This is a genomic window from Desulfatiglans sp. (assembly GCA_012513605.1).
GTDB lineage: Bacteria > Desulfobacterota > DSM-4660 > Desulfatiglandales > HGW-15 > JAAZBV01.
Map to the genome: position 1 here is coordinate 1 of JAAZBV010000037.1, position 57,671 is coordinate 57,671.

The window sequence follows — 57,671 nt, forward strand, 5'->3', positions numbered from 1 at the left end:
AAATGTGCGTGATTAGGCATGAAGGCCCAGGCATAGCATTGTGTTTTTGTTTTGGGCAGGAGATCAGAAAGTCTTTCCATGAGGTTTTCACGGTCTTCATCGTCTTTGAAGATCCTGCGCTTTTCTATCCCCCTGATCATCACATGGTGTAATAAACCTGGTGTATCTAGTCTGGCTATTCTTGGCATGCCCACACTTTTACTCAAAATCTAACCAATGTCAAGCAATTTTAATTTTAAAGGTCGTCCCCTTATTTTACACTTTTAAAAACTGGTTTGGCAGTTATGTGGAAAGTTGGGTTAGCATCCCAATCAATCTGGCTGCCCTTAACTGCAATCACTTGCTTCTTAAAAAGTGTACAACCCCTTCGCCTATCTCTAAAAGAGCACTCTCTATGGACTTTAATTCTGCTTTTCTGATAGTATCATAAAAATTGATATCTTCTGCATTTTCTATAGCTGTAAAATCTTTACTGACCAATGTTGTAAAAGGGACAATCCCGGTCCGGGTGTCCAGGAGCAAGGCTTCTACATTACAATATGCTTTGGACTTGTCTGGAGCAAACATCTTATATTTTTCATATGACTGGCAAGAACTGTTATATACAAGAAGGAAATCAGCCTGATATCTGGCAGCTGCTTCCCTTAACCGAGGTATAGATTTTTCTTTTGGTACCAGCAGTGTCGGTAAAAATGAGGCATCATGCACGAAATCTGATGTCTTTAGTTTTGATATAAAGGCGTTTTGTGCCTGTGCCCCTGATTTGGACAATTCATCTGACCATCCAAGCCAGAAGTTCTGTCCAAATGGCATCACTGCAATTCGGTTTTGTTTCTGAGGTACAATTTCAAATGCAAGTATTCTTTGTATATCCATATCAGAGAGGATAGCAGCATCTCCTGCAAACAGTGATTTATTTGTATTATCGTTTTCATTAAAAGAATAGGCGTCGTAATTAGAATAAGACCCAGGGCTTAACATAACCTTTTTTTGTTGACAGCCAGTAGTAATCAGAACGCTTAAAGACATAAAAACAAGTAAGTATTTATTCAATTTTACCTCCTTTAGATATAACATCTTTATATTTTCCACGTAACTTAAAAGTCCCTTCAACAGCCTTTGCTGATGTAATTAAAAGGATGATGACAAAAATACCTACAAGAGAGCCGCCTTCTTCAACAACGCCTGTCTTATTTAAAATAAATAGCAGCAGGGCTAATAAAGAGAATATCAATGTAATAATTGATACAATTCTGCTTTTTAACCAAAAAAGCAAGATTCCAAGAATAAAATAGAAAAATGCATCTGTAATCAATCGTGGATCAGTTAAAATTCCAGCAACTGCATATATAATTGCCATAACAATAATTACATAAGATGCCTGCTTAATAGTCTTTATAGCATCTTCTCTGTTTAATATCCTCCCCAGCAGGCCAGTTCTGTGGGGTTTTTCTTCTGACATATACTATTCTCCTTTCACAAACAACGTTTTACTCACCAGCCCCGTCGTGATTTTTTATGATAAGCAAGGGATCCTCCGGGGTCTTGTGTAGCATAATTTTGGGGTTTAGTCATTGGGCCAATTGTTAAATCGATCTCTACGAGTTTTCCTGAAATTGGTAACTTCCAATCGAACGCCATCCGGATCTGTAAAAAATAGCGCATAATAATCTGGATTATATTCAGGATACAACCTTGGAGTATCAAATTTTATATTTAACTCCTTTAATCCTTTTGCTACTTCATCAACGTCATTCTTGCTATCAACACGGAAACAAAAATGGTTTAAACCTGGCGAATAAGGATCATGTTTTTGTTCTAAATTTCTGGCAGGTCTAAGGGTGAAACTGTAATGCCTATTATAATAATGGACATGAGGATCGTTTTCTATATTACTGCATGTTTTTTTAAAATCCAATACAGTCATCATTACGCCATCATAGAACGCTTCTGATTTTCTTAAATTACTAACTGCTATATATATGTGATCAATTCCAATAACATCTACAGACATTTACTACCTTTCCATTATATCTTGGCTATGAGGGATGGCGGATTAATGGTACTGACGATCAATAATGTACAAAGGCCATTAATATTGCTGTATTCCAATCATCCATATATACAGCCAGTCCCGTTCAATTGCCTGATTATAACTTTTTTAACCACTTTTCTTTTATAGATTTTTGTATATCGATACCGAACAAATCTGCATTAATGATTGCCATACCAATAATATCAGCGAGTTCTTCTCCTAGTCGTTTTTTTGCTTCCTCTTCAGAAACGTATTTTTCCGGTTTAGATTTTTTATTATGAACAATTACGGCCTGTGCGTACTCACCGACTTCCTCAAATAATTTCAATACAGCGAAGTCATGATCAATTTTCACATTAAATCTTTCACTATATGTTTCAGCAACCTTCAATATACCACTTTGTATTTCTTCGAATGTAATTCTCAACCTTCTCACAGTTACGACACGCTAACAAGCTGGCGGTGCCAACCTTAAAAGATTATTAAAAGAACTTCTTCTGCATACCACAAATGATCGATTCGGCAAGATAGTAGCCAGTCTTAGTTAAGCGACTTGTTCTGTATCCCTTTCGTATTGAATGATCCCTTTTTCTTCAAGGGTATCCAACTCTGATTGATCAATATCTTTTGATAACCATGTACAATCAAGATTGTCATATGATGTTAAATAAACATTGTTTTGATAGTAAATATGCTGATGAGTAATATCAGACTCTAAGTTCCAATTATTGATATTTTCCAAAATTACTTTTTTCGCTTCTTCACTAAGCTTTATTTTCATATATTTAGGTCTGGGCCAAACCGTTCCTCTGTTAACTTTTATTCCATCGTCTATAGTATACTCTTGTACAGTTTGATATAGCTTGGAATTATAAAGACCCTCTATACTCCAAATGCTGTCATTCGGAACATATTTTATTAACCAAGACATAAATTCATTTTTATTGAAAATACTTTGAAACTCCCATGCATTGTCATAGTTTATTTCAATGCCTTTTCTCTCTTCTTTTGGAACCCATCCTAGATATTTTAGTAAAGTGTTGCTCATATCAGTTGCTTTATACAGAACGTTGAGGATGAGCGGCGACCGGGTTAAAAAAATAAAAGTGGTGAACCACGGTGCAGCTTACCCTACATTAATTTGTTTACCACCATAGCCCAGGTTGTCCGCTCCATCCTGCTTGTTGGACGCCGCACTGGCACTATGGATTTTTCTGAAACCTTACTTTCGTGAACCAGCCTTTGAAAAAAAATCCGTTTATGAACGATGCTTTAAATAGTACAGGTTTTCTGGTTTCATCCCCCAGTTTGATATTTAGATTTTTTTTGGTATAGCACTTGCTATATGGAAATTTCTGAAACCGGTTTTTTAATTCATTACAATAAATAGCACATTTAATTTTGGTTTGCCTAAATATAAAAGATAATGAATGATTATGGTAAAATAAACTTATCAATTAATTTCCCGGTATTTGGTTAATTTGAAATAAAAAACTATTATTACTCGAACATCATAACTTCATGTGACTTCAATCGCTTGCCCTTGCCCAATATCTCTCATCCTTCTTCCTGATTGTACTCAATCATGCGTCCAACATATATTAGTAGGATCGATTTCTATTCCAATAGAATTGCATCCTACTATTATAGAATGTTTAAGTTAATTTAATATCATAAACATCACTTTTAATATAATTAATAATATCTAAATTACTTAAGTTTAATTAAAGCAATTACTTACAGTACAGATAAAACAGAAAAGCCAGATAGTTAATAACTAATTTTTACAGAAACAACAATAACATTCTTTGATAATGCTGATATAATTTTAGTCTTTTTTGCTACCCTACCCTTCTTATTTTTTTAGAAACTTTTTAGCTGTTTTTGTAGGGAACAGGGCTGCCGTGTTTTTCTGGTACAACTTCACAACCTTTCTTATGCACTCCTGGCAGATATTTGCTGACCGGGTTTCATCTATTTCCAGATGATTATAAGTCTCCTGATATGGTTCTATTTGCCTTTCGCATAAGGCACATTTATGAGTAACACCCACATGCCATTTCTCATGGTAAAAATTCACTGGAATTTGATCTGGTACTGCATTTTGGATATACAGGCGAAAAAAACCACCCTGTCCGGTAGGATGGCTCCATTAAATCCGGGCAGGGGGTTCCAATGGTTCCGGTGAGGAACCAGTATTAAATGATTACCTATATTTTCTTTTTTTGTTTACCTCCAGATAACATCCGCAGGATTGCGTCGAGGGATAGATCGTACTTCAAATTGAGAATACCCAAACATCATTGCGCCTTTTATGATTCGCCCTTTAGGTGTTTCAAGAGCCTCTTGAAGTGGTTTATAGGCATCAGCAGCCATTTGAACTAAACCAGCCCAGCATGTTCCAACCCCAAACGAAGGTGCTGCAATGTCGATGTGTGTCATGGCAATTATTGCTTCGGTCGGGTCATCAATTTGCTGTTCCGCTTTTGGTATATGAGCAAAAAGAAGATGTGGGGCATTATGGCAGATTAAATCAACACCGCTATCCCACATTGAAATAATTCCAGAAGCATACGGCCCTAGTGGATGTGATGTGTTTTGAATCGTCCTAAACCAATCAACCGTGAGCCCTGCTATATTTTTCACCATAGAGTGACCGCTGATTACAATCCATTTAACTGGTTGTTGATTTCCACCTGAAGCAGCATAACGAGCAACATCTATAATTTGAGAAATTATCTCTTTGTCTACCAGGCTAGAGGTAAAGTGTCGAACCGAACGGCGATTCTTGATATACAAAGAGAGTCTCTTTGGTTCGATACTGCTATCCTGTGATGAAACTTGTATCTTTTCTTCAGGCAAATAGTTCAACAGCAGGGCATCCTGTTTACAAAAAGATTCACAATGTCCACACTGCAAGCAATTATTTTCGTTTTCTTTTAAAATCCTTGGAAAAATTGAATCATTTGATTTTTCGATGATTCCTGTTACACAGACGGTAGAACAAATATTACATTTAATACATCGTTGTTCATTAATTATGATATTCGGCATAAAATAAAATCTCCATACATTCATGATTAAAACATATTGATTGTTCTTATTATAAAATTGCTATTAACAAATAAAATTGTTGTTACCATTCAGCTTCGTGTAATTACCATTTCTTAATACTCCCTTTAAGAGTTCCGCAGTCAAAAATAAAATTTCACAGAAACAACAATAACATTCTTAAAAAAGGTTCGATTTAATGCTGAGCTGACATAACTTGCATCATACTTTTATTGCTCTACACCTCTTATCTATTCAAAAACTTTTTAGCGGTTTTTGTGGGGAACAGGGTTGCTGTGTTTTTCTGGTGAAGCTTCACAACCTTTCTTATGCACTCCTGGCAGATATCTGCTGACCGGGTTTCATCTATTACCAGATGATTATATGTCTCCTGATATGGTTCTATCTGCCTTTCACATACGGCACATTTGTGAATTGCCTGCATATGCACTCCTCCTTTTAGACAACAGCTGTGTGATCCCTTGAAAAACATATCTGTGAAGACCTGAAGGGCGACAGGATTCCCGCTTTCACTACTCTTCCGGCATCACAGACGAGTGATGGCTGATGATGAGCCATTGCTTGCCGTCCCATTGATAGGTAAAGCTATACCTTGCATTGACCTTGTTCCCTGTCTTGGCGAAGCGGAAGGTGTACAAACCGGTGTCCACAGCCATATTATGGCCGATTTGTATCTGTCTCATGGTGACCTCCCCTGATGGTTCGTTCTCAAGGAAGTGGTGAAAGTAGTCCTCTTTTTCTGCCCGTGTGAGTCGAGGCTTATTGGAGACTGTGGGCAGAAGGATCGATGTCTCAGCATAGTTATCAACGACCTTTTTAGGGTCACCTGATTGCAGCGACCGATTCCACCTGTCGAACAGCGATGCAATTTCCTGTTCGGTTGTTGTGATGCTTTTTTCCACCCTGAGGGTAGCGTCCTGGTTGCGATTGGATGCCGGTGTGGTACAACCCGGGATGAGTAGAGAAATAATTACGAATAATGTATAAAACATGTGTTTCATATGTGCGTACTTCCTTTCATAGCTGCAGAGCGGCGCAGAGTGGAACGCTCTTTTGTTATTTAATACCATATTTTTCAAGAATATATTTATCTTCTTTAGTTCTCATATTCAATAGGGAGTGATTCACCCCGGATTATTCTCAACAAGTCAGTATGATCGGCCCTGCCTGGAGATGCATCCTCTGCAATTATTATTATGTCATCTTTAACGGCCAGGCCCGAGTTGCCCATGAATTTCATAACCCCATCGGTCGAATAGACATAGTCATTACCCATCATAACCGGAAAAACGCCATAAGAGAGGTCTAAAAATCTAAGGGTTTCCTTGCTTCTGCTGAAAGCGAGTATCCAGCAATTGGGCTTGAACCGGGAGATTCTGCGAGGCATGTTTCCGTTTTGCGTTGGCGCCAGGATGTAACGGGCATCCAGTGCTCGAACTGCATCCATCACATTAAGAGAAATGGCATCCTCTATGTCTGTCTTTTTTTGTCCACCCTCATTTGCCTTGTAATATTCGCGCAGGCCGAATTCCCGAATTTCCCGCTCAATTGATAATGATATTCTGGCCATCATATCTACGGCATAGGCAGGGTATTTGCCGATAGAAGTCTCTTCAGACAGCATTACCGCATCAGTGCCGTCAAGAATGGCGTTTGCCACATCCGATGCCTCAGCCCTTGTAGGGCGGATGTTCTCTGTCATTGAAAGCAGCATCTGCGTTGCGGTGATCACGGGCCGGCCAAGCAGATTAGCCTTACGAATAAGTTTTTTCTGAACCGCTGGGACATCTTCGATAGGTATCTGGACTCCCAGATCTCCACGGGCTATCATAAGAGCATCCGCTTCGTTAAGAATTTCATCAATATTCCGGACTGCCTCCATCCGTTCGATTTTCGCTATCACATGGACAGTCTTTCCTCTTTCTCGCGCAAACTTTCTTACCTTAAGGATATCATCTGCCTTTTCTACAAATGAAACACTAAATGCATCGATCCCTTCTTTTAAAGCAAAATCTACAAAATGAAGGTCTTTCTCTGTTACTGTCTCCATAAATATTTTTGCGCCGGGAAGGTTCAAACCTTTATGGGATAGCAATGGCCCGCCAATAACAACTTTACAGGCAACTTCGTCTGCTAACGACTCCTCAACCTCTAACTGTATAAACCCGTCATTAAGGTAAATGAGGCTCCCAGGGGATACACTTTCTGGTAATCTTTTATAATTAACCGGGATGCGCCCGGCTGTACCAGGAATATCCTTTGTGGTCAGAATGACTTTGTCCCCCTTATTGAGTAAAAGCGGATCGCTTTTAAGTTTGCCAATCCGGATTTTTGGGCCGGGCAGATCAGCAAGAATCATGCACGAGCGCCCCAATTTTGAAGATACCAGACGTATACGCCGTATGTCTTCCCTGTGTCCCTCAAGAGTGCCGTGAGCAAAATTGAGCCTGGCGACATTCATTCCCCTTCTCATCAGTTCTTCAAGTTCGCTTTCCGAATGAGAGGCCGGGCCGATTGTGCACACGATCTTGGTTTTGTGATCAGGTAATGTTAAATTCATCTCATTTCTCCTTAATCCGAATGTCGTGCAATGCTGCTGCTTTTAATTTAACTCTCTAATGAACGATTGCCGCTTGATTTTCTAATGATACCTAAACTGTTATGAATACCTTTTTCGATTTCCACTATGAATAAAATTGCCACTCCGACACCGATGATGCAAAGCCAGTCATGCGGTAATAATGGGGCGCTATAGAAGACTGAATTCATAAATGGCGCATAGACAAAAAGAATCTGCAATAGAGACATCGTCAGTACCCCGGCAATAAGATGCATGTTTCCAAAAGGGTTTAGTTTGAAAATGGAGCTATGCAGCGAGCGACAACTAAAGAGGTAGAAAAGTTCTCCAAAAACAAAGACACTTGTTGCAAGAGAACGGGCTACAGCTTCACCTCGGCCTGATTGCAGAGCCATTTCGAATAACCCGAACGCACCAGCGCACAAGAGAACTCCGACCAGGCAAATACGAATAATCAGAGGTTTAGTCAGAATTGGTTCTTTAGAGGGCCGCGGCGGACGTGACATTATACCTGTCTCCTTGGGCTCAAAGGCTAGCATAAGACCAAGCAGAACGGCAGTAGTCATATTGATCCATAATATCTGTACAGGCAGAATCGGCAGCGCCATTCCAGCTACTATTGCAGCAAGGATAGCAAGCCCTTCGCCAAAGTTTGTCGGCAATGTCCATGTAATGAATTTTATCAGATTATCATACACGCCTCGTCCCTCCTCTACTGCGGCTTCTATAGAGGCAAAATTATCGTCCGTGAGGATCATATCGGCTGTTTCCTTGGCCACATCTGTTCCGGTAATCCCCATGGCAATGCCGATGTTTGCCTGCCGCAGCGAAGGGGCATCATTGACTCCATCGCCAGTCATAGCAATAGTATCGCCGTTTGCCTGGAGAGCTTTAACCAGGCGGAGTTTATCTTCAGGGGCCACCCTGGCAAAAACCGATGTCTGTCTGGCCCTGACAATGAGATCATTATCAGATAATTCGCTTATGAGCCTGCCATTCAATACAGCATCCTGCTCATTTGGGCTATCCTCGTCAATTATGCCGATTTTACGCGCAATAGCAAAGGCAGTTAGTTCATGGTCTCCGGTTATCATCTTGACGCCAATGCCGGCTGTTTTGCAGGCGCTCACAGCATCTATTGCCTCCAGGCGCGGTGGGTCAATCATGGCCTGGAAACCTAAAAAGGTCATTCCATCGGATAGGTCATCATGAGAAACAGTATTTGTGCCCGGTTCGCATTGCTTCCTCGCGAATGCAAGAATGCGTAGTCCTTTTCGCGCCAAATCTTTTGCTGCCGAATGACAGGTTTCCATGTCCAGCGGACCATTGCCTCCAGTGGAAAGAAACAGATTCGCACAGCGGGAAAGGATGCTTTCCATTGAACCCTTCATATAGATAACCGCGGCGAAGGCGTTGGTGTCTTTGTGAAGAGTGGCCATGTACTGATGCTGTGATTCAAATGGCACAGTGTCTATCCGGGGAAGTTTTAATATGAGGCTTTCCTTTGTAATGCCCGCTTTTCTGGCGGAGGTTATTAATGCCCCTTCGGTTGGATCGCCTTCGATTTTCCATCCGTCGTCATTCGATACCAGGCTGGAATCGTTGCAGAGCATGCCAGCTATCAGACACTCCTCAAGCGAACGGTTGTCACCCGGCTTGATAATTGTTCCATTCAGGCTGAATTCTCCTTGAGGCGCATATCCGACACCCGACACCTCAAACAGCATATCTCCCGCAAATATTTTCTCGACGGTCATCTGGTTCTGGGTCAGGGTCCCGGTCTTGTCCGAACAAATGACCGATGTGCTCCCCAGTGTCTCGACCGCAGGGAGTTTTCGTATAATGGCGTGGCGCTTTGCCATCTTTGAAACGCCAATGGCCAGGGTAATCGTCAGCGCCGCAGGCAGACCTTCCGGGATTGCTCCAACTGCCAGTGCAACGGCGGCCATGAATATTTCCAGAATGGATTCTCCCCTTAAAAGGCCTATCAGAACCGTCACCAGGGCAAGCCCCAGAATTACATAAAGAAGCAGGGCGCTAAATCTGGCTATGCTCTTTGTCAAAGGAGTAGCGAGAATATCAGCAGATGCGATCATCGTATTGATTCTGCCTACCTCTGTGTTGTTGCCTATTGCTGTGACAATTCCCGTTCCGGTACCGTAGGTGACCAGTGTGGATGAATATGCCATATTGGTACGGTCAGCAAGTACGACATCCGAGGGGAGGCTTTGTGTCTGCTTGATCACGGGAACCGATTCGCCGGTAAGCGCTGATTCGTCGATCTGTAATTCACGCAATTCAATAATTCTCAGGTCTGCCGGAATCTTGTCACCGGACTGGAGAACAACTACATCGCCAATTGTCAGTTCAGAGGCCCGGATACGTTGTTTGTTGCTGTTTCTGATTACAGTGACCTCGGTGACCATTGATTTTGCCAGAGATTCTATTGCTTTCACCGCTTTTGATTCCTGAATAAATCCGATGATTGCATTAACCATAACAACGCCTAAAATAACGATTGAATCGGCCCATTCCTTAAGAATGGCGGTTATTATTGAGGCAATAAGGAGGATATAAACCAGAGGTTGGTTGAACTGCATCAGGAACAAAATGATCGGATGAGTACCCTTTTTTTGCGTAATCACATTCTCGCCAAACATTTCTTTCCGGCTGGTCACCTCCTGGTCATTCAAACCGCTTTGAATAGATGATTCAGCTTTTGCAAGCGCATCCTTTTCTGTCAGGTTGTGCCAAATTAAACCATTTGCATTCATAGTATTTTACTCCCTGGCATTTTTACTAATGGCCTGTGACAGCCGTTCAATTTCAATTTTTAACGAATCAATACCTGTCCGTGTGGTATTTTATCTCTCGGTTTGTGTTTATTGGATTAAATACCCTATTTTTTAACAGCGTTTTAACTAGATTTTCCTGGATTATTTTTCTAAATTTATCAAAGCTATACAGAGTCTTCAAGCTTATTTTTTAAAAACCTTATATGGCTTTATTTGCCTTTCGCACAAGGCGCATTTATGATTAAGAACAGAGGATGAACCGCAGAACGGGGAGGAGTTGTCCTGCGGCCCATCCATCTGTAAAAAAGGGAAGTATGTCCCTCCTGTTTATACTCTGTGAGGGGAAGAGTTTAGAAGGTTGGAGTATGTTTGTTGACTGGTTTGACAACTACTGAAAAGAAAAGTTCCATTATTTTTTAAAATGCGATAAAAATTACTCTCCATTCAGAAACCGGCCTGTTCTGGATGGACACTGATTAATTCTCTTTATAAAGGAGACAGTTATGAGAAAGATACTGATACCCTTATCCCTTGTTGTCCTTGTATTTTTTTATTTACCATCATGCTTAACTGTAGAGTCTTCTAATTTCCTGAAAAACATGGGGGAGAGCCTTTCAGGAGGCAGCGCCTCATCGGGGCTCACAGAGGGCAGGATAATTGAGGGGCTCAAGGAGGCATTAAGGATAGGCACGGAGAATGCTGTCAATTCTCTTTCTCTTGAAGGAGGCTTTTTAAACACCCCGGAGATTAAGATCCCGCTCCCCGGCCCATTGAAAAAGATTGAGGAGAATGCCAGGAAGGTCGGGCTGGGCTTTTATTTTGACTCTTTTGAAAAGAGCATAAACACAGCAGCAGAAAAGGCAACGCCCCATGCAAAGAAAATAGTATTTAACGCCGTGAAGGAGATGACCTTTTCAGATGCAAAAAAAATCCTGTATGGAAGGGATAATGAGGCATCTCTTTATTTTAAAGAAAAAAGCTTTAATGAACTTATGAATATTTTCAAGCCTGAGGTCCATTCTGTTATGGCAAATACCGGCGTTACAAAAAAATACCAGGAGATAGAGACAAGGGTCAGGAATTTTCCTTTTATTGAGGCGCTCCCTCTAAATTTTGATCTTGATAAATATGTAGCGGAAAACGCTTTGAACGGGATATTTTATATGATTGAAAAGGAGGAGAAAAAGATAAGAGAGAACCCTGCTGCAAGGGTAACAGAACTCCTGAGGGATGTATTCGGGAGGAGATAATAGAGAGGCTCCAAAAGGGTATGGCGCAGATATCACTATCTCTTTTTTTTGAACCCGCGATAGATCCAGTATATGCCCCAGTAGAGTAGAACCGGGCCTATCCCTGCATAAATATAGATAGACCATTCTCTCAACCCGTTCATCCAGGAATTCAGGTAGAGTGCCAGAAATGAGAGCCAGAGCATAGAGAGGAGGATTGACATACGCTGCCAGCCTGTAAGTATGGCGCCCTGTTTAGGGGTTGCCCTCTTTACAGGTTCAGACCTCCTGTTAAACCTTTTGGGGAGCACAAAAATGGCCAGGATAATGGCAATAATGATTAGAAGTTCTGTAATACTCGGCAAAGGATAGCCCCCTGATTATAAAGGTTTATACATACCAAATTCCCTTTAAACACAACGAATGGGTTTCTATCAGAAATATCAGGTTGATGCAACATGGGAAATAGGGTATTGCAGTGGGCAGTGGGCACTGATACTATGATTATATTTCTGATCAAAAAAAGTATGTAAACATGAAAATTCTCATTATCAGGGCAGGCGCCCTTGGCGATACACTTATGCTTATGCCATCCATAAAGGCCATGAGGGATGAGCATGAGGTAATTATTGCAGGCAGATCCCCTGGCATAGAATACCTTGATCCATGGGTGGAAAAATGTATTGATCTGGAAAGGGGTGAATGGCACAAACTCTACAGTACTCACGCCCGGTTTGACACACTTCTCACAACCCCGGATCAGGTTACAGGCTTTTTAAATGATACGGATAATATCATCCGTGATAACCTCTCTCACCTCTTTCCAGGTGCAAAGATAGATATATTTCCGCCTTTTCCTGAGCCTGACAGCGAGACCCATGTTGCCATTTATATGGCAAAGGCCATTAAATCAACCGGTATCAGGATCGATCCCCATGCCGCATTTTATGAGGCATACAAAAAACCGGTTATAAGGGCTAAAACAGGTAAGGGAAAAAGGATAGTCCTTCACCCCGGTTCAGGGTCAATAAAAAAAAATTACCCCCCTGAATTATGGCTTGATCTGTTAAGGTGCATAAGAGAGAAAATAATGACTACGCCTTATGAGATAAATGTTTTGATCGGTCCGGCTGAGGAGGGTATTATCAAGGCATTTGATAATAATGCAGATATATATATTTCTCAGGATAGAGAGCACCTGCTCTCCATACTTGATAATACATGCCTTTACATCGGCCATGACAGCGGTGTAACCCACCTTGCGGCCATGATGGGTATAAACACCATTGCACTCTTCAGAAAAAGCCGCGTTAAAAACTGGGGGCCAGTGGGCCCCAATGTGAAAATAATCGAAGAAAAGGATGGTACAAAATCGGCGCAAAACAAAACTTTTGCCCTTGTCCTTGAAATAATCAGGCAGATGGGAGATATCTGTACCTGACATTTCTCACCTTTTTTCTGGATGAATGTTCATCAAGCACATTCCTTATCTTGCATGCAAGTTCCTGTGTCACAAGGGGTTTAAGTATAAATGCATTTACCCCCATACTGGATGCCTTTTCCTCATTAATATTTTCGCTGTAGCCTGTACAGATGATAACAGGTATATCAGGCCTTATTTTCCGCATGCTTTTTACAAGCTTTGCGCCTGTCAAGCCAGGCATTGTCATGTCAGAAATAACAAGATCAAAATAATCAGGATCTGAGTAAAACAGCCTGAATGCCTCTGTGCTGTCAGTCATCATGCTTACATTATATCCAAGGTTTTCCAGTATGTTTTTCCAGAGCCTTGTAAGGGCTGCCTCATCATCAACAAACAGGATCTTTTCACTGCCGAATGGAATATCCTGCTCATGGGCCAGCAGATCAGGCACTGGCTCTTTCTTTACCGCAGGAAAATAAATTTTGAATGTTGTGCCTGAACCAGGTTCACTCTGTACATTTATTGCGCCGCCATAACTCTTTACAATTCCATGCACCACTGCAAGGCCCATACCTGTTCCCACCCCCTTTTCCTTTGTCGTAAAATAGGGTTCAAAAATCCTTTCAACTATACCGGGTGTCATGCCCTGGCCTGTATCGCTTACAGATAAAACAGTATATTTACCCGGGATCATCTCAGGGTGCGCTACTGTCAGGTTCTCATCAAAATAGATATCGTAAAGCAGCACCTCAAGGATGCCCCCCTCTTCAGCCATTGCGTGTGCGGCATTTGTGCAGAGGTTCATCATTATCTGATGTATCTGTGTCGGGTCTGCCATTACAGCGCACGCCTCTATCTTGAGGTTTTCTCTTATCTCTATAGTTGATGGCAGGGATGCCTTTAAAAGTTTGAGCACCTCTTTAATCACAGGTTTAAGATGCAGAGGCTTTAATTCGTGTTCACTTTTTCTGCTGAATGCCATTATCTGTGCAACAAGTTCTTTTGCCCTGTAGCCCGCCTTCATGATCTCGCTAATTGAGTCAAAACAGGATTTGTTATTTCTGAGCTGATAATTTGCGAGTTCGGAGTATCCTATGATAGCTGAGAGAATATTATTAAAATCGTGTGAAATACCGCTAGCAAGGGTGCCTATTGCCTCCATTTTTTGTGCCTGCCTTAGTTTTTCATCAAAAACAGCGCTCTGCGTAACATCATTAATAATGCCCTGAACTGATAATTCACCATCATATGCGACAATTGAGGCATTTATCTCGATTCGGATAATGGAGCCCTCTTTTTTAAGGCCGGTAAATATTCCCGATTTTGTAGGGGCGTTTTCATAGTCATCAGGCCATGTATGAAGGGTTTTTTCTATTGCTTCATGTTCATTGGGGTGTATGAGATCCCATATTGAAAGGTCAACCCCCTCTTCTTCTGTATAGCCGAATATCTCATAGAGCCTATTATTGGAAAATAAAAGTCGCCCTGAGGGGATATCAACAATAAATAGACCGAAAAAGGAATTTTCAACCAGGCTGCGGTACCTGTGCTCTATCTGCCGGTAGGCCTTTTTTACTTCATTGGACCTGAATATCATAATAATCCCCATTCATTGTGAAAGATTATCTCTGACCCTGTCTTGCTGAAGTAATTCTAAAGAAGTCAGCATTATAGGCCCATAAAAAATGGAAGGCAATGGAATTATGTTTATTAATTACCAAATCCGCACTTTTTCACTCTCAATAACCGTAAATTTTAACAGGCACGGGTATAATCAGATAGATTCAAGAAACCTTGCAGGGTCTCCATCCCTGCGTATGCCAAGACGGGTAAGTGCAAAATCATATTTTACCGGGTCTTCTGGTATGAGCCTTTTAAAGGCATCAGTTATCTGGATGGCTGTAACCATATTTGCCTGTTTACGCATGGTCATCTTCATGCCTGACCCTATATTATACATATGGGTATCAAGGGGTATGATCAGTTTTGAAGGCGATATCATATCCCACCCGCCAGGGTCAACAGCATCCCTTCTCACCATCCACCTTAAGAATAGATTCAGCCTTTTGCATGCGCTCCCCCTGTCAGGTATGGGGATAAGGCTATTTTTAATACCCCCTGACTCATGGGTTAGCCTCTTTACAAAAAAAGAAAGGGAGGGAAGTATATTTTCATCCGATTTGCTGTATCCTTTGAGAAAGGCATTTAAAATGGAGCCATATGTTTTTATCATCTTTTTTATGGCCACAAGCATCCCTGATACATCATCACCTGTGGTAAATCGGTGTTTGAAACCGGTAAACCCCTCTCTTAACCGCTTTTCGGTTGCCTGCATAAGATAGTGATATGGAGATGGAGACATGATTGCAAGTATGGTTGAAACGCTCTTCAGTATCTGCGCCACCCTCCCATATGCAAGGGATGAGGCAATGATCCCAACTATCTCCCTGTCACGGATATCATCATAATCATAAAGGAACTCAAGCGGGTCAGGGTGTACGAACTCCCTTTTATTGTAGTGGGAATAGAGCTCTTCGAGTTTTTCCCTGAGATGTGAATCTGCTATTTTTTGTGTTTTCATTTAGTATTCTATTCGCCTGATAATTTTATCTTTTATTCAAAAAATGTTTATAAAAGATTAGCTGAGAGCTGAAAGCTGATTGCTAATAGCTTCATCAATATCAGAGTGTCATGCCAAATTCAAGGGATTGCCTGTTTATGCTGATGCCTGTCTCCTCATTTATCATGTCAAAGCGGCCCTTTTTAAAGGGCAGGTATACAAGGCAGTTATCTGAAATTTCGAAACTGGTTTGAGGGAGCAGAGGCAGGATATTTTTTTTCATGACCGCTGAAGAGGCCAGGATTATCTTGAGCGCCTGAACCGCCTCTATCAGGGGGAGTGTAACCGGGTGTATGCCTTTTGATGGCATAATATCCACAGGGTCATTAAAAGAGATCTGCATTATTGTAAACTGTCGGGCAAGGTTAATGAACATCTTAGGCCTGATCTTAAAAGCTGGTGAGATATAGCTCATGGCTCTTGAACCGCGCCTCTTATCTATTAAAAATGGCTGATTGGTCAGTCTTACAAAATCACCAAAGGTATCTATATCTACACCCTTTGACTTTGCTGTAATTACCCAGAATGGTAAAAAGAGTGTATCATCAGATGGTTTTGCAGAAAAGGTAACCCTTATCTCAGAAAACCTCCCCTCTTTTACCTCCCATCCCTTAAGGCAATTGTCACAAAGGAGCACTGCGCTCTCCCTTTCCCCCTTCATGTCTGACCCGCATTCAGGGCAGAGCATAGGGATAAAGGAGACAGCTTCAGGGGTTTTATCAGCCAGCATTGGGTTAATATCCTCCTCTGAAACAAAGGGTCCTGAAATAGCTCTTTTCAGTATGGCGTCATGGATTTTCCCATTTTCTACATATACAGGCAGATAAAAGATGCTCATCGTCTCACCAATAAATGCCCTGTGGAGAAGATTATCTTTGCCTTCAGAAGATGTGAGCCTTGCCGCCTTTGTAAGGATATCTGCAGCCCTGAGGGTAAATCTCATGAACCTGCCCGGGGTATCGCCCCGCGCAAATCTGCCCTTCATGGCCTGTGGCCTGAAACCAAGAGAGACGGGTATGCCTGAAAGGTTTACCCCTGCCTGTGTGATATCGATTACCCTGTGATCAACTGTTGTATCGGTGCTAAAGAAGACGTTTCCCCTGAACCTGAGATAGGGGATATGGATAATCTCCTTTTCAGCCGCTTTATGGGGCAGTATATACCTGAAAAAACCATGTGAAAACATGTAACTCTGAACATCACAATGAGGGCATGTTAAAATCCTGTCTGTCTCTGAAAGGTCAAGTGGCGCCCCGCACTGGGGGCACTCCTGCTCTATTAAAAATCCCATTACTGTTCCAGTTTTTCACCGCACTGATTACAGAAGGTTGCCCCCGGGATATTTTCAGTGGAACATTTTCTGCACAGCCTTGCCTGAGGTTTCTCATCTGCCGGATGGCCGCATCTGGGGCAGAACCTTGCATTTGGCGGAAGATTCTTATTGCAGTGGGCGCACTGGCTGAATACAACCTGCTGGTGACCGCACAGGGGGCAAAACCTTGATTCACACGGAATCGAGTTTCCGCAGTCAGAACATTTACTAGCTGTTTGAGCATGTCCCTGATGCCTCTTTTCTCCGGGCCTTAACATTTCCGCGAACATGGCAGGCATCATGAGGCCAAGCCCCATGCCCATGCCAGAGCCTGCTTCCCCCCTGTTTTCCGACGCCTTTTCTATGGCCATTGCCGCCTTCATCCTGATAAGCCCTTCAAGGTTATCAAAGATCTCAAGCCTGCTCTTATCATCAATCGCCTTCTGAACCTCCGGAGGTGGTGTGATTGATGTTATATATAACTGGCTCAGCCCAAGGCCGAACCTTGAAAAGTCCTCCTGAAGACGTTTCTGGAGGCCTTCAGCAAGCATATCATATTTACCCGGCAGGTTTATGATGCTGTCAAGGTGTTCACCCAGGTGGTCATTAAACCGGGAGACAATCACCTTTTTCAGGTAATCGCCTATTTGATCAGCGCTGTACATGCCCATTGTGCCTACAAGGCTGTTTATAAAAAGCACAGGCTGAATGATCCTGATATTAAATATCCCGTGCGCCCTCAGCCGTATCAGCCCCAGTTCACTGTCCCTGAATGCCACAGGGTCCCTTGTGCCCCATTTCAGGTTGGTAAAGACCTTGAGGTTTACCATATAGACCTCAGCACGAAGGGGGCTTGTCATGCCCCAGGGTGCAGAGAGGATTTTTGTCAAGACAGGTATATTACCTGTCTTAAGGGTATGTCTTCCGGGGCCGAATGCATCCACTGCCTTGCCCTTGTAAAACAACACAGCGGCCTGGCTTTCACGCACAATAAGCTGTGCACCGAACTTTATCTCGCCTGAACCCTTTTCAGGTATCCTGTATATAAGTTCATTGCCTGTCTCATCAAACCATTCGATCAGTTCAAGAAAAATCAGGTTGTCTGTTCCCATAAGATTTTATTCCTTTTATTTAGGTGATGATCCTTTCTGGCTTTCCTTTGATTCATACATAGCCTTATCAGCCCTGTCTATAAGCGACTCTATTGTGTCGCTCTCCATTATCTGTGCTGTTCCTGAGCTTACAGAGAGGTTTATCTCCCCGTGTTTCTGGGAGACAAACCGTCTCTTTTTCAGATTTTTATTAAACACCTCTATCCTTTGCCTTGCCATCTCTTCTGTGAGCTCTTCGATTATTACTGTAAACTCATCACCGCCATACCGGGCTATGAAGTCATCCTTTCTGAAGCTTTCCTCAAGGCATTCGGATATCTTTTTAAGCACCTTGTCCCCGGCGATATGGCCCAGTTTGTCATTGATATCCTTAAACTTGTCCACATCAAATACTATAATTGAAAACTCCTTTTTTCCGGCCTTATAGTCTTCAAAGTTCTCTCTTATCTTTGCATCAAAGGCCCCGCGGGTAAAGAGCCCGGTGAGCCCGTCCCTCATGGCTGCCTTCTGGTACTCCTTTGCCTTTACTGTCATCTGCTGGGCCTTTTTTTCAACCGCGTTGATCCTCTGGTTAAGCCTTTCTATGCTCTCCTTTGCAGCGGCTGTCTTTTCTATTTCCTGCTTTTTCTTCATGGATACAAGGTCCTTAATCTTGACCAGCTTTCCTATAACCGCCTCTTTAATCTCCTCTATTGTTGAATAGGTATCAAATGATTTGGAGATATTTCCTACCTGCAGGTTGATGTCAGATTCAAATTTTTCCAAATCATTAGTATTGTTTTCACCACTGAAATCTGTGACAAGACTCTTCTCAAGCTCCTTTACCTGGCCAAGCAGGCTCATGAAGGTGTTGTTTATCTCGGTAAAATCCTTTGATATCTTGATCTTTATCTTGCCGATAAAATCCAGAAGCTCATCCGAAGGTTTTTTAACATCTATTTCAGCAGGCATGCCTTTGCATTCAAGTCTGATGGCGTCAGCTGCCTTTTTCATATCATCAGACACAGGATAAAAATCCTCAAGGATTGCTGCCATTATCTTTTTAATGGCCCTGCATGATTCGAGAAACCTCTCTGTGAGCAGCTCTATCTCATTTATCTGCTCAGCACCACTTTCACGCTCCTTTGCAAGCAGAGAGTCCTTCAGGTCACGGTTAAGGGCCTTTACATCCTCAGGCTTTATCTCCCCATCAGGGGTTATTCTCTCCTTTATTCCCCTTACCTTTGCAGATATCTCCTCCTGACCTGCTGCAAAAAGGTTGAAGGAGTTAAGGATATCTATCATCAGCTCCCTTTCCTCTCTCCTGGACTCTAAAAGGTTGATGAAGTCTTTTTTTAATTGTGCTATTTCATCCTTTTTTGTGTCTGCCATAAGGTGCCCTGCCCTGTTTTAAATTTTTTCTGAAAAATTTTGTATCCAGTGTTAATTCAGAAACCATATTTCAGTATATTTATTCAAAAAATATGCCATGTTACGCGGTTTAATAAAAATAAAAAACGGCACCTTCAGTGGAAAGCGCCGTTATACTGCTTGAAGATCACCCGGTTTTACTTTCTTTCTGCAATAGGTACATAATCGCATTTATTCAGGCCGGTATAGACCTGCCTGGGTCTCTGGAGTTTCCAGTCAGGGTCTTCCATGCTCTCTTTCCACTGGGCGATCCATCCGGGAAGCCTGCCAATAGCAAACAGAACCGTGAACATATTGATGGGCATGGAGATCGACCTGAGCAATATCCCTGAATAGAAGTCTATATTGGGGTAAAGATAATGGTCAATAAAGTATGGGTCTTTCAGGGCAACCTCCTCAAGCTCCAGGGCGATATCCAGAAGCGGGTCACTGATATTAAGCTTTTCTATCACCTTGTGGCACCACTTTTTCATGATAATAGCCCTCGGATCATATGTCTTGTAGACCCTGTGCCCGAATCCCATGAGCCGGAACGGGTCGTTTTTATCCCTTGCCCTGGCAACATAGGGGGCGACCTTTCCGCCGCTTTGCCTTATTTCTTCGAGCATCTCTATTACTGACTGGTTTGCCCCTCCATGCAGAGGCCCCCAGAGTGCGCATATCCCTGCTGATATGGCAGCATACAGGTTGACACGGGCGCTTCCTACAAGGCGTACGGCTGCGGTAGAACAATTCTGTTCATGATCCGCATGCAGTATCCAGAAAACATTCATGGCCTTTACCAGATCAGGGTCTATTTCATAGGGCCTCACAGGTGTTTCAAACATCATATTCAGAAAATTGGCCGCATATGAATAATCATGCCTCGGGTAGACAACACTGTGTCCCCTTGAAATCCTGTATGACATGGCCGCCATTGTGCGTATCTTTGAAAGAAGCCTTGTGACTGTAAGATTCAGCTCTTCCTGCTCAGACCTTTCCGGTATTTCAGGATAAAAGGCCCTGAGTGCGTTAACCATTGATGAGAGTATGCCCATGGGGTGAGAGCTTCTCGGAAAATTGGAGAAAAAATTCCGCATGTCTTCATGCACCAGGCTTGTGTCATTAAGCATTACAGAGAAGCCATTCAGCTCCTTTTGCGATGGCAATTTGCCATTTATCAAAAGATATGATGTCTCTACAAATGTTGACTTTTCGGCCAGTTGCTCAATAGGTATACCCCTGTATCTCAATATCCCCTTTTCACCGTCCATAAAGGTTATTGAGCTTATACAGCTTCCTGTGTTTGCATAGCCCGGATCAAAGGTGATAAGCCCTGTTAATTTCCTTAAGCTGGATATATCAATGGCCTGTTCTCCTTCTGATCCGGTAATTATCGGGAGTTCATAATTCTTCCCGTTGATTGCAAGTAGTGCCTTCTTTTCCATTTATTCCTCCTGAATATCTGTGGGGATTTTATTATCTAAATAATTTAATCAGTAATAATATGTAATATTTACCTAAATGCCAATTCTTTTCATAGTAAATTATTTTTAAAAGGATATTCCAGCATGCAGGTGTCAAATTTTTGGCAAGATATCCGGGCAGTAATCATCCGGCATTGTCTTAATCAGCCAGCGCCTGTTTAGTTCTAGCCCTGAAAAGGTGATATGAATAAAATCACCGGCCTCATCAGCCATCTTATCCTGAAAGCTTTGGATATGATGCCTCTCTACACCCGAATCTATCAGTATGCAATCAAACCCCTGCGATTCAAACCTGTTGATATCATCCTTTTCAGGAAGAGAAAATGCCTGCCACCAGTATACATGCCTCTGCATCGGCCCGGAAAATTTTGAACCATCCCCTGAGCTAACTACAGTGAAAAGGATAGCGCGGTTCCCACCCCTAGAATAGAGGGGGCGTAAATGGCCGTCAAGATAATGGGGCATCTCAATATGAGATGCCTCTAATAACCGGGGCATATCAGGCAAATGGGACGGGTTAAAAAAGACAATCTCGCAGGGAGTGTGAGGGTTCATCTCTGTAAACATGGATAAGGCCCTTAATACATAACCATGATCATCAACAGATGGCGGAACCATAAGCTGATACGGGTGAGTAACCCTGCCCGCGACCCTTTCCAGATCCTCCATAGCACGGTTTCTGTGTAGCCATACCTTGCAGTAGAGATATGTACCATTAAGGGGCGCCTTTACATCGGGCATTCTTTCAATATGGAGAGATTCTTCGCCCCTGAATGAGATGTCAATATCAGGCATAGGGTAAAAGGATACCTCAAGCGCCTTTTCTGCATAAATAAAGGCATCCAGCATCTCATCCTCTGAAAATCGCCCAGTCGATATTACTGTGTATGGCGGGTTTTTATCATATTTAATCCCAAGTATTTCTGCATCCCGCCTGAACCCTGTTCCGGGCAGAATGGAGAGCGGAAAGAGCTGGATATCATCACCAAGATTATTATCAATAATAAACTCAAGGGTATTTTTAAACCCTTCAGGGTCATCACCCGGTAGCCCCAGTATAAGGTCGATCTCTGTAGTGATACCCCTCTTCTTTAAAGCATCTATACCCTTTAAAAAATGATTCAGGTCGGTCTTTCTGTTCATAAGGCGGAGGGCATTTGAATTTGTACTCTGAAGGCCTATCTCAAACCACTTGAACCCGGCATCTGCAAGGAGTGTTGCAAGCCTATCATCCACTGAGTCTCCCCTGATCTCGCTTATCAGGGTGAGATTATGCCCTTTTTTTATATGTGCAAGTCTTTTTAATAGGGCAGGAAGATCCGGCCTTGCGTTAAATGATGGGTCAAGAAAATATACCTCCTTAACATCATTTGAAACTGCCCATTCAAACCCCTCTGTAACAAGTATGTCTGGCTTGAATAGAGGTTTTCTCCTTGCCTTGCCATAGTAGCAGTATGAGCATGCATATGGACAGCCGCGCATGGTCTCAAGTAGCATGCTGTTTTCTATGGATGGATTAAGAATCGCTGAAAGATAAGGGCTGCCGGATGCACTGAATATCCTGCCTGCATCAGCCTGCCCGCCTTTCCTGAGCCATAGTTCAGGTTCAGTTAAGAGCTGTGCAAATACCTTTTCACCTTCGCCATATACACAGAAATCTATAAGGCTGTTATTTACAAGCAGGGGGTTATCTCCTGTCACCTCAGGGCCACCCAACACCACCTTTGGTGAATAGCTTTTTTTGATCTCCTTAACCAGGTAGAGTATACGTTTTATGTTCCAGGCATATGCGGTAAAACCAATGATATCAGGCCTCATAGCAAGGATACTATCTATTAGTGCTGCGTCACCCATATATGAAGCGCTTACCTGCGGAAAGATAACGGTCTCAGTATTGGGTATATGACCAGCCGCCTGCCTAAGGCATGCTGCGGCAAATGGGATATTACCTGTCCTGTGGCCGTAATTAAGCTGCGGTACAGGTAGCTGGATTAAAAGCGCCTTGATCATAAAACCCCTGTACTGGAATCACCGGCTGATAAGATATTTTCTGCTGCACCTGGGGCATGATACCTCAAGGTGATCAAGGTTGCCCCAGAGCTCCTTCTGCTGGTCTTCTGGGAGTGAGTTTATCATTTTTGTTATCATCTCGATGTTGCAGGGGCATTCATAAAAAATCAGCATCTCCTGAAGCAGGGTGATTTCATTATCTGCTGCAAGCGTGAAGCATCGTGATATCAATTCGCTGTCAGTAAGCCCCTCTATTTTATCAAACCTGCCACCAGGAAGTGGCCTTAAAAGGGCCCCTTTACCTTTATCATCAACAGCAATGCGGATCAGGGTCTGCTCTGATTCTGCAAAGTAATGCTCAACCGCCTCAACAGGGTCATGGGTATAAAGAGAAAAACGACTCTGTGTCACAGGCGAATTTTTAGCCTGTCTCTGGACAACCACCAGGTTCCTTTCTGGGTCGCTCTTTAGCAATGTCCCGCACATCATGCCGTTTGGCTCCACACCGCAGAATATCCCTGTGCTTAATCCCTTAAAGCTTACTGACCATCCCCAGTATTCCGGTTCAGGAAGAGATACTGCTGCAAGCCCTGCCGCTGCAAACATGCGAAAAAGCATGGCGTTATTGCCCTTTTCCGGGAGAGGTATTTCATACCTGCGGCAATAGGCCATGTAGCCTGCCCAAACTTGTGCTGCCTCACCGGTAACGACAATAAGATCAGCGCTTTCCCAATGGTACCTGTAATAATGTGCAAGGTGCATGTTAGCGTTCATATCTACTCGATCTTATTTGATATACTTTTTAAAGAACTCATTAAGGGCCTAGTCAGCGCCGCTGCATTCAATCAGGAATCGTTTAAAAAATTCCTCCATAAACCTGTGTCTTTCAAGGGCAATCCTGTGGCCCTCTTTAGTGAGAATGCGGTCTTTGATCTTCATGAGCTTGACCCGGTACTCACGGTAGCAGGTATCATTTTTTGAGTAGGATTCGCTCTCTTCAGGGGTTATGTCCGGGTTATGCAGTGTTGCTCCAACCTCGCCTGCAAAGAGAAATGCCCTGCCAATACCCACAGCGCCTATAGAGTCAAGTTTGTCTGCATCAAACAGCACCTTTGCCTCAATGGTTTCCGGGACATTTTTACCCCTGAACCTGTGTGTCCTTATAGCATGTATAATGTTTATTCTGTCTTCCTCAGGTATAATGAGCTTTTCAAGGATCTCCTTTGCGAGCTCTGCCCCCTTTTCCGCATGACACACCCTGCCCTTTGCCCTGTCCTGATATGGCCGACCTATATCATGCAGATAGGCCGCAATCCCCAGTATATCAAGGTCTGCCCCCTCAACATTACCGATCCTCATGCAGAGGTCATAAACCCTTTTGGTGTGATACCAGTCATGGCTTCCGCTTGAATCGGAGGTCATCCTTTCCGCTATCTCTCTTATATATTCAATATCCACTTCTATTACTTTCTTATATATCCTTATCCTGGCTACCCTCTTCCTCCACGGGATTTCCCATTTTCGGTGTATAGTTTTCTCCAATCTCCTCCCCTTGCAGGTTTTTTATTACAGGCAGAGGGTTATTCTTTTCATGTTCATCAAGGGCCTTTTCTATAGATTTTTTTGTCTTATCATCAAGGGGCGCCCAGCCCAGCCTTCCCCTGCATTTCGGGAACCTGGAACAGCTAAGCCAGGGGCCTTTTGCCCCTCTTCTTATGTTCATATTAGCCTCACATTTAGGGCATTTCAGATCAGTAACAAGAGGTGGAACCTTTGGCAGCGTCAGATGGCCTTTTTTATCCAGGTTAAGTATCCCGTCACACTCAGGGTATCTTTTACAACTTATAAAAGGCCCGAAACGTCCCTTTTTCATGAGCATCGGCTCTCCGCATTTGGGGCAGGCTATGTCAGTCTGCTCTGGTACAGAGGGCGCCCCGTTCCGGTCTATGGGCGCGGCATATTTGCAAGCTGGATAGCTTGCACAGCTTAAGAAACGCCCGTTTTTACCAAAGCGGTATACTGTTCCGCTCCCGCACTGGGGGCATTTATGGGGAGCAGGCTCTATCTCAGCCTTGGCATGTTCCATGTCACTGTATGCCTTCTCAAGGTCGGTCTTAAAGGGGCCATAAAAATCCCTGAGCATCTGCACCCAGTCAGCATGTTTGTCAGCTATATCATCCAGCTTCTGCTCCATATCCCTGGTATAGCCTACCTGTAGGATGTCCGGGAATGCATCAACCAGTTTATCTGTAACCACCTTTCCAAGGTCTGTTGCATAAAAACGATTCTTGATCTTTTCGGAATATTTTCTGTTCTGTATGACCTGTATTATCTGGGCATAGGTGCTTGGCCTGCCAATACCCTCTGCCTCAAGTTTTTTCACAAGTGATGCCTCAGTATACCTGGGCGGTGGAGATGTAAAATACTGCATGGGTTCAATATGAAAGGCAGCTAACTCCTGGTTGTTTTTTAACTTGGGCAGTATAGCCTCATCCGATGAATTGGGTACGCCAATAACCCTGTAATAGCCGTCAAAGATCAGCACCCTTCCTGTTGCTTTGAATATAAACTCATCCCCATTATCGACCCCTGAAATCAGGACAGAGGTATAATCCCACTCTGCCTCGTTCATCTGGGATGAAACGAACCTGTCCCATATGATCCGGTAAAGCTTGTACTGCTGATCAGTGAGCGATGCCCTTACCCTGTCAGGGGTGAGTACAACATCAGTCGGCCTGATAGCCTCATGCGCCTCCTGGGCCGATTTGTTTGACGAGGCAAAATAGTTTGGTTTTTGAGGAAGATATTTTTCCCCATAATTCTTTGCTATGAATTCTCTTGCCATTGAGATGGCATCAGGTGAGAGGTGTGTAGAATCGGTTCTCATGTAGGTGATAAGGCCGACAGAACCCATGCCGCTTATTTCAACGCCCTCATAAAGGGCCTGGGCAGTGCGCATGGTGGTCTGAGTTGTAAAACCCAGCTGGTTTACTGCTGCCTGTTGAAGGGTGCTGGTAATATATGGCGCATTGGCCCTGTTTTTTGTGCGTTTCGTCTGAATTGATTTGACACGCCATTCAGGGCCTTTTCCAGCATAACCCTTAAGCACCACAAAAAGACCACTCCTGCTGTTTTTATCCTGCTCCTCTTCCTCTATCTTTTTATCAAGTATGAAGCCTGCCCTTTTTGCTGTATCAAGCGCCTCCTGGTAGTTTTGCGGTCTGAATTTACTGCCGTTTATCTCTGTCAGTTCCGCTGTAAAACCAGCATGGTCAAAGAGCCATTTATTCTTTTCTTCAACAGTCCTGCCGGTTAATCTACCCTTTGCCTTGGGCGAAGATTTTTCAAACCATGCCCTCAGTTCATCCCCCAGCTTTTCCCACGAGTTGAGATCTAAGGTAAAATAGCCTGTAATCTTCCAGTATTCCTCCGGGATGAATGACTCTATATCCCTTTCTCTCTCAACAAGCAGCCTTACTGCCACAGACTGCACCCTGCCTGCGCTTAACCCCCCTGCCACCTTTTTCCAGAGGAGCGGTGAGACCTGGTACCCCACAATCCTGTCAAGTATCCTCCTTGCCTGCTGTGCATTGACCTTATCCATGTCAATGAGCTGAGGTTGACTGAATGCCTTTTCTATCTCCTGTTTTGTGATGGCATTAAACACAACACGTTTGGCGCTTTTGATGTCAATATCAAGGGCCTCTGCGAGGTGCCATGCAATGGCCTCCCCTTCACGGTCAAGGTCTGTTGCGAGCCATATGCCTGGTGCCCCTTTTGCGGCAGCCTTAAGATCCTTTACTGTCGTCCCCTTACCCTTGATTATCTGATAGGTCGGGGCAAAGTCATTCTCAAGATCAACGCCAGGCACAGGATTTTTAACGCCCTTCGGATTTTTACCGGGGAGGTCCCTTACGTGCCCAACCGATGCCATTACAAGATAGTCCTTGCCCAGGTATTTGTTTATGGTGCGTGCCTTGGCTGGAGACTCAACAATAACAAGCTGTTTTCCTGTCTGGGTTTTCCGGTTTATTGTCTTAGTACTCTTTTCTTTTTTATCTTCTATCATTCTTTATATGATTCCAGTTTATCAATATGGTTTTATAAATTACAAACAAGTTACTTTATAAACATCTTTCCAGGCAACTGTTTTATGATCCCCTTGAGTTCCAGTTTAGTAAGGGTGCCTGAAAGCTCGCCTGAGACGATATTGCCCAGCTTCTGTATCTCATCAATGTGCATCGGGTAATCACCGATTATCTCAAAGATAGTTTTTTCCATATCATTCATCTCAGGCAGAACCCTTTTTATCATGGTGTCACCCTTGGAAATACCGGGATAATTCAGGCCAAGCCCTTCCATGATATCATCCGCATTTTCAGCAAGCATGGCGCCATGCTTTATCAAAAAATGGCATCCCCTGCTTTTATAAGATTCTATGCTCCCCGGAACTGCAAATACATCCTTGCCCTGATCAAGGGCAATGGAGGCAGTTATAAGTGAACCGCTGTTTTTTGTGGCCTCCACAACCAGCACCCCCCTGGCAAGACCGCTTATGATCCTGTTTCTCTGCGGGAAATTGGGTGGCGAAGGGGATGTCCCCATTGGAAATTCAGACACAATCGTCCCGGTCTCACATATTTTATCATAGAGCTTTCTATTGGCTACAGGGTATACTATATCAATACCGCTTCCAAGGACTGCAACTGTAAAGCCCTTTCCAGCAATACAACCCCAGTGTGACCAGGCATCAATACCGAGGGCCATGCCGCTTACAATACCAAGGCCTCGCCTTGCAAGCCCCTGACCAAATTCCTCTGCCACCTTTAATCCATAATGGGTGGCATTTCTCGATCCGACAACCGCTATAAAGCTTTTGTTTTGAGGAATACATGCACCTTTCATATAAAGGATCATGGGAGGGTCATGTACCTCTTTAAGCGTTGCAGGATACTCAGGGTCATGAAATGTAACAATCCTTGCGCCGCATGCCCCGGCCTTTTTCAACTCAGCTTCAGGGTCAATTTCAAAACGCTGATTTACTATATCCTGAACAGTCTCTTTCCTGAGGCCATTCACATCGGATAACTCCGATCTGGATACCCTTAAAATTGCCTCAGGATCACCAAACTTTGATAAAAGGTTTTTAAAGGTTACATTTCCTATACCTTTTATCCCGGACAGGGCAATCCAGTAGCATTTTTTATTCGACCATAAGGACATCTGTGCCAACCCGGTTAGTATTAAATACGGCGGGAATATACAACAGAGCTGTATTTAGTAGTCAAGCTTTTTCTTTAAGAGACCTGTTTATTGGGCAGGGCAATTTGCCTTTGCTGAGATATAATCAGGTATCTCTGTCCATAATACGCTTTTCATGTATGCGCCTATCTCAATCGGCTCAGGTGCAGAAAGAACAACTGCTGTTGCACTATCAGGATACGTATCAATTACCATTGCGATGCCAAAATGACGATCAGGAAGGATGACCATCTCTTCCCAGACCTTAAGTATCTTTTCGGGCCGTGGGTCTTTCACAATATTGGTTGTCACTATTTCAAAGACATTGCCCTTTCTTATACCTGCATTGCTGCCCTTATCCATATAAATTATATTGTATTGATGTATAAGGGTCAGGTTTTGTTCTGCAGCAACGATATTTGCAAGGATATTTCCACTGTTTGATTCAGGAAGTATGCAACCGGGAATATTCCTTAAAGGTAATATGATATCATCTATATTAATAGGTGTGTTGGCCTCCGTTATCTTTGCCTGATAAACATTCTCCTTATCTTTCAAGACCCCTTCCTTCATTGTAAAACCGGTCTTTTTCTCAATAACAAGTTTACCTGAGACATTAAAAACATAACCTGACTTATCCTTTGTTACAGGGTGTATTACACGCTCGGATACCTTACCTATGCTGAACTCATCCCCTGTATTTATTTTTTTCGTATTCTCAAAAATTAAATATACAGTATCATCCTTGCTCAGGATAATATTCTTATCCTCACTGGCAAAGAGTGTACCCCATGTGTCTATTTTTTCAGACGAATAAAAACCCATTTTATCGATATTTATAATCCCACGAATATCAATACCCATGACAGGTGAAGGTTTTTCTGTCTTTGGAACCTCCGGCACTGTTTTTTCCGGTTGGGCTAAAAGCTCAGACATCTCATAGAGGGTGATTACATCACCTGGGATAAGAAGGTGGGGGTTTGTAATAAAGCTGTTCATTTCCCACAATTTTGGCCACACGCTGGTGTCACCATAGTAACGCTCGCATAAATCCCATAATGTATCGCCTTTAATGACGGTATGAGTCATTTTTTCAGCGGCTATGGAAAGAGGGGAATAGAGTATTGCTGTGACAAAAAAGAACAATGATAATTTGAATAACTGGATTTTTATCTTTTTCATAGGTGAATATCCTGTAATTATTTGGATTTTTGATAAATTACATCTTTCAGTGATTATTGTCAAACGATTTTTATCCTGAATTAGTTCAAGTTAATTTGTTTTAAGTAATATTTTACTATACGATTCATATCCCCGCTTTATTACTTTGCTAAAAGTGTGTATACTGACAGGGAAAATGCAAAATTGATGCCTGAAAGGAGGATTTAAACATGATATTTATAAACAGACGGGAGTTTATTTACACCTCAATGATCGGGATTGCTGGTATTTCCCTGAATGTGCCTGCCTTTGGAATAAAAAAAGTAGGCAAGGAGAAAGTATCGCTTGTTAAAACCGGTGATCGTAATAAAGGTGTGGAGAAGTCAATTGGGTTAGTCGAATTTCCATCCATGAAGGGCAAAAAGGTATTTATTAAACCAAATTTTAATACATCTGACCCTGCACCCGGTTCCACCCACAATGATGTTTTGTCTTCACTTGTTAAGGAGATAAAGAAAAGAGAGGCCTTAAAGGTAACAGTTGGCGACAGGTGCGGCCCTGGCGACACACAGAAGGTTATGGAGGCAAAGGGGATATTTGCCCTTGCCAGGGACGAGGGTTTTGAAGTCATTAATTTTGAAAAGATGAATGAAAAGGAGTGGGTTATTATTAATCCTCCGGGTTCTCACTGGGAGGGTGGTTTTTTAATGGCCCGTCCCATTGTTGAATCTGAATATACAGTCACAACAGGCTGTATAAAAACTCATGGTTATGGCGGCCATTTTACCATGTCCATGAAACTCTCTGTAGGCGCTGTCCACAAAAAACATATGTTTCCGCAACTGCATAACTCACCTGATATGCGCAAGATGATAGCTGAAATAAATCTCGCATACAGGCCGGAGCTTATTGTTCTTGATGGTGTTGAGGTATTTACAGACGGCGGCCCAATGGAGGGGCAAAGAAAAAAGGCAGATGTAATAATTGCAGGAACAGACAGGGTTGCAATTGATGCTGTTGGCCTTGCAATCTTAAAGGAGCAGGGTTCCAACCCGCAGATTATGGGGAAAAAGATATTTGAACAGGATCAGATGAAGCAGGCAGTGGAAATTGGGTTAGGGGTTTCAGGCCCTGAAGAGATAGAGATCGTGACAGATGATCCAGCCAGCAAGGCATATGCGAACAGGATAACTGACATATTAATGAAAGGTTAATAAAATAGGGTAGACACGCTGGTCTACCCCTACAATCTTTTTAAAATAGGATATCTGGTTCCTGCGGTCTCTGTGGGGACCAATTGTTAAGGCTCTCTGCGCTGAATCCGGTCAACTATAAATTAACTGACGTAGTTACTAAAACAATGAATTCTCAAATAAATCGTGGGGAGCATGAAATATTTGCGGACATAAACCCCTGAAAAAGTTCCAGAGATTTAGATATCTTTACCTAAAAATTATCCTGTTTACATGCTTGGGTAAATCTCTTCATGATGCTTGATGCATGAGCGGTTTCTTTTACTGTCATCATTATTTCATCAATATTGCGGCCTGATGCCTTTACATCATCTGCCTGGTTTAGAATGTATGCCTTCATGATATCCGTGTTGTATTCCGGGTGGAACTGCACACCCCATGCAGAGGTTCCTATTCTTATGGCATGGTAAGGTTCAAAATCATTTGAAGCAAGTATGGTTGCTCCTTGTGGAATCATGATGGCTGATTGTGCATGAGTTACATGAACAGGGATTGATGATGGCATATCTTTAAAAAGGGGGTCTTTGTCGGCTTCAGAGGAAAGAGTTATTTCAACTGTGCCTATCTCCTCACCCTTTGGATGAAAACTGACCTTTCTACCACCAATAGCCTTGATAACATAAATACTTTTCATCTATTTTAAAAATCCTTTTAAATCTCTTTTTCCCTTTCATTTTTTTCTGCAACACAATAGATACCGCCCTCTTCAGCACCCGGTTTAAAGCACCTGTTGCAGGATATGCATCTGGCCTTTGTGGTGTCACCACTTTTCCACCTTGCTGCAAGGTCAGGTTCCCTGATTAGCGGTCTTGACATGGTAACATAATCGATCGCATCCTCTTTTACAGCCTTTTCACAGATCTCATATGACCTGAAACCTCCAACAACCATGACAGGGCAGTTGACAATTTTTTTAACCTCTCTGGCATATGGCATATTCCATGCCTCTTTTTCAGGCCTGTTTACCCTCATCCTTAATGGGCCATATTTTATACCCGAGGCGCTGTTGCCCGATGATACCTCTATGGCGTCAATACCAGCATCAGAGAGCCTTTTTGCCACATATAAACCATCATCGATCTGGAGACCTCCATCCATATTATCCGCGCAATTCATCTTGATCATTACCGGAAAATCATCGCCCACATTTGCCCTTACCTTCTGGTAAACCTCAATAACAAATCTGCTCCGGTTTTCTATCTCTCCGCCGTATTCATCTTTTCTCAGGTTTGCATGGGGTGACATGAACTGGTTTAAAAGATACCCGTGTGCAGCATGGAGCTGTACAGCATCAAAACCATACTCCCTTGCACGGTATGCGCCTTCACCAAAGGCATTAATCAATTCCTTTATTTCTGTGAAAGATAGGGCTCTCGGTTTTGCCTGGTAATGGGCCACCATAACGGCTGATGGCGCAACCAGTTCACCTCCTGCATTATCAGGTATGGCCTGCCCACCTGCATGCACAAGCTGGATGGCAATGGTTCCTCCTGCATCATGAACGGTTTTAACAACCCTCTTATACTCCTCTTTAAATGCATCGCTGTTTATTCCAAGTGCACCTGCAAGTTGTTTTCCTTCAGGTCTGACAAATGTATAACCAGATATCAGGAGCCCGATGCCACCATCTGTAAGCCCCCTATAGAGGCTTATAAGTTTTTCAGTTGGCCTGCCATCTGGGTCACACATACCTTCCCATGTGGCAGACCTCACAAGACGGTTCTTTATCTTTAAACCTTTAATACCGGTTTCCTCAAATATTGTTGTCATAAATTACTCTAACGTTTCATCCTGAGATAGGCATCAATAAAAGTGTCAATATCACCATCCATGACCTTTTCAAGGTTACCAACCTCTTCGTTTGTCCTGTGATCTTTAACCATTCTGTAAGGGTTAAACACATATGACCTTATCTGGCTTCCCCAGGCAATATCCTTCTGGTTCTGGTGCATCTCCTGTTTCTTTTGATCCTGCTTGCCTTTTTCAAGGTCATACAGCCTTGCTTTCAGTACCATCATTGCCATCTCTTTGTTCCTGTGCTGGGATTTTTCATTCTGGCACTGCACAACAGTATTTGTTGGAATATGTGTTATCCTGATTGCTGAACTTGTCTTGTTAACATGCTGCCCGCCAGGCCCGCTTGCCCTGAATGCATCGATCCTGAGGTCCTTTTCATCTATCTTGATATCTATGTCTGTGTCAACCTCAGGGATAACTGAAACAGATGCAAATGTGGTGTGCCTTCTGCCTGTTGCATCAAAGGGTGATATCCTGACCATGCGGTGAACCCCGTGTTCAGCCTTCATGAATCCGTATGCATAGGGGCCTGATGCAGAGAATGTGACACTCTTTACCCCTGCCTCATCGCCAGGCATGTAGTCAATTACCTCGGTCTTATACCCTTTTGATTCACACCATCTCAAATACATCCTGTAGAGCATTTCAACCCAGTCCTGTGACTCCGTTCCCCCTGCGCCTGCATTAATTGATACTATGCTGTTTCTTCTATCATCAGGATCACTCATAAGACACTGAAGATCAAGACTTTTCACCCTTTTCTCCAGACCGGTTATATCCCTTTTAAATTCCTCAATCGACTCCTTATCATCTTCTTCAGAGGCGAGCTCAATAAGCATGGATATATCCTCTGTTTCCTTTTTTAAACCTTCCCAGTTGTCTATGGTATCCTTAAGATTTGACCGTTCCTGAGATATGCGTGAGACCTCCTCCTGGGGCTTGTCCCAGAAACCCTGTTTTGACATGATTGCATCGAGCCGTTCAAGCTCCAATATTTTAGAATCCAGGTCAAAGATGACTCCGAAGCATGACAAGGATTTCATTGAGTGTATCTAGTTTTTCTTTAAGATCATTTTCCATAATTTTTTTCTCCTTCACATATAGTATAAATGCAAAAAGAAGATAACACCAAAAGAAATGATAGTAAAGTGAATGATAAGTGACAACAGGGTTAGGAATATCTTGTTGAATTCCAGTGTCCCCTCCCCTCCGAGGCGTTCAGGCGGTTTTCCCGCGCACGGCGATCCAGTCGGCAGTCCATCTGTTACAGGATTGGCTGACCTCTGAAAGGACCGAGTTTAATGAGAATAACACCTTCTCTGAAAAAAAGGCATTCAGCGGGCGCTGATGATCTAGGCCTATACCTGGCCCCCTGCTTTAATTACCTCATCATCCCAGGCAATAAAAGCACAATATCCGGGAATATGGTGAGGATTACCAGCCCCAGGACTACGGCAATTAGAAATGGTATGATACCCTTGAAGATTGTATGCAGTTCAATATCACGGGCTATCCCCTTTATCACAAACACGTTAAGACCAACAGGCGGTGTTATGGCCCCTGCCTCAAGCAGTATGACAATCATCACCCCGAACCATATGGGGTTAAAGCCTGCCTTTATAATCACAGGGTAAAAAATATTGATGGTTATGATCAGAAAAGAGAGGGAGTCCATTATGCACCCACCTACAAGGTAGATAACCATAACACACAGTAAAACAACATAGGGTGAGGCATTAAGCCCTCGCACCCACTCTGCAAGGGCCTGGGGCAGACCGCTTATTGTAAGAAAACGGCTGAAGATCATTGCACCCGCAACTATTAGAAGCACCATTGCTGATGTACGGGTGGTGTTTGTTATGGCGCTCTTAAAACTTGCCCAGCTTAAACTGCGCCTGATAAGACCTATCGCTATGGCCCCGGCAGCGCCTATGCCTGCTGCCTCTGTCGGGGTGAACCATCCCATTAAGAGCCCACCTATGACAAGCAGAAAAAGGAGTATCATCTCAGTTGTACCTGATAATGACCTGATCTTTTCTTTTAGATTGGTTTTTGCTGCGGGTGCACCAAGAGAAGGTTTGATAATGCACATAGTTAATATTATCCCGATAAAGAGCATAGAGAGCAGTAGACCGGGCAATATTCCGGCAACAAACAGCTTACCAATGGAAACCTCTGTCTGTATCCCATACACAATAAGCACAATACTGGGGGGGATTAGTATGCCCAGAGTACCTCCGGCTGCTACTGTTCCAGCAGCTAAAGAGAGGTCATACCTGTTCTTTTTCATTTCTGGCAGGCTTACAGTACCCATTGTTGCGGCTGTTGCTGCGCTTGACCCGCATATGGCGGAAAATCCTGCACAGGCCCCTATTGTTGCAACAGCCAACCCCCCCGGTATAAAACCAAGCCAGGCATTGGCGGTATTATAGATCCTTTTACTTATCCCTGAATGGAAGGCTATCTCGCCCATAAAGACAAAGAGTGGAATAACCAGCATTGTATAAGAGCTAAACTGGGTATAGAAATTATCACTCAGGATAAAAAGCCCGCCATCAAATGACGTAAGGCATGCAAAGCCAAGGAACCCTGCCATGATCATGGAAAAGGCTATGGGCATCCCCAGCAGCATGAGAAACACCATTACCAGGATACCCAGGAGGCCAATCATCTCTCCGCTCATTTTTCGCCTCCGGAGAGCATCCTGAGAATGTCTGTAACAAGAACAAGGGTAAGGGCAAGGCAACCCAAAGAGACTATGGCAGCAAATGGCAATACCGGCATTCTTAATACCTCTGTCAGTTCACCTATCTCATAGACCCCTTTTGTATAAAGGATGGATTGCCATGTGATTATAAAAAAGAGTATCACACCCATGATATCCATAAGGGCCTTGATAATAAGTCCTACCGACCCGGGAAGCCTGTCCAGTAAAATGGTTATGCGTATATGTCCCTTAACAACCTGGGTATAGGCAATAGCACATGCAATAACGAGCACACCCATCTGACTCAATATATCAACAGTGCCTTTCAAAGGAGCACCAAAAACACTTCGTCCTATAACGTTGATACATACTATTACCATAATGGCAATAACAGAGATACCTGCTATCCAGTTGAGAAAGCGGGAAATGAAGTTTACTGTTTTTTCAAAAATAACCAAGATCCGTTCCTTTCATATAGGTATAATCATTTCGCTGTTTACTAACGTAGGGGCACTGCGCACCGTGCCTTTTAATCATACCCGGTACAATGCCACCACGGGCACGCTGCAGCGTGCACCTACATTCCTGACCATAGAGATATATAAAAACCCCTTAATACATGCCTAATAAATATTATTATACTTTTCAAGCAGCCGATTAAATTCATCAAGCCATTCCCTTGCAGGGAGCCCCCTGGCTGTAGTCTGTTCAAGCCATTCATCCATCATTGAGCTTAACAACTTCATCATCTTCGCCCTTTCTGCTGGTAAAATCTCTGTCATCTTTACCCCGTTCTCAACGGCAAATGAGAGGCCGTCTTCTCCTGCCTTATGGGCAAAATTGCCTGCCCACTCACTGTGCTCCATCCTGATATCGTTTACTGCATTCTTAAGATAATCAGGCCATAAATTGAACCTCTTTTCATTAACGATTGTAAACATCACAGCAGCCGGCGCCGGAAATGAGGTAATATAATCGATTACCTCATTGAACCTGAAGGGTTTTATTATCTCGAATGTGGTGTAATTGCCCTTTATGATATTTTTCTGAAGCGCCTCATATATCTCTGATACCGGCAAAAACACAGGTGAGGCGCCAAGTTTTTCAAGGGCCTGAACACCGGTCCCGGTTGACCTTATCTCTTTTCCCCTGAAGTCATCTATTGAGTTTACAGGAAACCTGCCAAAGAATCCTCCACCTTTTTCACCAAGGCCGTTACAACTGAATGAGATGACCTTTACCCCCGCAAATTCCGGAGGGTCAAATTTGTTATACATATCCCAGGCAATAAGAACCGGCACCATTGTATGTTTGTACGGATGTGGATAATTGAGGAGTGCCATCATGGGGAACCTTTCTGGCCTGAAGGATGATGCATTCATCCCAACGTCCGCAACACCCCTTAATATACCCTCTATGGTGTTTTTGCCTGTAAGCAGTGTTGCATTATAGAATGGCCTCACCTTTACCCTGTTTTGGGTACGGGTCTCTATCATCTCGATCCATTTTTCCGTTGCCCTGCCCGGTGGTGAGGTTTGTGATGTCCAGTTGGTAAAGGTGAGTACTATTTCGGGTTTTTCCGCAAGAGCGTATCCCGGATTAAATATGACCCCAAAAAACAAGAGTACAACAGGCAACAAAAAAATTTTACGCATTTTAATTACTGATCCTCTCTGGTTATGGGCTGTGGTTATATCCTAAAAGAGAATCTGAATCAACCTGTATGAAAGGTTTTGGTCATAATCCGGGGCGCCTGAACTGATAAGATTGAATAGCTTGATAACCAGCTTTTTCCCTTGCTTTTTCAGCCTATTAGCCTTATTGATAATCTTACGTTCAATACAGACAAAATATGCTGCATTTTTTGTATAGAAGGAGTTTTCATGATTACCCGAATCCAAGCAAAGAATTACAGGTGCCTTCGATATATTGATCAGAAACTTGAGCCATTCCAGCTTCTGGTTGGCGCAAATGCCACAGGTAAGACAACCTTTCTGGATGTGGTTAATTTTCTAAGTGAATTAATCTCTTCAGGTGTTGAATCATCCATCAGGAATCGCTCTACATATCCAAAAGACCTTACCTGGAACAGGGCTGGTAAGGGATTTGAACTTGCTATCGAAGCTGCATTTCCTCAAAAACTCCGTGATCTTCTTGCACATCCAAATTATACACACATTCGTTATGAGGTCGGTATTGATATTGATATTGATGGCGAAGGAGTTGGCATTTCTGATGAGAGAGTATGGTTAATGAAAAACTCTAATGATCATCCGATACAGCGTAAACTCTTTCCTGAAAACATATTTGAGCCTGAAACAATCTTATTACCTAAAAAAGGAATTCGTTCAGGAGGAAGCAGACAACTGGTTGTAAGTAAAGTAATAGGTGGAAATGACAATTTTACAGTTGAGACATCAAAAGGTTATAGTCCATCGTGGAAGCAGTCGCCCAAGAAATCTGCACTCGGAAATCTTCCTGCTGATGAATCAAGCTTTCCTGTTTCCTCATGGCTTAGAAACTTTCTAATGCAGGAAACACAAAGATTTGTACTTAACAGCGACTTGATCAGAAGGGCAAGTCCACCTGGGCAGAGTCGCGGATTTAAACCTGATGGATCGAATCTGCCTTGGGTTATTGAACAGATAGATATAAAAAGAATCAATAATTGGGTTAAGCATTTGCAAACGGCTTTACCTGACCTGAAAGATATCCGTACCGTTTTAAGAGAGGATGATAAACACCGTTATCTTGTATTGGAATATGCAAATGATCTTGAAATTCCATCCTGGCTTGCATCCGATGGAACACTTCGGTTGCTTGCTTTAACACTTCCAGCCTATCTTCCTGAATTCAATGGTATCTATTTGATTGAAGAACCGGAAAATGGCATTCATCCAAAAGCGGCTGAAACAGTATTCCAATCTTTATCTTCAGTTTATGATGCACAGGTACTCCTTGCTACCCATTCACCTGTACTGCTGAGTCTGATAAAGCCCAAAGATTCAAGCAAAGTCCTTTGTTTTGCTAAAAGAGATGATGGCTCAACAGATATAATATCAGGAGATCGTCATCCTAAATTAAAGGAATGGCAAGGAGAACCTAACCTCTCTGTATATTTTGCAGGAGGTGTACTGGGATGAATTCTGAACAATATCTGAAAGACCTGATCATAGTTGTAGCGGACAGTGAGATGGAATTTGTTATACACTCACTTCTTGAACGATATCAGTCCCTCGGTATTCAAAAGATAGTGTTTGACATAAAAAGACATATCCAGAGAGATGCCGGGTGTCTTACGGATTGTCATAATTATCTTCGTGAAGATATACGTTATTATCGGTATAGTATGGTACTATTTGATAAGGAAGGTTGTGGCAGGGAAAAATACAGTTCAACAGAAATTGAAGAAGAAGTAGAAAGAAGACTTTCAATAAATGGTTGGGATGAACGCTGTGCTGCAATAGTAATTGATCCTGAATTGGAAGCATGGGTGTGGAGCGACTCTTCGGAAGTTGATAAGGTGTTTGGCTGGAATAATCGAAAACCTCCTCTGCGTGAATGGCTTAAATCAAATACCCCTTATTGGTCAAGGGAAAGGCTTAAACCTGAACGACCAAAAGAGGCCCTTCGGTCTGCCATGAAAGAAGTACGTCAGCCCTTTTCTTCCAGACTTTTTGCTGATCTGGCTCAAACAGTCAGTTTGGAACGTTGTATAGATCCATCTTTTAATAAATTAAAAATTATCCTGAAAACCTGGTTTACCCCAGTTAAACCATAGCCTTTTAACTAATAAACAGATCCTTTGTAGAAAAATTCGGGTCACTTGTAAGGTTAACGCCAAGGCGTCTTAAACCCGCCTCATCACCAGGTGTCGGGATATGGGTCATATGCACCTCGCAGTCCCTGAGCTCATTCAGCTTTTCCATTGCAAGCTGGGCAGCCGGGTTGTGCGTAGCGCTTATGCTTAATGCGATCAGTGTCTCAAGGAGATCAAGGTTCAGGTTCTTTTCATTCAGCACCCTTGTTTTAAGGTTCATGACTGACTCTGTTATATTGGGTGAGAGAATCTTAATCTTGTCAGGTATCTCTGCAAGATGTTTTATCGCATTAAGTATCAGGCCTGATGCAGCATGAAGATAGGTGGAATTGCTGCCTGTCACAATTGTGCCGTCCTTTAACTCAATGGCAGCGCCGCAGAATATGCCCTCATTCCCCTTGTTCTTTTTCCCGGCCTCAACAGCAGCCTCATGGGCCGGTTTTACAACATTTCTGTATTCAGGGGTGATATTAAAATCCTCCATAAGGAGTTCTGCCCGCTCAACAGTATCTTTGCCTGTAAGCCCCATTGCGTATTCACACTGATACCTGAAGAACCGCCTTACTATCTCCTGCCTGGATGCCTCCCTGGTTGCCTCATCATCAGTGATTGCAAAACCGACACGGTTTACACCCATGTCTGTGGGGGAATGGTACGGAGATTCACCCCCGCTTATCTTTTTCAAAATCCTTTTCAGGACCGGGAAAACCTCCACATCGCGGTTATAGTTAACCGCCTTTTCGTTATATGTCTCAAGGTGGAAGGGGTCTATCATGTTAAAATCCTTGATGTCGGCAGTAGCCGCCTCATATGCGATATTAACAGGGTGATTAAGAGGCAGGTTCCAGATGGGGAATGTCTCGAATTTCGCATACCCTGCGTTTATCCCCCTTTTGTGTTCATGATAAACCTGTGTAAGACAGGTGGCGAGTTTTCCGCTTCCAGGGCCAGGGCCGGTCACGATTACAAGGGGCTTTTTTGTCTCTATAAAGGCATTTGCCCCATAACCTTCGTCACTTACAATAAGGTCAAGATCAGTCGGGTAACCTTTGGTAAACTGGTGGGTAAACACATTAATACCGCGTCTTTCAAGCTTGTTTTTAAACTGCCTTGCAGATGGCTGCCCATTATATCGTGTTATAACCACTGCCAGCACATCAATCCCCCAGCTCCTTAAGTCATCTATGAGTTTCAGGGCCTCTGAGTCGTATGTAATGCCAAAATCGGCCCTCATCTTTTTCCTTTCTATATCACCAGCATATATGCAAAGGATCAGGTCGGCCTGGTCTTTAAGCTTCTGAAGAAGCCTCATTTTAATATTTGGATCATATCCCGGCAGCACCCTTGATGCGTGATAGTCATAAAGAAGTTTTCCGCCAAATTCCAGATAAAGCTTATCATTGAATTTTTTTGCCCGCTCAATGATCTCTGTGGACTGTTCTGTAATATATTTTTCATTGTCAAAAGCTACTTTCACCTTGATCCCGCTCCTTTTAAGTAAAGATATTTATCTCTCAATCATGCATGAACTAAAAATAAGTAATAATTAAATACCAGCAGGTTTATAATCTTTAATAATATTTTTTATCAATATATTTTTTTAGGGTAGTAGTAAATATTTGTGAAGTGAATGGAGGGATGGGATTTTCAGGTTGGGTTAAGCGAAGCAACCCAACGATTTTTCGGTTCAAAAAATGCCTCATCCATTGTTTTTAAGCGACCATTTCCTTTTTTCACATATTGTTAATAAACAGTTGCTTTACACCTTCCATAATTGTACAATCCAATAGTACAATTAAGCAGGAGATTAATATGAAAACAGTAGCTGTAAGTGAACTGAGAGATAATTTAATGACTTTTATAAAAAAGGTAAAGTCAGGGGAAAATTTTATTGTAACATCAAGGGGCCATGAAGTAGCTAAACTTGTACCTGTAGAAAATAAAAAACAGATGGCAAAAGAAAGGCTTAAAGAGCTTCAAAAGACTGCCTATGTAGGAGATGTGCTTTCCTCTGTTGATGAGGAGTGGGAGGCTTTAAAATGATTGTTGCCGATACCCATATTATAATCTGGGAGGCATTATCTCCTGAAAAAATATCAAAAAAGGCAAAGGCTGCAATTATGGAGGCTAATGAAAATGGTGGGATTATTTTCTGTGATATATCACTATGGGAAATTACCATGTTGATGAATCGAAACAGGGTAAAGGTAGATGCCTCATACAAAGAATTCATAAATCTGTTACTCAGTTCTAATAATTACGTTTTACAGGGCATTGATCCCGATATAGCTGATCTATCAACAAAGATATTTAATAACACGGAAAATGATCCAGCCGATAAACTGATAGCCGCCACAGCAGTTATCAAAAAAGCCAGCCTCGTAACAGCAGACCGGACAATGCGATCTTCATCTGAAGTTGCTACTATATGGTAGGTTGTGCTATGCGAAGAAACCCAATTTTTTAATGGCAGTATTGATCATAATTCAAATTAATTTCTGTTATTGCAGTATCTTTGTATTTTTCGCAAGGATAAATATCAATGATTTCAAATTTTAAAATTACTGTTTCTTTATTACTATTTACAGTATCAATGAGGAATGATTGTAGTTGGTAGGTATCTTTTAACTCAAGAATGTATTGCGAATTATTGTTTACATATAATTTAATTGTCTTTACCCTTGAGTTCTCTTTCAATGGACTCACAGATACCATAATCGGTCTTTCCTTCAACCCAAGCTATATTAAATTTCAGATCACATACATTTTCCGGTCTGTATGTTATTCCACTATTTGTTGTTTTTAATGAAGAAGAAGCTTTTGCATTTATTGTGTTACCGCAACAATACCAGCTACAACCCTGATAATCGATTTCGTTGAGGTCTTTTTCATTTATTGGGAATTCCTGCATTATCTCCAATTTATATTCTTTATCAAGCAGCTGATGAGGTGTTAGGCTTGGATAAATAATTTTTAGATTTTCACTAGAATATCCTTCTTTTGGTATTAAAAAGATGAAAAGAAAGATTAGAATAGTTTTTATTTTATTCATAGATGGGTTACTAAAGCTGCTGTGCAAATTTTTTATTTACTGAGGGATGATGATTAATGCCTAATAAACCATCAATAGAGATGTCTTCATCAAGAAGGGGCCAATGGATTCCATACCCGGAAGGAGAAATTACATATGAATTCAATTCTTCATCGGAGGCATCTTTAAGAACAGAAGATATCTCACTCAAAGGGAAGCTTCTATCCTTTCCATCTATTTTTATTAATAGATTATCACCCTCAAACTTTATATTTTCTATTTTATGATACTTGCTCATTTATTAAGCCTCCGTTGGAACTCTCCCCATTGCTCTTCTATATATTCAAAATGATCAAATATGATTTTTCTTATTTGCCTTTGGTCATTTGGAGACATATTATACGAAAATTCTTCATTAATATCAAAATGCTCTTTATCAAGCCAATATTTACATTCCATATCGCCTTTTCTACAATGAATATGGATAGGTTCATTTCCCTCATTCGCATAGAAGAAAAGTCGCCAGCCTAAAATAGTAAGTATTGTTGGCATAATAATAGCCTTGTTTTCTATATCATATAATAATAAATTCAAGAATTCCGGCGATCTCGATATTTCCACTAACATCTAAAAGATGATCCGGATATTCACAATAACATATAGAATTTTCAAACAGTTTCATGTTGAAGAATTGGAATAATAGCTACATTCAATATGGTAAACCGTCATGCCCGCGAAGGTTGGCATGACGGTTTACTAATCTAATAATACTTCTCTATACCGACTTTACCAGCCTGTCAGGGCCAAATGGTTCTGCCGGAAACACCTTTGAAAATATGGGTATAGAGATTGGCTTTGCATATGACTGACCAGGTTTATAATCTGCCTTTGCAAAGGTCTTGTATTCAAGCCTCTCTATCTTCCATCCCTTGATATCTTTTACATAAGACACCTCATATACACCAGCTTCCCACCATTTTCTGATACCTTCACCCTGAAGTCGTGCCATTTTTACAAGCGTCGAATCTGAATCAATTGGCGCACCGACCTGTATGGAATAGGTGAATATGGCCTTTGCTGATCTCTGATCAGGGGATATCTCTACCCTATCCTGCTCAGGTTTAAAATCAATCCCTGGTGCATGATTTATTTTTCTACCGGTCATCCCGGAGGCAAAACAGTTACAGAAGAGACGTTTTATACCGGAAGTGCCCTTAAAGAGCCCTCCATTAAAAACAACCTCTGCATTGTCAGTGAACATGGCTGGTATCTCACTGTACCTTCCTTTATCCAGCAGCTCTTCATATTGTTTATGAAGCACATTGATAATTTTTTCATTTTCAAGTATAGTTATCTGTTTTGCAAGATCGTCTATATTTGTTTTTTTATCACTGCTGAACAGGGTCTTTGCATAACCCGGTACAGTCGCAGCAGCAACCGCAGACATACCGGCCCCGACCTTCCAAATAAAGGAGCGGCGGCCTCTGTCAGCCTGCATATCGTCTGTTTGAGACTTTAATATAGCCATATTAAACTCCTTTCTTTTTCTTTGGGCCATAAAACTCCCTGATATTAAAGCAACCGATATGACGCCCGAGCGCCCCTACAACACCCAGGTTAACCCCAGTCGCTCCGCCTGAAAAACCAAAACCGCAGTCATGGGTAACCTTGGTATTGATCAGTTCAATCATCTGGGCGCCATTACAGGCCTCCTCATTCTGACAGAACAAATAGACACCCTCACGAAGTTTTACATATATACAGGGAGAACACCACTGGGCGCCCATTGTCTGGTTTGCAGTAAAGATTGTCCATGACATTGAATGGGGAGAGGTATAAAGATGCATGGAGGTCATCTGGTCAGAGTATGACCATGAAAATGCATGACCTACCAGCTCATCTGTAAATTCATGGCGCACATACTGGGGGGGCTCAAGACCTTCCATCTCGCAGACGCCAAAAATGGCCCTGTATGTTGTCTCATTGCCGTAATACTTTGTGCCCATATGTGAATGTATGCATGTGGTGAGACCGTTTGTAAGGTCAACAGCCATCTTGACAGATGCACGGGGCTTGCTGTCTGTAAGCATATGAGCAAACCATGCAAGGTTATCATCCCCTTCATAGACCCGGCAAGGCTCCTCATGCCATTTATTTTCACCCTCTTCCATATACCTGAGTTTATATTTTTCAGGAAACTCATAATGGCGCACAGGCCCACCATTGTCATAACGAAGTATAAACTTTTTCCCGACCAGGATATCAGAATATGGCATATTGTTTATGGCCATCATCTGAGGCGCTGCACCCTCTGTGCCTCCAAATTTTATCGTATTTTTCAGGGCTGCCTCATGTACCTCTTCATCAGTCATGTATTTGAAGGTCCTTGCAGGCCTGTATGTCATCCTCTGCCATTTCCCAGGGATTGTAGGGTCACCAGGGGCCTGGTAAACCATGCCGCTCTTGCCATGCTCATCAAAGGGTTCAAGAAAGGCAAGCTGACCCACAACCTTGCCTTCACCCCTGAACATATAGTATTCCAGTTCATCCTTCTCATTAAATCCAAGGCGAACACCAGCCTGTGTACATTCAAACAGATCACATACAAAGGATGTGAACATGCCGGAAAATTCGCACTCTGTCTTGTCATGAATAAAGATGTGGTGATTCACACGTACATAGTCCGAAGGAGCGACATAGCTAAGGTCATCTGCCTGGCGGGTAAGATCAACAAAGTTTGTATTGGCAACAGAGGCATATAACTCCAGCACTTCATGACCAGTATCCTGCTTCCAGTACAACCCCTTGCCCTCCAATCTGTTTGTAAGATGATGAAGCTCTTTCGGGGCCTCCTGCCCTGCAACCTCAACATAACCGAAATATAACTGACGCTGAACCTCCCTGTCATCTACGACTATCGGGTCTCCGCCAAGGGTCGGCTCTGTTCTGCCTGTGGAGAGTCCGACTTCAATAACTGTTACAAGATTAGTATCCTGATCAATATATACATTATATCCCCTCTGATCTTCAGGCATCATATGAGAGAAGAAAATCATCTGCCTGAGTGTGAGAGCGCCGTATCCCGCCTTGATCTTTTTCCCGCCATTCTCAGAGAATGTCAGCCTGTTTTTGTCATCAAACTTGTATTCAAGCACAGGGCCATTCTGGGTGATGATCTTGATAGATTTGCCCTTAAGCACATCCGATAGATCGGATTTACTTTTTGGTCCGGCCTCGGTTGCCTTGAGGGCCTTTCCTATCTGATCTTTCGTTAATTTTGTATACTTGAATCGATGCATCGGAATATTCATTTTCTTCTCTCCTTTTTCAAAATTGATTTTGGTTTATCTCTGTTGTAAATAATCCTTGGATGTCTTTACAGGTTCTTTATTTTTTAATGTTGCTACTTTTCCCCTGACATCAAATTGACTATGCTGAAATATGCCTTTTTGGGCCTCATTTCACGGTCAAAGAGCAGGGGATAGTCTGTTCTCCCCGGTACAGGGAAATTATTTTTCCAGGATATGCCGTCATGCAGCCCCCAGAATGTGACCCTGCTGACCTTATCTTTATGCCTGTTAAAGATGGTGAAGATATCACTGTATCTCTTTGCCAGTTCGTCAGCGACTGATTCAGGAAGACCATCCTTATATGGATTCATCTCCTGATTATTTTCATGCCTTATACCGATATCGGCTGAGGGTGTATTCGTCCAGGGGCTGGGCAGTACAGAGACATCCAGCTCTGTAAACATGACCTTAACACCCAGCTCTGAAAAATCCCTTATAGTGTTTTCAATCTCGATCAGTTCAGGGAATTTCATGTCCCAGTGCGCCTGAACGCCTACTGCATCTATCCTTAACCCCTTTTCCTTTAGTTTTTTAACTATCCTGACTGCCCCTGCACGCTTTTCAGGTATGACAAGGTTGTAGTCATTATAATAGAGTTCAGCATCCGGGTCTGCCATGCGGGCATATTCAAATGCCTTTTCTATAAACTCATCACCGGCGATTTTATAAAAACCAGATTGCCTCATGGTGCCATCTTCATTTAATGCCTCATTCACCACATCCCATCCATGCACCTTACCCTTGTACCTTCCTGCAACAGTAAAGATATGATCCCTGATCCTGTTAAAAAGGGTCTCCTTATCAACCTGGTCATTAGAACCCTCTTTTGTAAATACCCCTTGCCCGAGCTGGCTGTGCCATACCAGTGTGTGTCCTATCAGCTTTACATTATTTGCCTGTGCAAATTCTGCAATCTTGTCTGCCCTTTCAAACCTGTATTGATCAAGGGCAGGATGCAATGAGCCCCACTTCATCTCATTTTCAGGTGTGACGGCGCTAAAATGGCTCTTTATCAGCTCAGAGGAAACCGGGTTATCAAGAAGCCCGGGAAAGATCGCTGCGCCAATAAGAAAATTATCCTTGTAATAATCCTTCAGCCCTTTCTCTATATCACCGCTATCCGAGGGTTTCAGATTGCAGGATAAAAAAAGTAAAAGTAAAAGAGGGCTAATGTACAGGATTACATGTTTAAGACTTTTCATTCTGTCTGATTTTAATATGAATCTTATCATCCTTCATAACCTGCCTTTTATATTTATTGTGATAACTGCCTATCATCCATAAAAAATATTCAGGGACAGTGAATAAATTTGTTTTCATCCAAAAACTGTCGTTTTTGGATTTCCACCCTCCGTAGCAGAGCTACTGCGGAGGACGGGCAAGCAATCAGCATTCAACTTTCAGCAAAAGGCATTCAAAAGAAAGAGTTAGCTGAAAGCTGATCGCTGACTGCTGAAAGCTCCATCCAGAATTTGTCTCTTTCTGGATGAACGCAAATTAAGCCTGCACAGGAACCAGAATCTTATCCGGGCCATTCGGCTCCCCAGGGTAAACCTTTGAAAAGGGAACTGATGATACAGGCATGGAGTATGTCTTACCCGGCCTGTAATCTGTCTTTGCCACGGCCTGATATTCCAGCCTCTTTATTTTCCAAGCGCCGTTTAATGCATCCTTTATACATGAGATATGGCATGTCCCACCTTCCCACCACCTCATGACCCCTCCGCCCTGAAGACGCGCCATACTTACCAGAACCGAATCGGAAGCCAGAGGGGCGCCGATCTGCATGGAATATGAAAATTGTGCCTTTGCTGAACCACGATCACCTGATACCTGCACCTGATCCTGATCAGACTCACAGGCATTCTCAAACCCTGGCGCAGGTGAAATCCTTTTTCCTGTCATACCTGACCTGAAGAGACCGCAATAAAGACGTCTTAGACCGGTCTCTTTTCCTGTATACACACCACTGTTAAAGATTACCTCGCCATCATTTGAAAAGAGTTCTACCAGGGTTTCATATGCACCCCTGTCCAGTAAAGATTCATAGGTGTGATAAAGGTCATGGACTGATTTTTCATCTTCAAAAATCCTGACCCTGTTATTTAAACGCTCCATCTCTGATTCCATGCCCTTATCTTTTTTAAAGAGAGGCACTGCGACAGCCGGAACAGCAGTGGCCAGCAGTGCTGACACAGCAGCCCCAGCCTTCCAGATGAATGACCTGCGGCCGGCATTCGGCTGATCAATGGATTTTGATGTGGTATCCATATTATGCTCCTTTCCTTTTTGCGTTAGGTCCAAAATACTCTTTGACTTTATATTGCCCGAGGTCACGCGCAATAGCGCCGATTACGCCCAGGTTGATCCCGTCTCTGCCGCCGTGAAAGCCAAACCCATCCGCATGCATGGTCTTATTATTTTCAATAATACATGTCTCAGCGCCATTACATGCCTCTTCAACAAGGTCAAATATGTATACCCCGTCCCTGAGTTTCACATAAATGGCAGGCGCACACCACTGTATACCTAGTGTCTGGTCCTGCATGTAGATTGTCCATGCCGAGGAATGGGGGGTGGTATAAAGATGCATTGAGGTCATATTGTCAGAATATGTCCTTGTAAATCCGCAGCCTACCAGCTCATCCGTAAACTCATGGCGCATGTATTTTGCAGACTGGACGCCTTCCATCTCTGCAACACCAAAGAATGCCTCATATACGACTTCATCACCGTAATAGGGAGAGCCGACCTTTGAATAAATGCATGTAGTAAGGCCGTTTGTAAGATCGAGGGCGATCTTTACGCTTGTTGGCACTTTAATCCCGGTAAGCATATGTGCAAAGAAGAGCAGATTTTCATCAGCCTCAAATGCCCTGTAGGTCTCCTTCTGCCATTTTGAATCACCCTCATTTTTCCATTCAAGGTTATAGGCGTCTGATACCCTGTAATTGAAAACAGGGCCGCGGTCAAACCGGAGAGTAAACTCTTTTCCTTTGAGAAGGTCACTGTATGGAAGTGTGTTGCCTCCCATCATGCCGGCCTGGGCCTGTGGGGTGTCTGGGTTATCTGTAAAGGTCACAGTCTTTGTTTCAGCAATCTTGTTTATCTCGTCCTGTGAGATATATTTAAGATTTCTGGCTGGGCGGTAAATAATCCTATCGCCGCCTTTGGGCACTTTTGGTGCAGGCTGATCAGCAGCGCCGGGTTTAGGAGCCCCAAAGCCCATATTTATCTTTTCACCGTGTTCATCAAATGGCTGAAGGGCTGTAAGGTGACCCACAACCTTGCCTTTGCCTCTGAACATATAATATTCCAGCTCGTCTCTTTCATTAAAGCCAAGCCTCATACCTATCTGTGTTTCCGTGAACAGGTCAACAGCATACATGGTCAGTATGCCAGAAAATTCACACTCGGTTCTGTCATAGATAAACATGTTATCATTAACAAGTATATAATCTGATGTTGCACAATAGCTCAAATCATCCACATGCCTTGTCAGCTCAACAAAGTTCGTGGTGCATACAGAGGCATAAAATTCAAGGGTTTCAATGCCTGTATCCTGTTTCCAGTGCATGCCCTTACCCTGTATCCTGTTTGTAAGTCGATGTAGTTTTTCCGGTGCGGCTTTGCCAGTCACATCTACATAACCGTAAAATATCTGGCGCACTGCCTCCCTGTCATCCAGTACTATTTCGCCGCCCATGCCTCCCTGCTTTATTCCGCTTGAAAGAGAGACATCAAATACCGTAACAAGATTGGTATCAAGGTCGTAAAACACATTATAACCCCTCTGTTCATTCGGGATCATATGAGAGAATAAAACCATCTGCTTGAGTGTAAGCGCACCATAACCGGTCTTAATCTTTTTTCCGCCGTTTTCAGAGATGATAAGCTCCTTTTTATCCCTGAAACTGTACTCAAGGACAGGGCCATCCTTTGTAATAATCTTTAAGGACTTGCCCGAAAGAATGTCTGAAAATTCAGAAACGCATTTGGGCCCGGTTTCAGCAGCCTTGAGTTTTTTACCTATTTCATCCTTTGTCAGTTTTGTATACTTGAAACGGTGCATTGGTATGTTCATTTTCTCTCCTCCTGATAAATGTTATAGTACTAATCCCTGATTATTAAGCCTCTGCCCTTCGTTTTGAAAGGTCTTCTTCTATCTTGAGCATAACACTGCTTTTTAATGGATAGAATAACATCACGAGCCCGCCAAGAACCCCAAAGATAGCAGGGTAAAAGCTCATTACCATTCTAATGCCAAATATTGATTCGCTTGACTGTGCGACATTTGCCACAAACCCGTAATAACCTAATATCCCGTTTACAAAGCTGCCGCCAAAGGCAAGACCCAGTTTCAGGGCAAACAATGATGCAGCCATTATAAGCCCGGTTGATCTTCTTCCGAATTTCCATTCGCCATAATCGGCAGTGTCTGTGTAGATTGCCCACTGAAGCACAGAGACCACCCCCATAAGGAATGAAACTGCAATATTAAGCCCGAAAATCATTAGTACATTATGGGGCTGCACATAATAAAAGGCGCATGAGATCACAGCGCTGGCGATAAGCGCACCGGTATAGGCATTCTTTTTGTCCAGTGTTTTTGCAAATGACTGTGCCATAAGCGCACCCACAAGGGTTGAAGCGCTGCCAACAGATGCAAACCATTCGGTAAAAGAGCTGATTGAAAGATTTACATTGAAGATTTCCTGTTCAAGCACATAATACTTAAAATAGTAAGGGGTAGATGTCCCGCGCATTACCGCATACAGAAGCTGAAAAACAGTTGCAATGGCTATTATCACCCAGGGTGTGTTCTTAAAGAGGTATTCTAAATCCTTGATCGAATTTTTCTGCTGTGATTTGGGAGGCTGCACCCTCTCCTTTGTAGAAAAATAGGTGAACACAAAAAGAATGATAGCAAGCACTCCAAAGGCCACCATTGCCCAGGTCCAGCCGATCTGCTCGTTACCCTGTCCGAAATGGCCGACAAGGGTCAGGGTAAATTTTGAAACTATAAGCTGCCCTATAAATGCGATAACAAATCTGTATTGTGATGCGCTTGTACGCTCCTGCGAGTTGGGAGTCATAACCCCCATAAGGGCAGAATAAGGGACGTTTACCGCTGTATAAAGCATCATCAGGAAGGTATAGGTTATATAGGCATAAATGATTTTACCGATGTTCCCCAGATCAGGTGTAAAGAATGTCACAACCCCGCATATAGCGAGGACAGGGGCAAGAAGAATGATATAGGGACGAAACTTTCCCCACCGGGATTCTGTCCTGTCGGCGATCATGCCCATTATAGGGTCATTAATCGCATCCCAGATCCTGGTGACAAGAAACATCCAGAACACTGCGCTGGGGGATATGCCGAATACATCTGTGTAAAAATATGAGATGTAGAGCATAAACATCTGGAAATAGAGATTGGAGGCCGCATCACCAAGGCCGTATCCTATCTTTTCTTTTGCGGGTAATCTTCTGGATGATTCTCCATTTGTGGAATAACTGACGTCTGGGGTTCTAGCTTCAGAATTAGTCATATGTCACCTGATTTTGTAGTTTTTGGATACGATATAAGAGATATCGTTCAATTTGATCACGGGAGTATAGAGTAAATAAAAAGGCATGTCAAACAAAGTATCGCATACTCGTTAATAACCTTTTTTATACCGGGTTACCTTCATTTTTTTAATAGGAAGAGGGCTGAGTAAACAAATTGGTTAAAAAATTTTATATCCATTTTCCGGGGGTTACCCCTGCGCCTCTTGTCCCGCCGTAGTTTGAAAGTTTTTAACGAAGGCGGATGCGCCCTTAGCCCTTAGCCCTTCGCCTCTCTCAACAAATACTTCTCATATGCCGCCCTTACCCTCTTAATACATTCATCAAGCCTTTGAAGCAGCTTTTCTCCGTCAGCTTCAATGCCAAGCATCTTTTTTGCAAGGGTGTTTATCTCGCTCTTTTCAGCAGGGATGGTATGGGTCTGTCTGTCTTCAAGTATCTGCAGATAGTGTTCTATCCTTCTTAAGAATATGTAGTCATCCTTAATTATATTCGCAGCCTTATCATCAAAAATGGCTGCCTCTGTCAATGATTTAATAGCAAGCAGGGTATTGCTTTCTGTCTCAAGTCTCTTTTCACAACCATATATAAGCTGAAGCCCCTGTACCATAAACTCCACATCCCTGATCCCTCCGCTACCGGACTTCACATCTATCCCTGCATTGAGCCCCTGAGAGCTGTTTTTTACTGCCTTTTTTCTCAGCCTCTCTATCTCATTAACAACCATTCCCCTTTTCCATGGTTTCATGATAAAGGGTTTAAGGCTGGAGAGGAACTCATATCCCAGCGTAATATTACCCGCAACCGGCCTCATCTTGAGGGCTGCCTGTTTCTCCCAGAATGATGCAGAACTTCGGTAATACTCTATAATGGATGGTATTGACTGGACAATCTCTCCTGAGCTTCCAAATGGTCTGAGCCTCAAGTCCACCCTGTATGCATACCCCTCTTCTGTATGAGATGAAAGAGATGCCCTGATATCCTCAAGTATCTTCCCTGCTATCTCCCTGCGTCCGTTTCCGGCCTCGCCATCAGGTTTAAAAACACCTATCAGATCAATATCAGAGCTGTAATTGAGTTCATTTCCTCCCAGCTTTCCAAAGGCCATAACACAGAAATAATCAAGGGGCGATGCCTCATGGGGCTCATAATCCTCTATCCTGCATTTGACAGACTGCTCAAGAACAACCTGTGTGCATGCCTCTGCAAGAATAGATAGCTCATGCATTATTATCCTGCTCGATACGCCCATGTAAATGTCTCTTGTGCCTATCCTTAATATCTCACGCCGCCTGAACCTCCTGAGTTTGTTGAGCCAGTCCCTCTCTTCGCGGCAGCTATCAGCCGCCTTCCTGAGCTCATGTTCAAGGTCTTCCCTTTTCCTGATGGAGTTGAGAAGCTCAGGGTTCATGAGCCAGTCAAAAAAACCCGGGTATCTTATAAGGGTATCAGACAAAAACTGGCTGTTAGAAAAGATTGCCAGAAGCATCTCAAGATGCATCGGTTGAGACAAAAGAACATTGTAATGAAACTCAGGGCTGGCAAGAGAACGTATATATCGTTCCCAGTTATTAAGGGCCATATCAGGATCAGGTGTTCTTTTTATAATGTCCCATGCAAGTATGGCAAGCCTTCCGAATATCTCCCTTCGGCTTCCACCCTCACCCGCAAGCCCCTGAAGGTTTACATAGGCCCGGGCCGGTTCCTTAATCCCGCTTTCAGATAAGATACGGCCCCTGATCTCAGGAGACATGGTGTCAGATAGAATAACATCAGCTATTGTCCCTGTGTCATGCCTTGGGAGAGAATCGAGCCCGAAATATTTTTCAGCAAATACCCTTACTGCTGCCATATGGGTTTCAAGGTCTATATAGAGCTGCTGTGCCGGGGTTATAGCGCCGCCATATCTGTATCCCATCCTCCTTGCAAGGTGTTCAAATTCAGGGGTCTCTGTCTCAGGCAGGAAAAGATCAAGGGCAGAACCTCTAAGCATCCTGAGTCCGTTTATGAGTTCACGCATGAACCTGTATGCCTCAGTAAGCCTGTCATGCACTTCATAGTTCATGAACCCGTTATCCTTGAGGGCATTAAGGGCATTATGAATGCTGTATGTTCGAATATCCTTCGAACTCTTCCCGTACATGACCTGTAAGGTCTGCACCCCGTATTCAAGATCAACAAGCCCACCAGGGCTGAACTTTGCATTGAGCTTGCCCATTGCAGCCTTTTCCTTTATCTGCCTCTCTCTGAGTTCTCTTATCTCCTCAAAATCTATTCTGTTTGAGAAATAAACCACCTCATCGCGTATACGCTCTATGCGGCCTCCAAACTCCCTGTCGCCGCCTATGCACCGCATTCTCACAAGTGAGAGCATCTCAAATGAATGTGCTTGACCTCCTGTGCCGTAATACTGGCAGTAACTCTCCATGCTGACCGCAAGAGGGCCTGATTTACCATGGGGTCTAAGCCTTAGATCAATCTGAAATATGCCCTCTCGCTTTGCCTCAATAAAATGGAAAATACCCCTGACCATGAGTTCAAAAAACTCGGTATTTGTAATATTTTTTTCACCATCGGTTCTGCCCCTGTCGCTGTAAATAAAAAGGATCTCAAGGTCTGATGCATACCCTATGGCCTCCCCTCCCAGCTTGCCAAGGCCCATAATGGCATATCTCGCCTCCAGGCCGGAATCGGTCTTTGGGATACCGTACTGCCTGACAAGATCCTCATACACAATATCAGCGGTCCTGTTTATAACAAGCTCTGCCAGTGCTGTAAGTTTTCTTGAAAGGAACCTGAAATCCAGGTCAGGGTTAAGGATATGGTCAAGATCAATACGAAATATCTCCTGATCCTTGAACCAGTTTAAGACCCTCTTTTTTGACTCAAAATCCACAGCCTCATCAATTGCCTTATCAAGCCTCTCAGATAGATTTTCTGTTGATTTGCTGATCATTGTCTTCTTTTCTACGTTGTCGAATACGGTCAGAAGTGATTCGTACTGAAGCCTGATAAAATCCTCCCACAAAAAATCGCTTGCGCCCAGGAGCCTTGCAAGGTCCTTAAGGTTTCTCCCGTCAGTAAGGTGCCTGAACCACTCTTCCCTGAATGGCTGTTTGACGATATCCTTTATAATAAATTCAAAACGTGAAAGTGCCGCATATGGGTCAGGGGCCTTTGCAAGAAAATAGGTAAACTGCTTTGTAAGCAGCACAGAGAACTTGATCCTCTCGATTGCATCCCTGTCTTCAATCTTACCTCCGCCCGCGTCTGTAAGGTCAAGACTGTCTTCAACCCTACCGTGAAAGGTGCGTATCCTCACATGCTCAATCTGAATGCTGTTAAGCGCGAGGGCATTTGAAAGGGCATACATAAATGCTGGCGTATCCTGTGAAACAACCTTAAGACGTGTGAACGGGCCTGACTCATTATCAACTGCAAGCTCCACAGGATAGAGTACAGGCTCTGCCCCCCTGTCCATGCGTGCAAGGTGACGAACAACCATCTCATTGACCCTGTTTTTTGCATTCATTATTGCTTCTTCCGCCCCGTTTTCCAGCATGGATATTATGGACATGAGTCGGTCATTAAACTCCTGCGACCAGGCCTCAAAGGAAACAGATCTGGTAAGGTATCCGGAAAAGAAGTCTACAATCATCCTCCTGTCATGCTGATCAGGCAGGATAAAAAACCTTTCTTTGTGCGACCTTCTTTTTTTTATTTCCATTTCCTTACGTTCATAGGTGTAGACATCGCCTGACACTATATTAAAACCGGTCCCGGACAAAAGACCAGCTATCAATGAAAACTCAGAGGGGTAATCAAAAGCAGTTACAGTGCATTCAATATTGTCATCACGTGTTTTCACAATACTGGTCTGTACAGGGTTTGATTTCTTAAGGCTTGAAATAAGCCTGATATGGGAAATGACATCAGCTGTAATGAATTTTTTATAATAATCATCACCGAGACGATCAAGATGCTCTTTAATTATCTTTTCATCAACCCCGGGGAGTTCTTTTAAAATATAATCAAGTTCTGGTTTCATGATGTCCTTTAAAAACAGGGTTCAAGGGGTCTAGGTTTCCGGGGGTCAAGTGTTTTTATCTCTTTCACTCGACCCCTTGAACCCTGGACCCCTGTCTTTTACATATACCACAGTTCTTTTATTCAGCGAAAAGAAAATAAAAAACCCCCGAAGGATATCTTCGGGGGTTTCATTATTTTATTAATAAGAGAAAATCAGGTTGTATAACCAACCTGTTCAACGATATTTTTAAGCATATTCATTTTGCCTGAAAATATCGTTTTAATTTAGATATCATAATACATTACATATTCCCACGGATGGGGCCTTAAGTCAGTGGCCTCAACCTCTTTCACCATCTTGTAATTGATCCATGTTTCTATAACATCAGGGGTAAACACATCACCCTTAAGCAGATATGCATGATCGTTTGCAAGACTGTTTAATGCCTCCCTCAGTGAGCCAGGGGTCTTTGGAACCTTTGCGAGCTCTTCAGGTTCCATATCATAGATATCCCTGTCAAGCGGCTGGCCCGGATCAATCTTGTTCTGAATACCATCAATAGCAGCCATAAGTATGGCAGAAAAGGCCAGGTATGGGTTTGCGCTCGGATCAGGACAGCGGAATTCTATTCTCTTTGCCTTTGGTGATGTTGAATAGAGCGGGATCCTTATAGAGGCGCTCCTGTTCCTTCTTGAATATGCCAGGTTAACAGGTGCCTCATAACCCGGTACGAGTCTCTTGTAACTGTTGGTTGTCGGGTTTGTAATAGCACACAGGCTCGCTGCATGCTTTAAGATACCGCCAATAGCATACATAGCCATCTCTGAAAGACCCGCATATCCGTCACCGAAAAAAAGATTCTGATCACCTTTCCAGAGTGATACGTGAACATGCATACCTGAGCCATTATCACCAAAAAGCGGTTTAGGCATAAAGGTTACGGTCCTGTTATTCATCTTGGCAGTATTTTTTATGACGTACTTAAATTTTAAAAGGTTGTCAGCCATCTGAACAAGTGGGGCAAACCTCATATCGATCTCACACTGCCCGCCTGTTGCAACCTCATGGTGCTGCGCCTCAACAGTGAGACCAACCTTCTGCATGGTAAGAACCATGTCACTTCTCAAGTCCTGCAAGCTGTCAGTCGGCGGCACAGGAAAATATCCCTCTTTATAACGCACCTTATAGCCAAGGTTAGGGTTTTCCACCCTCCCTGTATTCCAGGCACCCTCAACAGAATCAATATGATAATAACCTTCATACTGATTTTGGTCAAAACGCACATCATCAAAGATAAAAAATTCCGCTTCAGGACCGAAAAATGCAACATCAGCAATCCCAAGGGTCTTGAGATAATTCTCAGCCTTTCTTGCTATATTGCGAGGGTCTCTAGTGTAATCTTCACCTGTAACAGGGTCGCAGATATTGCATATCATCACAAGTGTCTTTGTCTTGAAAAAGGGGTCAATAAAGGCAGATTCTGCAACCGGTTTTATAAGCATATCAGACTCATTAATCGCCTGCCATCCCCTGATGCTTGAGCCGTCAAAACCCATACCAGCTACAAAGGTATCCTCGTCAAACTGGCTGACAGGGTATGAACAATGCTGCCACATGCCGGGAAAGTCCATGAACCTGAGGTCAACCATCTCAACCTTTTCATCTTTTATTAGTTTTAGTACATCCTTTGGTGTTTTTATTTCCGCCATGCTATCCTCCTGAAAATAAGGTAATGTAAATTTTATATGTTTAAAATAATATCTTTTTTCAAATCACATCTAATAGACTTGTCATTATATAAAAGCAATTGCTGTGCCATAAACAGTGTCCTAATGTTATCCCTGTTATATCAACACGTTAACAATTACAGCCCTTTTCCCCATTATTTATATAGTTACAATATTGTAGATAAAGACCGGATCAGTTTACATATTGGTATCTTTTATCTGGAATACTGTACCTGTCTGCTATCTAATTCCCTATGCAACCTCACCATTCATATCAAAGTATTTTCTTATACCGGTAATGGAGACCCTTTTTTTAGGCCCCGGATAATCCTTTCTCACATCCCTTATTCTAACGACTGAGTCCATGATCCTATCCATTGTCAACTCATTTTCAAAAAGCCGCTTTCTGATAAGTTCTATAGCCTCAACAACATAACCCTGGCGTTCACATATAAGCAGTAAATCAGCGCCTGCCATGAATGCAGCGACAGCGCCCTGCGCAACACCGATGCTTTTTTGTATGGCCCCCATTTCAAGGTCATCTGTAAGAATCAGCCCTTTGTATCTTAATTTTTCTCTCAATATCCCGGTCATTATTTTGTGCGACAGGGTTGCAGGATATTCAGGGTCAATATCAGGGTAGATAGCATGGGATGTCATAATCCCTGCCACATCTTTCTTAACTGCCTTTTTAAATGGCTTTATCTGCCCTTTTTGTATCTCTCTTGATTCATATTTGATAGTCACATTTCCCTGATGAGGGTCAAAATTTGCGAGCCCAAGCCCGGGGAAGTGTTTGGCTACAGCCATTACCCCATTTTTCTGGAGGGTTTCTATCATAACCCCGCCCAGAAGGCCAACCTTATCAGGATCATCACTGAAGATACGGGTCCCAAGATGTTTGTCCGGGATGCCCCT

Annotated in this window: 50 protein-coding genes (1 of these 50 running past the window's edge); 7 read left to right on the forward strand and 43 right to left on the reverse strand. The window is 42.9% G+C overall.

Annotated features, from left to right (window positions below; all coding sequences use genetic code 11):
- The 11 genes from GX654_04905 to GX654_04955 all read right to left on the reverse strand — a co-directional run.
- Window positions 1–188, reverse strand: a 188-nt coding sequence (locus tag GX654_04905) for a transposase (protein NLD36191.1), incomplete at its 3' end; no start/stop codon positions are given.
- A 148-nt stretch (window positions 189–336) separates the two neighbouring features.
- Complete coding sequence (locus GX654_04910) at window positions 337–1,092, reverse strand: hypothetical protein (GenBank protein ID NLD36192.1); 756 nt, start codon at window positions 1,090–1,092, stop codon at window positions 337–339.
- Window positions 1,046–1,462 carry a hypothetical protein gene (locus GX654_04915; GenBank protein NLD36193.1) on the reverse strand — a complete coding sequence of 139 codons (417 nt, stop codon included), beginning with the start codon at window positions 1,460–1,462 and terminating at the stop codon, window positions 1,046–1,048. Before GX654_04915 ends, GX654_04910 begins: the two co-directional genes overlap by 47 nt.
- Window positions 1,463–1,567: 105 nt before the next feature.
- The gene (locus GX654_04920; protein NLD36194.1) at window positions 1,568–2,014 is read right to left on the reverse strand and encodes a VOC family protein; all 447 of its coding nucleotides are present in this window, start codon (window positions 2,012–2,014) and stop codon (window positions 1,568–1,570) included.
- Between the two features lie 136 nt (window positions 2,015–2,150).
- Window positions 2,151–2,426 (reverse strand): pyrophosphatase, encoded by a 276-nt coding sequence (locus GX654_04925; protein NLD36195.1) that lies wholly within the window; start codon window positions 2,424–2,426, stop codon window positions 2,151–2,153.
- Window positions 2,427–2,579: 153 nt separating this feature from the next.
- Complete coding sequence (locus GX654_04930) at window positions 2,580–3,083, reverse strand: hypothetical protein (protein ID NLD36196.1); 504 nt, start codon at window positions 3,081–3,083, stop codon at window positions 2,580–2,582.
- Between the two features lie 1,181 nt (window positions 3,084–4,264).
- Entirely contained in the window at window positions 4,265–5,089 is an 825-nt protein-coding gene (locus GX654_04935) for a nitroreductase (protein NLD36197.1), read from the reverse strand.
- A gap of 244 nt (window positions 5,090–5,333) precedes the next feature.
- Window positions 5,334–5,531, reverse strand: coding sequence for a hypothetical protein (locus tag GX654_04940; protein NLD36198.1), 198 nt, complete (start codon window positions 5,529–5,531; stop codon window positions 5,334–5,336).
- Window positions 5,532–5,619: 88 nt separating this feature from the next.
- On the reverse strand, window positions 5,620–6,108 hold the full coding sequence (locus GX654_04945; protein NLD36199.1) for an SgcJ/EcaC family oxidoreductase: 489 nt from the start codon (window positions 6,106–6,108) through the stop codon (window positions 5,620–5,622).
- A gap of 95 nt (window positions 6,109–6,203) precedes the next feature.
- The gene (gene pyk / locus GX654_04950; GenBank protein ID NLD36200.1) at window positions 6,204–7,667 is read right to left on the reverse strand and encodes a pyruvate kinase; all 1,464 of its coding nucleotides are present in this window, start codon (window positions 7,665–7,667) and stop codon (window positions 6,204–6,206) included.
- A gap of 47 nt (window positions 7,668–7,714) precedes the next feature.
- On the reverse strand, window positions 7,715–10,459 hold the full coding sequence (locus GX654_04955; protein NLD36201.1) for a cation-transporting P-type ATPase: 2,745 nt from the start codon (window positions 10,457–10,459) through the stop codon (window positions 7,715–7,717).
- Between the two features lie 524 nt (window positions 10,460–10,983).
- Between GX654_04955 and GX654_04960 the strand changes: the two genes are divergently transcribed.
- A complete protein-coding gene (locus GX654_04960; GenBank protein NLD36202.1) occupies window positions 10,984–11,730 on the forward strand; it encodes a DUF4197 domain-containing protein in 747 nt (248 codons plus the stop codon).
- A 35-nt stretch (window positions 11,731–11,765) separates the two neighbouring features.
- Here GX654_04960 and GX654_04965 read toward each other — a convergent pair whose 3' ends face one another.
- Window positions 11,766–12,074 carry a hypothetical protein gene (locus GX654_04965; GenBank protein ID NLD36203.1) on the reverse strand — a complete coding sequence of 103 codons (309 nt, stop codon included), beginning with the start codon at window positions 12,072–12,074 and terminating at the stop codon, window positions 11,766–11,768.
- Between the two features lie 170 nt (window positions 12,075–12,244).
- On the opposite strand from GX654_04965, the gene GX654_04970 reads away from it, so the two are divergent.
- Window positions 12,245–13,150, forward strand: a complete 906-nt coding sequence (locus tag GX654_04970; GenBank protein ID NLD36204.1) for a glycosyltransferase family 9 protein — start codon at window positions 12,245–12,247, stop codon at window positions 13,148–13,150.
- Here the strand turns inward: GX654_04970 and GX654_04975 are convergent.
- From GX654_04975 to GX654_05030, 12 genes are all read right to left on the reverse strand, one after another.
- On the reverse strand, window positions 13,122–14,729 hold the full coding sequence (locus tag GX654_04975; GenBank protein ID NLD36205.1) for a response regulator: 1,608 nt from the start codon (window positions 14,727–14,729) through the stop codon (window positions 13,122–13,124). The genes GX654_04970 and GX654_04975 overlap by 29 nt on opposite strands.
- Before the next feature lie 177 nt (window positions 14,730–14,906).
- Window positions 14,907–15,713: a TIGR02757 family protein gene (locus tag GX654_04980; GenBank protein NLD36206.1), complete on the reverse strand. Its 807-nt coding sequence runs from the start codon at window positions 15,711–15,713 to the stop codon at window positions 14,907–14,909.
- A gap of 100 nt (window positions 15,714–15,813) precedes the next feature.
- Window positions 15,814–17,043, reverse strand: coding sequence for a hypothetical protein (locus GX654_04985; GenBank protein NLD36207.1), 1,230 nt, complete (start codon window positions 17,041–17,043; stop codon window positions 15,814–15,816).
- Window positions 17,043–18,176, reverse strand: coding sequence for an SPFH domain-containing protein (locus GX654_04990; GenBank protein NLD36208.1), 1,134 nt, complete (start codon window positions 18,174–18,176; stop codon window positions 17,043–17,045). Before GX654_04990 ends, GX654_04985 begins: the two co-directional genes overlap by 1 nt.
- Before the next feature lie 15 nt (window positions 18,177–18,191).
- Window positions 18,192–19,547: a GGDEF domain-containing protein gene (locus GX654_04995; GenBank protein NLD36209.1), complete on the reverse strand. Its 1,356-nt coding sequence runs from the start codon at window positions 19,545–19,547 to the stop codon at window positions 18,192–18,194.
- 176 nt (window positions 19,548–19,723) lie between these two features.
- Window positions 19,724–21,013 carry a citrate synthase gene (locus tag GX654_05000; GenBank protein ID NLD36210.1) on the reverse strand — a complete coding sequence of 430 codons (1,290 nt, stop codon included), beginning with the start codon at window positions 21,011–21,013 and terminating at the stop codon, window positions 19,724–19,726.
- A 132-nt stretch (window positions 21,014–21,145) separates the two neighbouring features.
- Window positions 21,146–23,062: a radical SAM protein gene (locus GX654_05005; GenBank protein ID NLD36211.1), complete on the reverse strand. Its 1,917-nt coding sequence runs from the start codon at window positions 23,060–23,062 to the stop codon at window positions 21,146–21,148.
- Window positions 23,063–23,080: 18 nt separating this feature from the next.
- The gene (locus GX654_05010; protein ID NLD36212.1) at window positions 23,081–23,836 is read right to left on the reverse strand and encodes an Hsp33 family molecular chaperone HslO; all 756 of its coding nucleotides are present in this window, start codon (window positions 23,834–23,836) and stop codon (window positions 23,081–23,083) included.
- Window positions 23,837–23,884: 48 nt separating this feature from the next.
- Complete coding sequence (locus tag GX654_05015) at window positions 23,885–24,484, reverse strand: HD domain-containing protein (GenBank protein ID NLD36213.1); 600 nt, start codon at window positions 24,482–24,484, stop codon at window positions 23,885–23,887.
- A gap of 49 nt (window positions 24,485–24,533) precedes the next feature.
- Window positions 24,534–27,131, reverse strand: coding sequence for a type I DNA topoisomerase (gene topA / locus GX654_05020; protein ID NLD36214.1), 2,598 nt, complete (start codon window positions 27,129–27,131; stop codon window positions 24,534–24,536).
- 50 nt (window positions 27,132–27,181) lie between these two features.
- Window positions 27,182–28,285: a DNA-protecting protein DprA gene (gene dprA / locus GX654_05025; protein NLD36215.1), complete on the reverse strand. Its 1,104-nt coding sequence runs from the start codon at window positions 28,283–28,285 to the stop codon at window positions 27,182–27,184.
- An 87-nt stretch (window positions 28,286–28,372) separates the two neighbouring features.
- A complete protein-coding gene (locus tag GX654_05030) occupies window positions 28,373–29,485 on the reverse strand; it encodes a LysM peptidoglycan-binding domain-containing protein (GenBank protein NLD36216.1) in 1,113 nt (370 codons plus the stop codon).
- A 209-nt stretch (window positions 29,486–29,694) separates the two neighbouring features.
- Here GX654_05030 and GX654_05035 point away from each other — a divergent pair, with 209 nt between their 5' ends.
- Window positions 29,695–30,678, forward strand: coding sequence for a DUF362 domain-containing protein (locus GX654_05035; protein NLD36217.1), 984 nt, complete (start codon window positions 29,695–29,697; stop codon window positions 30,676–30,678).
- A 232-nt stretch (window positions 30,679–30,910) separates the two neighbouring features.
- Here GX654_05035 and GX654_05040 read toward each other — a convergent pair whose 3' ends face one another.
- From GX654_05040 to dctP, 6 genes are all read right to left on the reverse strand, one after another.
- Window positions 30,911–31,351 carry a hypothetical protein gene (locus GX654_05040; protein ID NLD36218.1) on the reverse strand — a complete coding sequence of 147 codons (441 nt, stop codon included), beginning with the start codon at window positions 31,349–31,351 and terminating at the stop codon, window positions 30,911–30,913.
- A 17-nt stretch (window positions 31,352–31,368) separates the two neighbouring features.
- Window positions 31,369–32,487: an NADH:flavin oxidoreductase gene (locus GX654_05045; protein NLD36219.1), complete on the reverse strand. Its 1,119-nt coding sequence runs from the start codon at window positions 32,485–32,487 to the stop codon at window positions 31,369–31,371.
- Window positions 32,488–32,495: 8 nt separating this feature from the next.
- Window positions 32,496–33,594 (reverse strand): peptide chain release factor 2 gene (prfB, locus tag GX654_05050; protein NLD36220.1). Its coding sequence is split into 2 segments (ribosomal slippage): window positions 32,496–33,533 and window positions 33,535–33,594, totalling 1,098 coding nucleotides; the frame shifts between segments, so codons are not numbered across the junction.
- Between the two features lie 301 nt (window positions 33,595–33,895).
- On the reverse strand, window positions 33,896–35,197 hold the full coding sequence (locus tag GX654_05055) for a TRAP transporter large permease (protein NLD36221.1): 1,302 nt from the start codon (window positions 35,195–35,197) through the stop codon (window positions 33,896–33,898).
- Complete coding sequence (locus tag GX654_05060; GenBank protein NLD36222.1) at window positions 35,194–35,679, reverse strand: TRAP transporter small permease; 486 nt, start codon at window positions 35,677–35,679, stop codon at window positions 35,194–35,196. Before GX654_05060 ends, GX654_05055 begins: the two co-directional genes overlap by 4 nt.
- A 165-nt stretch (window positions 35,680–35,844) precedes the next feature.
- Window positions 35,845–36,876 carry a TRAP transporter substrate-binding protein DctP gene (gene dctP / locus GX654_05065; GenBank protein ID NLD36223.1) on the reverse strand — a complete coding sequence of 344 codons (1,032 nt, stop codon included), beginning with the start codon at window positions 36,874–36,876 and terminating at the stop codon, window positions 35,845–35,847.
- Between the two features lie 228 nt (window positions 36,877–37,104).
- Between dctP and GX654_05070 the strand changes: the two genes are divergently transcribed.
- Window positions 37,105–38,364: an ATP-binding protein gene (locus GX654_05070; GenBank protein NLD36224.1), complete on the forward strand. Its 1,260-nt coding sequence runs from the start codon at window positions 37,105–37,107 to the stop codon at window positions 38,362–38,364.
- The gene (locus GX654_05075; GenBank protein NLD36225.1) at window positions 38,361–39,002 is read left to right on the forward strand and encodes a hypothetical protein; all 642 of its coding nucleotides are present in this window, start codon (window positions 38,361–38,363) and stop codon (window positions 39,000–39,002) included. The genes GX654_05070 and GX654_05075 overlap by 4 nt, the downstream gene beginning before the upstream one ends.
- Window positions 39,003–39,006: 4 nt before the next feature.
- Here GX654_05075 and GX654_05080 read toward each other — a convergent pair whose 3' ends face one another.
- On the reverse strand, window positions 39,007–40,524 hold the full coding sequence (locus tag GX654_05080) for a DUF1846 domain-containing protein (GenBank protein NLD36226.1): 1,518 nt from the start codon (window positions 40,522–40,524) through the stop codon (window positions 39,007–39,009).
- Window positions 40,525–40,853: 329 nt separating this feature from the next.
- Here GX654_05080 and GX654_05085 point away from each other — a divergent pair, with 329 nt between their 5' ends.
- Both GX654_05085 and GX654_05090 read left to right on the forward strand, forming a co-directional pair.
- Entirely contained in the window at window positions 40,854–41,084 is a 231-nt protein-coding gene (locus GX654_05085) for a type II toxin-antitoxin system prevent-host-death family antitoxin (protein ID NLD36227.1), read from the forward strand.
- The gene (locus GX654_05090; GenBank protein NLD36228.1) at window positions 41,081–41,476 is read left to right on the forward strand and encodes a type II toxin-antitoxin system VapC family toxin; all 396 of its coding nucleotides are present in this window, start codon (window positions 41,081–41,083) and stop codon (window positions 41,474–41,476) included. The genes GX654_05085 and GX654_05090 overlap by 4 nt, the downstream gene beginning before the upstream one ends.
- A 230-nt stretch (window positions 41,477–41,706) precedes the next feature.
- Here the strand turns inward: GX654_05090 and GX654_05095 are convergent, their stop codons facing one another.
- The 12 genes from GX654_05095 to nagZ all read right to left on the reverse strand — a co-directional run.
- On the reverse strand, window positions 41,707–42,093 hold the full coding sequence (locus tag GX654_05095) for a hypothetical protein (protein ID NLD36229.1): 387 nt from the start codon (window positions 42,091–42,093) through the stop codon (window positions 41,707–41,709).
- Window positions 42,094–42,103: 10 nt separating this feature from the next.
- Window positions 42,104–42,370, reverse strand: coding sequence for a DUF2442 domain-containing protein (locus GX654_05100; GenBank protein NLD36230.1), 267 nt, complete (start codon window positions 42,368–42,370; stop codon window positions 42,104–42,106).
- On the reverse strand, window positions 42,367–42,624 hold the full coding sequence (locus tag GX654_05105; GenBank protein NLD36231.1) for a DUF4160 domain-containing protein: 258 nt from the start codon (window positions 42,622–42,624) through the stop codon (window positions 42,367–42,369). The genes GX654_05100 and GX654_05105 overlap by 4 nt, the downstream gene beginning before the upstream one ends.
- A 223-nt stretch (window positions 42,625–42,847) precedes the next feature.
- Complete coding sequence (locus GX654_05110) at window positions 42,848–43,600, reverse strand: SnoaL-like domain-containing protein (protein NLD36232.1); 753 nt, start codon at window positions 43,598–43,600, stop codon at window positions 42,848–42,850.
- A gap of 1 nt (window position 43,601) precedes the next feature.
- Window positions 43,602–45,383, reverse strand: coding sequence for a hypothetical protein (locus GX654_05115; protein NLD36233.1), 1,782 nt, complete (start codon window positions 45,381–45,383; stop codon window positions 43,602–43,604).
- Window positions 45,384–45,475: 92 nt separating this feature from the next.
- The gene (locus GX654_05120; protein NLD36234.1) at window positions 45,476–46,624 is read right to left on the reverse strand and encodes an endo-1,4-beta-xylanase; all 1,149 of its coding nucleotides are present in this window, start codon (window positions 46,622–46,624) and stop codon (window positions 45,476–45,478) included.
- Window positions 46,625–46,919: 295 nt separating this feature from the next.
- Window positions 46,920–47,693 (reverse strand): SnoaL-like domain-containing protein, encoded by a 774-nt coding sequence (locus tag GX654_05125; protein ID NLD36235.1) that lies wholly within the window; start codon window positions 47,691–47,693, stop codon window positions 46,920–46,922.
- Between the two features lies 1 nt (window position 47,694).
- Entirely contained in the window at window positions 47,695–49,506 is a 1,812-nt protein-coding gene (locus GX654_05130) for a hypothetical protein (GenBank protein NLD36236.1), read from the reverse strand.
- Between the two features lie 43 nt (window positions 49,507–49,549).
- Window positions 49,550–50,977, reverse strand: coding sequence for an MFS transporter (locus GX654_05135; protein ID NLD36237.1), 1,428 nt, complete (start codon window positions 50,975–50,977; stop codon window positions 49,550–49,552).
- 278 nt (window positions 50,978–51,255) lie between these two features.
- A complete protein-coding gene (locus GX654_05140) occupies window positions 51,256–55,044 on the reverse strand; it encodes a glutamate-ammonia-ligase adenylyltransferase (GenBank protein NLD36238.1) in 3,789 nt (1,262 codons plus the stop codon).
- A 266-nt stretch (window positions 55,045–55,310) separates the two neighbouring features.
- Entirely contained in the window at window positions 55,311–56,735 is a 1,425-nt protein-coding gene (glnA, locus tag GX654_05145) for a type I glutamate--ammonia ligase (protein NLD36239.1), read from the reverse strand.
- Window positions 56,736–57,005: 270 nt separating this feature from the next.
- Window positions 57,006–57,671: the 3' portion of a beta-N-acetylhexosaminidase gene (gene nagZ / locus GX654_05150; protein ID NLD36240.1), read on the reverse strand. Its footprint extends 417 nt past the window's final position; only the last 666 of its 1,083 coding nucleotides appear in the window; the start codon falls outside the window, past its right edge — the gene reads right to left on this strand; the stop codon is at window positions 57,006–57,008.

Bases quoted from the DNA above. Each gene is read 5' to 3' on its own strand.
- GX654_04915 (NLD36193.1), bottom strand. From the start codon at position 1,462: ATGTCAGAAGAAAAACCCCACAGAACTGGCCTGCTGGGGAGGATATTA.
- GX654_04920 (NLD36194.1), bottom strand. From the start codon at position 2,014: ATGTCTGTAGATGTTATTGGAATTGATCACATATATATAGCAGTTAGT.
- GX654_04930 (NLD36196.1), bottom strand. From the start codon at position 3,083: ATGAGCAACACTTTACTAAAATATCTAGGATGGGTTCCAAAAGAAGAG.
- GX654_04935 (NLD36197.1), bottom strand. From the start codon at position 5,089: ATGCCGAATATCATAATTAATGAACAACGATGTATTAAATGTAATATT.
- GX654_04940 (NLD36198.1), bottom strand. From the start codon at position 5,531: ATGCAGGCAATTCACAAATGTGCCGTATGTGAAAGGCAGATAGAACCA.
- GX654_04945 (NLD36199.1), bottom strand. From the start codon at position 6,108: ATGAAACACATGTTTTATACATTATTCGTAATTATTTCTCTACTCATC.
- pyk (NLD36200.1), bottom strand. From the start codon at position 7,667: ATGAATTTAACATTACCTGATCACAAAACCAAGATCGTGTGCACAATC.
- GX654_04955 (NLD36201.1), bottom strand. From the start codon at position 10,459: ATGAATGCAAATGGTTTAATTTGGCACAACCTGACAGAAAAGGATGCG.
- GX654_04960 (NLD36202.1), top strand. From the start codon at position 10,984: ATGAGAAAGATACTGATACCCTTATCCCTTGTTGTCCTTGTATTTTTT.
- GX654_04970 (NLD36204.1), top strand. From the start codon at position 12,245: ATGAAAATTCTCATTATCAGGGCAGGCGCCCTTGGCGATACACTTATG.
- GX654_04975 (NLD36205.1), bottom strand. From the start codon at position 14,729: ATGATATTCAGGTCCAATGAAGTAAAAAAGGCCTACCGGCAGATAGAG.
- GX654_04980 (NLD36206.1), bottom strand. From the start codon at position 15,713: ATGAAAACACAAAAAATAGCAGATTCACATCTCAGGGAAAAACTCGAA.
- GX654_04985 (NLD36207.1), bottom strand. From the start codon at position 17,043: ATGGGATTTTTAATAGAGCAGGAGTGCCCCCAGTGCGGGGCGCCACTT.
- GX654_04990 (NLD36208.1), bottom strand. From the start codon at position 18,176: ATGGGAACAGACAACCTGATTTTTCTTGAACTGATCGAATGGTTTGAT.
- GX654_04995 (NLD36209.1), bottom strand. From the start codon at position 19,547: ATGGCAGACACAAAAAAGGATGAAATAGCACAATTAAAAAAAGACTTC.
- GX654_05000 (NLD36210.1), bottom strand. From the start codon at position 21,013: ATGGAAAAGAAGGCACTACTTGCAATCAACGGGAAGAATTATGAACTC.
- GX654_05005 (NLD36211.1), bottom strand. From the start codon at position 23,062: ATGATCAAGGCGCTTTTAATCCAGCTACCTGTACCGCAGCTTAATTAC.
- GX654_05010 (NLD36212.1), bottom strand. From the start codon at position 23,836: ATGAACGCTAACATGCACCTTGCACATTATTACAGGTACCATTGGGAA.
- GX654_05015 (NLD36213.1), bottom strand. From the start codon at position 24,484: ATGACCTCCGATTCAAGCGGAAGCCATGACTGGTATCACACCAAAAGG.
- topA (NLD36214.1), bottom strand. From the start codon at position 27,131: ATGATAGAAGATAAAAAAGAAAAGAGTACTAAGACAATAAACCGGAAA.
- dprA (NLD36215.1), bottom strand. From the start codon at position 28,285: ATGTCCTTATGGTCGAATAAAAAATGCTACTGGATTGCCCTGTCCGGG.
- GX654_05030 (NLD36216.1), bottom strand. From the start codon at position 29,485: ATGAAAAAGATAAAAATCCAGTTATTCAAATTATCATTGTTCTTTTTT.
- GX654_05035 (NLD36217.1), top strand. From the start codon at position 29,695: ATGATATTTATAAACAGACGGGAGTTTATTTACACCTCAATGATCGGG.
- GX654_05040 (NLD36218.1), bottom strand. From the start codon at position 31,351: ATGAAAAGTATTTATGTTATCAAGGCTATTGGTGGTAGAAAGGTCAGT.
- GX654_05045 (NLD36219.1), bottom strand. From the start codon at position 32,487: ATGACAACAATATTTGAGGAAACCGGTATTAAAGGTTTAAAGATAAAG.
- GX654_05055 (NLD36221.1), bottom strand. From the start codon at position 35,197: ATGAGCGGAGAGATGATTGGCCTCCTGGGTATCCTGGTAATGGTGTTT.
- dctP (NLD36223.1), bottom strand. From the start codon at position 36,876: ATGCGTAAAATTTTTTTGTTGCCTGTTGTACTCTTGTTTTTTGGGGTC.
- GX654_05070 (NLD36224.1), top strand. From the start codon at position 37,105: ATGATTACCCGAATCCAAGCAAAGAATTACAGGTGCCTTCGATATATT.
- GX654_05075 (NLD36225.1), top strand. From the start codon at position 38,361: ATGAATTCTGAACAATATCTGAAAGACCTGATCATAGTTGTAGCGGAC.
- GX654_05085 (NLD36227.1), top strand. From the start codon at position 40,854: ATGAAAACAGTAGCTGTAAGTGAACTGAGAGATAATTTAATGACTTTT.
- GX654_05090 (NLD36228.1), top strand. From the start codon at position 41,081: ATGATTGTTGCCGATACCCATATTATAATCTGGGAGGCATTATCTCCT.
- GX654_05095 (NLD36229.1), bottom strand. From the start codon at position 42,093: ATGAATAAAATAAAAACTATTCTAATCTTTCTTTTCATCTTTTTAATA.
- GX654_05100 (NLD36230.1), bottom strand. From the start codon at position 42,370: ATGAGCAAGTATCATAAAATAGAAAATATAAAGTTTGAGGGTGATAAT.
- GX654_05105 (NLD36231.1), bottom strand. From the start codon at position 42,624: ATGCCAACAATACTTACTATTTTAGGCTGGCGACTTTTCTTCTATGCG.
- GX654_05110 (NLD36232.1), bottom strand. From the start codon at position 43,600: ATGGCTATATTAAAGTCTCAAACAGACGATATGCAGGCTGACAGAGGC.
- GX654_05115 (NLD36233.1), bottom strand. From the start codon at position 45,383: ATGAATATTCCGATGCATCGATTCAAGTATACAAAATTAACGAAAGAT.
- GX654_05120 (NLD36234.1), bottom strand. From the start codon at position 46,624: ATGAAAAGTCTTAAACATGTAATCCTGTACATTAGCCCTCTTTTACTT.
- GX654_05125 (NLD36235.1), bottom strand. From the start codon at position 47,693: ATGGATACCACATCAAAATCCATTGATCAGCCGAATGCCGGCCGCAGG.
- GX654_05130 (NLD36236.1), bottom strand. From the start codon at position 49,506: ATGAACATACCAATGCACCGTTTCAAGTATACAAAACTGACAAAGGAT.
- GX654_05135 (NLD36237.1), bottom strand. From the start codon at position 50,977: ATGACTAATTCTGAAGCTAGAACCCCAGACGTCAGTTATTCCACAAAT.
- GX654_05140 (NLD36238.1), bottom strand. From the start codon at position 55,044: ATGAAACCAGAACTTGATTATATTTTAAAAGAACTCCCCGGGGTTGAT.
- glnA (NLD36239.1), bottom strand. From the start codon at position 56,735: ATGGCGGAAATAAAAACACCAAAGGATGTACTAAAACTAATAAAAGAT.